The organism is Bacillus sp. z26 (assembly GCF_058313635.1).
Window position 1 is genome coordinate 1 of sequence record NZ_JBZFQM010000001.1, and the last position, 57,671, is coordinate 57,671.

Consider the following 57,671-nt stretch of genomic DNA (forward strand, 5'->3'; position numbering starts at 1 on the left):
TGAACTGCCCCGTAAAAGTTAGACACTAATCTAATTTTTATGGGGGTTTTTTTATGGCAAAATCAACTGTTGAACAAAGAATCCAAGCGGTTCAACGTTATGTAAATGGATATGAAAGCATGAATGAAATTGCGAAAGATATTGGTGTTACAACACGGGTTATGAGTGTCTGGGTTCGCCTTTATCAAGCGAACGGTAAAGAGGCATTCTTAAAACCCTATACAAACTATTCTGCTGAGTATAAAATAAGTGTACTAAATTATATGAACGAAACAGGTACATCTTCAACTGACACAGCTGCGATATTTAACATTTCATCTCCGGGCATGATTCGAAATTGGAAGAAGAAGTTTGAAATTGGCGGTTATGATGCCCTTGTTTCTAAGAAAAAGGGGCAAACATCCATGAAAAAGAACACGAAAAAAACAATGAAGCCTGTACCGGCAGAAGGATCTGTAGAAGAACTTGAAGCACGTATAAAGCAACTGGAAATGGAGAATGCGTATTTAAAAAAGTTAAACACTTTAGTTCAAATGCAAGAAAAATTACCAACCAAATCAAAGCGCAAGTAATTTATGAACTAAAGGAAATCTATGAAGTGGTGGAGTTAATCAAAGTCGCCGATATTCCACGCAGCACTTATTATTACTGGGAAAAGCATTTGAGTCGTGATGATAAATACGCCAACGTAAAAGCTGCTATTCATTCCATTTATCACGAACATAAAGGGCGTTATGGGTATCGTCGAATAACTAAAGAATTAAAGAAATATGGTTTTAATCATGATCCAAAAACAATTAATAGATTGATGAATACCATGGGCATTAAATGCGAAGTTCGAATGAAAAAATACCGTTCTTATAAGGGAAACGTCGGAAAAATTGCACCAAACATTTTACAACGGAATTTTAAAGCAGAAAACATGAATGAGAAATGGGTAACAGACGTGACAGAATTTCATCTATTTGGTGAGAAACGTTATTTATCGCCAGTACTAGATCTGTGTAACGGTGAAATTATTGCCTATTCGGTGATGAGCCGACCGGTGTATAAGTTGGTAGACGATATGTTAAAACAAGCAATAACTCGTCTTCAACCTGGTGATGAAGTCATTCTTCATTCGGACCAAGGGTGGCACTATCAAATGAAACAATATCAACGAACATTAAAACAACATAAGATTACACAGAGTATGTCCCGTAAGGGCAACTGTTTAGATAATGCAGTCATAGAAAATTTCTTTGGCTTATTAAAATCCGAGCTACTTTATCTACAAGAATTCGAAAGTATGGAGCATTTTGAGAAAGAGCTGGCAGAATATGTTTACTATTATAATAACAAACGAATGAAATCAAAATTAAAAGACCTAAGCCCGGTGGAATACCGAACTCAGGTCCTTGAAGTAGCCTAAATACATATGTCTAACTTTCTTGGGTCAGATCAACTGGTAGGAGGCTTTTTGCTTCTTATTAACTTGCTGTTACTTTAATCTGGTTTTCAATTACTTCTGCTTTAAATGTCTTTTTATCGGGGTGATCAAAGACACAGTCTGCAATTCCATCCTCAAGTTGTTCCTGAATGACCCTTCTTAAAGGACGTGCTCCAAAGGCAGGATTATATCCAAGATCAGCCAGCTTCTCTTTTACTTCATCTGTTACTGTCAGGTTTAATCCTTCATGGTCAAGCATTTCATATAACTCAGCAAGCATAATATCCACAATTTCAATTAAGTTCTCTTTTGTTAAAGATTTAAATTCAATGATGCTATCGAAACGGTTTAAGAACTCGGGTTTAAAATAGCTGCCTAGAGATTGAAGGATTGAAACTTCCTCCTCTACTCCTCCTGCACCGAACCCAACTTTCTTAACTTTCTCACTGACTCCTGCGTTACTTGTCATGATAATAACAGTGTCTTTAAAATTGACTGTGCGTCCCTGACTGTCTGTCAAACGTCCGTCTTCAAGGATTTGCAAGAACATATGCATTACATCTGGATGCGCTTTTTCAATTTCATCCAATAGGATAATGGAATATGGTTTACGGCGGACCTTCTCAGTTAATTGGCCAGCTTCTTCATGTCCAACATATCCAGGAGGTGAACCGATTAATTTTGAAACACTGTGTTTTTCCATATATTCACTCATATCTAAACGAATCATCGAATCTTTTGTGCCAAACAATTCTTCTGCCAATGCTTTTGATAGCTCAGTCTTCCCAACTCCAGTCGGACCGACAAATAAGAATGAACCAATTGGACGATTCTTGGCTTTTAATCCTGCACGGCTCCGACGAACGGCTTTAGCTACTTTTTTAACGGCTTCTTCCTGGCCGATTACTTTGTTGGTAAGTTCCTCTTGAAGCTTATTCATTCGAACGGTCTCATCTTCTTGCAGTTTACCAACTGGGATACCTGTTTTTTGTTCAATGATGTGCTGAATATCCTGAACGGTAACTTTTGGTTTCTCACCAGTACCTGTTTTAAGCATATTTTCCAGTTTTTCTTCTTCATCACGAAGTTTCGCTGCCTGTTCATATGCTTCTGCTTTTAAGGCCTGTTCTTTTTCTTTATAAATTTGTGCCAATCTTTCTTTTATTGCTTCTTCACCGTGATTTTCAATAGTCAGGTTCAATTTTGAACCAGCTTCATCCATTAGATCAATCGCTTTATCCGGCAAGAAACGATCCTGAATATATCGGTGTGACAGTTCGACCGCTGCTTCCAACACTTCATCACTATATTCAACGGAATGGTAGGATTCGTATCTCTCCTTCAATCCTTTTAATATGAGCAAGGCTTCATCAGTGGTTGGCTCATTAACCATTACAGGTTGGAAACGCCTTTCCAGCGCTCCATCTTTTTCGATTTGACGATATTCGTTTAATGTTGTTGCACCGACCAATTGTAATTCTCCACGGGCAAGCGCCGGTTTTAGTATATTCCCTGCGTCCATAGAGCCTTCGGCAGAACCGGCACCAACAAGCTGATGAATCTCATCAATAAATAAGATGACATTTTTTCTTGCTTGCAATTCAGCAATAAGTTGCTTCATCCGTTCTTCAAATTGACCGCGGATACCTGTATTAGATACCAGAGAAGCCACATCAAGAAGATACACTTCTTTATCTTTCAGTTTAAGCGGTACATTTCCCTCTCCGATTTTAAGTGCAAGTCCTTCCGCAATCGCAGTTTTACCTACACCAGGCTCACCGATCAGGACTGGGTTATTTTTAGTACGCCTATTCAAAATTTCAATGACACGTTTCACTTCTTCCTCACGTCCGATAACTGGATCAATTAATCCAGCTCTTGCATTATGAGTTAAGTTGCGGCCATATTGATCAAGTAATCCTCCGCCATGAGACTGCTGCGTCTGTGTTTTAACATGTTTTTGATTAGTCGGATCCATTGAACCTGGCATTCCTGACATAAATGAATCTCCATTGTTTTGTTTAAAAAATGAATCAAGTGAAAAAGGACTAAATGAATTGAAATTCATTCCGCTCATTTGAGCCCCTAATTTATTGCGTTCCTCTTTATAGCATGAAGAGCACAAATGATGATTTTCCTGATGTCCATTCACCCGTATTTGCATCTGTACAGTTGCTTGGTTTTGTTGGCATTTTTCGCAAACCATAAATGTCTCCTCCTTTTAATTACTCGAATTAAGTTTTCAAAATTAAATTTAAAATTGGTCAATCTGACTTTGACTATCTTTGACCTTAATACCATTATACTCTGACCTTTTTTGACTTTCAACTATTTTATACCCATTTGTCTATTTTTTATTCCATATAATAAGGAAGCGGCACTCAACCGCTTCCTTGATTGTAATCTATTTAATTTGTAACAGCTTCTTTTACCTCATCGTATCGCAAGGTTGCCTGCGCTGCTACCAGCCGTGCCAATGGAACGCGGTAAGGAGAACAACTTACATAATCCAAACCCGTTTTATAACAGAAATCTATAGAAATTTTCTCACCGCCATGCTCCCCGCATATGCCTGTTTTCAAGTCTGGTTTTGTTTGTCTGCCCAATTTCACGCCCATTTCAACCAGCTTTCCCACACCTTCCTGATCAAGGACGGCAAAAGGATTTTCTGGCAGGACTTTATCTTCTATATAAGTTTGTAAAAACTTCCCTTCCGCATCATCCCGGCTGTATCCAAATGTTGTTTGAGTTAAGTCGTTAGTACCAAATGAGAAGAAATCTGCCTCTTCGGCAATTTGATCGGCAGTGAGTGCTGCTCTTGGAATTTCAATCATGGTGCCAACTGTGTATTTGAATGTTTTATTCGTTTCTTCCTCCACCTGAACCGCTCTGTCAATCACTAACTTGCGCATTTGTTTTAATTCATTTACATGGCCAACCAGCGGAATCATGATTTCAGGTTGAACCGGTATACTGCGGTCCATTAAGTTGGCAATCGCATAAAAAATGGCTTTTACTTGCATTCCGTATATTTCCGGATGAATCATCCCTAATCGGCAGCCTCTGTGTCCGAGCATCGGGTTGAACTCATCCAATTGACGAACCTTTTTTAATAATTGTTCTTTTTTAACTAATTCCTCAGAATCTGGATCTGTGATCTGAAGCTTTGTCACCTGTATAAGTAATTCTTCTTTATCCGGCAAAAATTCATGCAAAGGAGGATCTAATAAACGGATTGTTACCGGATTTCCTTGCATAGCCTCAAAAATCCCTTCAAAATCCCCTTGCTGCATTGGCAATAAGTGCTTTAACGCTTCATTTCTTTCACTTATCGTATCAGCAAGAATCATTTGTTGAACAAACGGAACCCGTTTAGCATCCATGAACATATGCTCCGTTCGGCATAATCCAATACCGCCAGCTCCAAATTCAAGAGCTTTTTTAGCATCCTCCGGATTATCGGCATTTGCACGTACTCCAAGTTTTCGTGCTTCGTCCGCCCATGATAATAACGTACGAAATTCATCCGATAATTCCGGATCAATCATTGGAATCTCTCCAAGCATGATTTCCCCTGTAGAACCATCGATTGTAATCGTATCATGATGTTTTACGACTGTATCGCCCACACTGAATTGTTTTTCTCTCAGATCAATCTTTACAGGTTCACAGCCGCATATACATGGTTTTCCCATCCCCCTGGCAACCACTGCAGCATGACTGGTCATTCCACCGCGGCTTGTGACTATGCCCTGGGAAGCAATAATTCCATGAATATCATCAGGTGTCGTTTCAGGTCGGACTAAAATAACTTTTTGTCCTTCATTCGCTAAACTTTCAGCTTCATTGGCATCGAATACAACAATGCCTGTAGCAGCTCCCGGTGATGCTGGAAGGCCTTTAGCTAATTGATTCCGTACATATGTGTCATCGATTCGGGAATGAAGCAATTGATCTAATTGCTCCGGATCCACTCTCATTAAAGCCGTGTTCTTATCAATAATTTGTTCCTGCACCATCTCGACCGCAATTCTGATAGCTGCCTGTGCTGTACGTTTACCTGATCGTGTTTGAAGAATATATAATTGGCCACGTTCAACCGTGAACTCTATATCCTGCATATCCAAATAGTGTTTTTCGAGTTGCTTGCATGTATTCACGAATTGTTCGTAAACTTCGGGCATGTCACTCGCTAAAGTATGTATAGGCTGTGGTGTCCTGATTCCTGCAACAACATCTTCTCCCTGGGCATTAATTAAATATTCCCCATATAGTACATGCTCTCCGGTTGATGGATTCCTGGTAAATGCTACTCCGGTACCGGAATCTTCCCCCATATTCCCAAAAACCATACTTTGAATATTCACTGCTGTTCCTAAATGTCCAGGTATCTTATTTAGACGTCGGTATACTTTTGCCCGCTGATTATTCCAGGAATCAAAGACTGCCTTTACAGCTAAAAACATTTGTTGGCGTGGGTCTTCAGGGAAACGTTGTTTCGTATGCTTTTTAACAATATTTTTATATCCTTCAATAACAGTCATCCAGTCCTCGGCAGTTAATTCGGGATCATTTTGATACCCTTTTTGTTCACGTACATCCTCAAGCAATTGCTCAAAATAAAATCCATCCACTCCAAGAACAACATCACTGAACATTTGGATGAAACGGCGATAAGAGTCATAAGCAAAACGTGCATTTCCTGTTAACTCTGCCATACCGACAACCGTTTGATCATTCATCCCAAGATTTAATACCGTATCCATCATACCAGGCATTGAAAAAACGGATCCTGATCTGACAGAAACTAAGAGTGGATTGCTTGGGTCGCCAAGTTTTTTACCCGTATTCTGTTCTAGGCTATACAGCGCTTCGAGAATTTGCTGTTCCATTTCTTCAGTAATTTGTTTTTCATTTTCATAATACGCGTTACAGGCTTCTGTACTGATGGTGAATCCGAATGGTACAGGAAGACCAATTTTCGTCATTTCAGCTAAATTTGCCCCCTTTCCACCCAGTAATTCTTTCATATCACTATTTCCTTCGTTAAAGAGATAAACGTAATTAGTCATCATGCATAGCTCCTCTCACCTTTTAAAATATCCAGAATAATACTCGCTGTTTCTTCAATAGCTTTATTGGAAACATTAATGATAGGGCAGCCGACTCTTTTCATAATTTTTTCTGCATAATCCAACTCCTCTAATATCCGCTCATAACTGGCATAGCTAGATTGAGAGGTTAATCCTAATGATTTTAGCCGTTCTTTACGGATAGCATTTAATTGATCAGGAGTAATAATCAAACCAATACATTTACTTCTTTTAATTTTAAATAACTCATCAGGCGGTGAAACTTCTGGAACTAACGGCACATTGGCCACCTTATATCCTTTATGCGCTAAATACATGGATAATGGAGTTTTTGAGGTTCTTGAAACCCCAATTAACACAATATCAGCATTTAAAAGACCCCTTGGATCTTTGCCATCGTCGTACTTGACTGCAAATTCAACTGCATCCACTTTACGAAAATAATCCTCATCCAATTGTCTTGTTAGGCCCGATCGATGGGTAGCAGATTTACGGAATTTTTCTTCAAAAGCATTTATTAATGGAGATAACAGATCAATGGCTACCACATTCACCTCTTTTGCCCGCGAATCCAAATGCTCTTTTAATGCAGGAATAACAAGTGTGTACGCAATAATTGAAGAATGCTGTTTTGCTAAATTTATAATTTCATCGATATCTTCTTCACTCTTCACATATGAATTTCTTCTGATTTCTACTTGTCCAACATTAAACTGCGTAGCAACCGCTTTTACTACAAATTCTGCTGTTTCACCAACAGAGTCAGATATGACATATACTATTTCCATGGTATCCATCGGCCCACTCCTTCTATAACCAAATTAACAAAAAATCAAATTATTATGATTAGGATAACTTAATAGTATCACCAATTATATGGAAAATAAAACAATTATTACATACTATTTAGACATTCAGTATATAACATTTTATTTCCCTCAAGTATTTAGGGCATAATGCCTCTTTATATTTAAATATATCTTAATTTTAAGTAAATTTTAAAAAATAATCTATACAATTTACTCCACAATAGTACAATAAAGTTAAACGAGAAATGGAGGTATCTATGAACGCCTTAACAAAACGGATGATTGTGAGATCCTTTGATTGCTTATCTGCATTGGATTTACCGAAAATATAAACCCTTTCACTTTTACTCAAGTCAGGCTCTTATGCACCCCATGTTCAAACTACATACCCATCATTGACCTATCCTTGTACATCCATCATCACAGGTAATTACCCCAAAAAACACGGAACTATAAACTATACATTTATGCAGCCAGGCAGGTAATCTCCTGATTGATATTGGTACAGATCATCTATCAAAAGAAACACCTCTGATTGTTTTGGGTGATCACAGCCCATTAGACGAGAATAAATCAATACAAATAAACACTCAGTTTAATCAAGAAAATCTTAAACATATTAAGAAAAAAGGAAATTGGCTAAATTGGAAGGCTTAGTGTAAATCCTGTGACGGATCGGCATATATTTACCTAAAAGATAAAAAAGACAAATTAACTTATGAAAGGGTACGGATGCTATTAACCAAAATAAAGGAGAACGATGACAACGGGATTGAACAAATATTGACTGGTTCCTAAGCAGATTAAATGGGGGCTGATCCTAACTGTACTTTCATGCTGAAAGCAAGAAAAGGATTTTATTTTATGGAATCATTTGAAGGCGTTTACATTAAACATATAAGCGCGGAAGATGTGAATAGTGAACAAGACATACATTGACAGCACATAGATATTCTCCTCAAAAACCGGATTACAGACTGTTTTTTGGCATCCGGTAAAGAACTTCAAAGTGGACAGATTATATCTGATATGTAGCTTGTAGACATTGGTCCTACATTAGTCAAAATAATAGGATTTAACTTGGAGATACAGACGGATAAAGTCATAGAAGCATTTATTCAGTCTTATGAACAAAGGAGGAAGACAATGAGTTTAACAAAACAAGAAAAAAGTTGGGCTTTATACGATTGGGCTAATTCAGCCTATTCAATCGTGATTGTTACAGCCATCTTTCCCATTTATTTTAAAGCAGCAGCCGATGCCGCCGAAATATCGAGTGCCACTTCAACTGCTTATTGGGGATATGCCAATTCAATTGGGACTCTATTGGTCTCTATCCTCGCTCCCTTACTGGGGACGATTGCTGATTTTAAGGGGTATAAAAAACGTTTCTTTATCTTCTTTTTCTCTCTTGGTACTCTTTTTACGTTAATGCTGGCAATCGTTCCTTTCAATCAATGGATCATTTTATTGGTTTGCTATATCATCACATCGATCGGCTTTGCTGGCGCCAATATTTTTTACGATGCTTTTTTGGTCGATGTAACAGATGACACAAAGATGAGCAAGCTCTCTGCGCACGGATACGCATTAGGATATATCGGAAGTACCATTCCCTTTATCATTGGGATTGCCCTTACCCTACTTGCGCAACAGGAAATCATTCCTTTATCGGTGACTGTAGCGATGCAGGCTTCTTTTATTATCACAGCCCTTTGGTGGGGGTTATTTACCATTCCGATGCTTAAGAACGTACAACAAACCTATTTTATCGAGCGTGTACCAAATCCAATCCGGATGAGCTTCAAACGTCTGAGTGCAACCTTTCAAAATATTCGGACCTATCGCAATTTGTTTATCTTCTTGATTGCTTACTTTTTTTATATTGACGGTGTGCATACCATAATCACGATGTCCACTGCTTATGGATCTGATTTAGGCTTTAGCTCAACTACCCTATTAATTGTCTTGTTTGTCACGCAAGTCATAGCTGCCCCCTTCTCTATTGCTTACGCCAGATTGGCAGCTAAATACAACGAAAAAACTATGATATTGGTCGGGATAGCCATCTACACATTTATTTGTATCTATGCTTATTTTATTACATCAGCGCTTGATTTTTGGATATTGGCTATCCTGGTTGGTACATCACAGGGCGGGATTCAGGCTTTAAGCCGCTCCTATTATGCTAAATTAGTACCGAAAGAGTCTTCAAATGAATTTTTTGGTTTTTATAATATTTTCGGGAAATTTGCAGCGATTACAGGGCCATTTTTAATGGGGATTACAACGCAAATTACTGGAAATACAAATATTGGTGTACTAAGTTTAGTAATCCTATTTATCATTGGCGGTCTGTTTATGCTTCGAGTACCGAATACAGCACATCATGCCCCTACTGTTTCTGCTAAATTATAGAGACTGAAGAGCATAAAATCTTTTTTATATAAAAGATATAAGAGAGGATAGAATAAGAAGCTTAATTAGAAGATGTTAGAGAGATTCTTCAAATTCTTTCGTAAACCCTACATTTAATTGACCTCACCTATTTGAGGTCTTTTATTATGTACTTTTTACCAATTATACAGATGCAGTGTATGAAATGAGGCATTTACACTGTTTAGGCAATTCTTCTCGTCTACAGTAATAGTGACTTTATTTTTTATTTCCTCCAAAAAGTAGAACAATTTACCTTGTCCCAAATATTAAATTCAATCATTTTATCAAGCAGTGTATAATCTACTGGTACGTTCCAAGGGATTCTTATCAGCTCCTTTGTATAGTCATAGCCAGCCTTTACAATATCATCCTCTACATGGGTTATCGTTACACTTTCAGGGGCGACAGCTAAATGTTTCTTAGAAACACTAAAGCCAATAATAAAGGTTCCGTGATCTGTAAACATCGGTTGATTCCATTTAATTTCAGTGTTTAAATTGGGATATTTATTTTTTATCCAAGTAAACACATCCTCTGTTTTGTCTCGTTGGGATGAGTTATCTATCCCTCCTAAAAAATCAGAAAAAACTCCCATGTTATTCCCTCCCAAAAAATTTATAGATTTCGAAAAGTTCTTAAACACATCATCGTTAAACTACATATAAATTTGTCATACACGCTCTACAACTAAACCTTATCCTTATCTGATTGTGTAAAGTGCCCCATACTTTATATATGGGACACTTCAACAGAGAAGTACGATAAATCTGCCATGTTTATACCTTTAATATATTCTTTAGAATTACCGTTCTTACCTTCCTAAACTCCTATTAGGGTAAATAATCTTTAACCTCTGTATGGAGCTAGCCAGGCACTTTGTTCCTCTAACTTCCTGTTGGTTAATTACTAGTTCTACGTCGATAAGGATAGCCAAATGTTTAGTGCCAACCTACTCAAAAATCCATTTCTAAAGAAATTGGACAGTGATCACTTCCCATAATCGATGTATGGATTTCTGCCTCAGTAATCAGTTCTGCGACTGATTGTGAAACAATAAAGTAATCAATCCGCCAACCAATATTTCTTTCACGTACTTTACTCATATACGACCACCAGCTATACATCTCTGTTTTATCAGGATAGAGAAATCGGAATGAATCTACGAATCCGCTATTCAATAAAGCTGTCATTTTACCGCGTTCCTCGTCTGTGAAGCCAGAATTTCCTTTATTTGATTTAGGGTTTCGCAAGTCAATCTCAGAGTGAGCGACGTTTAAATCCCCAGTTAAAATAACAGGTTTCTCTTGATTCAGCTCATGTAAATAAGCATACAGTAAATCTTCCCAAACCAAACGGTACCCAAGCCTCGCCAGGTCACGCTGTGAATTTGGTGTATATACATTTACAATAAAAAATTGGTCAAATTCCAATGTGATAGCTCTGCCTTCTACATCGTACTCATCATTTCCTATTCCGTATTTAACCGATAAAGGTTTTTGACGAGAAAAAATTGCAGTGCCTGAGTATCCTTTTTTAACGGCATAATTCCAGTATTGATAATAACCATCGAGTTCAAGATTAATCTGGCCCTCCTGCAGTTTGGTTTCCTGCAAGCAAAAAATATCAGCGTTTAATTCTTTAAAAGTGTCCAAAAACCCTTTTCCAACGCAAGCTCTTATCCCATTAACATTCCAAGAAACAAATTTCATGCCTTAACTGATCCCCCTGCTAAATTTCTATCTTTTGTATTCATTTTTCATTATAACAAATCGAGTAGATGAATGACCCTTTGGGCACCTTAATGGGAAAGGAGAAGTGATTAACGATGGCAAAACGTAGAAAGATTTTAGTACCTGAGGCAAGAGAACAATTAGATCAACTAAAAGCAAAAGTGGCACATACTAACCATCCGGACAGAGCTAAATATGAAGTAGCTAAAGATCTTGGCATTCCCCTGAATGAAGGCTATAATGGTCGAATGGCTGCGGTAGATGCCGGTAAAATCGGCGGCAAACTCGGTGGAAGTATGGTGAAGGAATTAACTAAATTAGCAAAGAAAAATTTATTAAGGCATTAAAAAAAAGCCTCTCAGGCTTCAAAATAGCTATGTGGAGAATAATAATTGCTGAATAATGAGTGCGACAGTTTTTCCAATAATTTTATTAACTTACTCGATGGTACAAGATTATTGCTCGTTAACGCAATTACAGCCAATCTTTTATCTCCCTAATTGCTGTCTCACTCTCACATGATTTTAATTTAGTACACCAATTTTCAGACGCTATCGAAAGATCATCAATTTCTACTGGTTTAGACCTTATTTTGTAATCATACAGATGATTTCAACAATGCTGTCATAAGATAAACTTCCCTTAATCCCTTATAAATTGACAGCTTGTTGTAAAAAATAAGCGTCTTTATAGCTACACTTCGATTAAAAGGTAAGTAAATACGTATAGGTAATCTTGCTTTTTTAGTTGGCAACGCTCCTACTATTACCAGTTTTTCTTTGTCAGCTTTAATTTATTAATAAACCATAATCCCTTCACAGGTAATTCCTCATGCATTATTATAAATCCTTTTATCATTTCTGGAATGTAACTCGCTGCTTTCATAAAATTCTACGAACTCAGCAGCCATATTCTTAACTGTCAAGGTTTTCTTCAAACTATTCTGTGCATGTACCATCAATTGTGATACATTCATGATTTCTCCGTCTGTATCTTTCTGTATTAAAGAAACTTGCGACTGATGAGCCATTAGAATGGCATCTGTTGATTCTTTCAATTTTTGGTGAGCCAAGTTATAATCTCCGTGCTTCGCTGCAGCAATGGCTTCCATCGCACAACTCCGACCGTCTCCACCATGGAGAATTAACCTGAATATTTCTATTTCATTCATCATTTTCCCTCCATCCTTTAGATTTGATCTTTTATAAGCCGGCAGTCCTCGTGTCTGATTCTCCACTATGCTCATCTATAGTTTCATACACTTAATACGTATCGGATTAGAATTTCCATTTAGTGTTCCATAGTCTAATACTCATCCGTGATGATAATAAAACAATACCCCTTTTAAAGGCTTTACTAACCAGATATTTAACACGTTCTAAATTCCATAGTCATCAGCATTCGTTATTAATATTTAAATATAATTATAAATCCTTCGTTTGAGTTACTATTATCTAGTGGTTCCAAATTTAACGAATAGGATAATCATCAATTAAATACTGTGCTTTAGATCCGGCGTCTATTTAACTCTCTGTAAACACTGTGCAGTTTCAGAAGGATACACATGGCTAATATGGCATCTTATTTATTTGGCAATAATGAAAAAAGGAAGGTCTCAGCCCTCCATTAATCATCTACTTTAACCTCTATTAATAGTAATCTAGCTTTATCAGGTAACTGAATTGGAGTTGGATCGCTCTAAACATGTATCTTTATCGATCTTAGATAATAACAGCTGAGCTCCTCGATCCTCCTTTGCCTTTTCAAGGACCCTCCACCATGTCAGCCACATGTCAAGCATCCTTATAATTCAGGGAATTGCAAAGGTTACTTCATAGTATTTATATCCTGATAACTACCTTACAAATCAGCATACAAAGGAGAAAGTAAATTAACTACCTCCAATCAACTTATCAATTGTTTTTACTCTTAATGCTGCAGGATATTTCGTACTTCGGATGTTTTCTCACCTATGTATGTATTTTTTCTCCCTTGGCAGAACCAGCTCATCTATACCTTTTCGTTTCTAAAAATCTTCTTCTAGTTGAGGACTATTTTTAAGAAGCTAAAATTATTAAGAAATATTAGCAGGTACAAAATCATAAATTAAAGCCTTGAAGAACATGTTTTCAACGCTTTTATGATTCCCTTATTTAGATTGCTGCTTTCGCCTTTTCCGTTCCTGATATTTCTCTTCAGCACGCTGATACAACTCTTTTTCCAATTCTGTTTCAGGTCGTATTTTAGGTACTGATGATGGCTTCCCTTCTTTATCAATTGCAATCATGGTAAGAAATGCCTCAGATGTTAGTCTTCTTTCTCCCGTCATAAGGTTTTCTCCTTCAACCTTCACATAAACTACCATAGAGGTATGGTGTGACCAGGTTACAAAAGCTTCCAAACAGATGGCTTGCCCTGATTTAATGGGTGCATGAAAATCAAATGAATCACTTGATGCGGTAACCACGGGCTTTCTGCAATGACGCATTGCTGCAATTCCGGCGATTTTATCAACATACGCCATTACCTTACCGCCAAAAACCGAATTGTATTGGTTTGTATCAGCCGGTAAAACTAAATCTGTCAAATATGTTTTTGAGACATTTGGTGCTTTTCCTTCATTGTCCATGCTCACGACCCACCACCCTAATATATTCCATATATCCCAATATACTATAGATGAATAAAGACTGCCAAATGGCAGTCTTGTCAGGAAGTTTATTCTTTTGTTTCTGTCCCTTTCAACTCGACTTCACGACCCGCAAACAGCAATAAAATGTTTCAACAATTTATCCATGCTGGCATCATGTTTACGTAATTCTTCAGGGTGGAATTGTGTCCCCATAATAGGTTCATTTATCCCCTCAAAAGCTTCTATTAATCCATCTTCAGCCTTCGCGACTGGCTTTAATCCTTTACCCAACACTTTTATGCCTTGATGATGGAAACTATTTACGTCCACTTTATCTTTTTTAACAATACTGAAAAGTTGGCTGTCCTTTTCTAAATAGACCGTATGAACTGGCTCAGGCCTCTCTACATTGGATAAATGCTCCAAATTATCTTTATTATTATCCTCTTTATCTTCTTCTACATGCTGGTAGAGACTTCCCCCTGCAGCCACATTAATTAAATGCGCACCTCTGCAAATCCCAAATAAAGGTTTTCCCTGTTTACGTGCTTCATTAATGATTTGGAAATGTGATACATCTAAACCCTTATTTGTGATTCCCAAATCCTGACTCGGCGGCTCATTATAAAATTGTGGATTTACATCTATACCGCCAGTTAATAAAATACCATCCACCATGGAAACCCATACTTTAGCAAGTTCTTCATTTCCTATTGGAAAAATCAGTGGAATTCCACCTGTTTTTTTAATTGCTTCTGAATAACTTAAATATACTGTTGTCGTTTGGTTTCCTTCTATTTTTAATATATTGCTTGTTAACCCAATAATCGGTTTATCATTTTTCATATCTGTATTCCTCCCTCTGCTACATCTCTTTTCCCTTAATACAAATCTTTTACCCTAGTAAAAATTGACATCACTTACCGATAGAAAAATAGCAGCCCAATTATGAGCTGCTATCAATTTAGTAGTATTAGTGAATATTTTTCTTTTCAAAGCTCCCGCCCATAACATCAGAAACGTTCTGGATCGCTATAAAGGCATTTTCATCGATATCATGAACCAAATCTTTTAATTTAGCCAATTCGAGACGTGTCATTACGCAATAAACCATTTGCGTATCTTCCTTTAGGTAACCACCTTTTGCATAAATAAACGTGGTTGATCTTCCAAGACGATCCTGAATAGCCTCTGAAATTTCTTCATAATCGTTAGAAATAATCGTTACAGATCTAGATTCATTTAAACCTTCTACGACGATATCCATAACCTTAGCGGCCATATAATACGCGAAAATAGAATACATTGCAGAATCCCATTCAAACACAAAACCTGCAGCAATAAAGATGAAAACATTTATGAACATAATGATTTGTCCAACTGGTAATCTAAATTTCCTAGATAATAAAATCGCTATGATCTCTGTACCGTCAAGGGCGCCGCCAACACGAATGACAATCCCAACTCCAAGTCCAAGAATCAATCCTCCAAATAACACAGCCAGGATTTTCTCATCTGTAAATGGCTCAACATGATGCAGCATTGCTGTACTAACAGAAAGCACAGCAATACCATAAATAGAGGAAATAGCAAACGTTTTACCAATTTGTTTGTAACCAATATAAAGGAATGGCAAGTTAATAATAAAGATGAATAATCCCAACTGTAGTTTGGTTATATGGGAAAGCATGATGGATATCCCAGTTATTCCACCATCAATAACACTGTTTGGTACCAAGAAGAGTTCCAATGAGACAGCCATCAGGACTGCACCAAGTGTAATGAATAAAAATCTCGTTAGTATTTTAAATATAGATGCTTTTTTATGTGTTTTTGGCAAAACTGTCCCTTCTTTCTTTATAAATAATTATGATTTAGATTGATAAACCGAAAATTTTTGAAGGATGGAATTTAATACCTTCAATTCATCTTCATCCAATAAAGCAGCATATTTCCCCAAAATTACTCTGGTGTTTTCTCTTGCCTTCTGAAGTACTCGAACCCCATCTTCGGTAAGTGTTACAGCTACTGATCTCCTATCCTTCTCATCCTGTACTCTGGAAACAAACCCATGTTGAACCAGCCTTTCAAGCATAACTGTGATTGCACTTGGTTTCACTTTTAGGACATTTGCTAAATGTTTTACATTTGTCACTTTTTCTTGTTCAATTTTATTTAACAGATGAAATTGAGATCCGGTAATCCCCAAATCCTGGTGCTGTGTAATTTCCGACATAATGGTTCTTACGGTAGAAATCAATTTATCTTCAATATCTTGCAAATGAGGTTCTTTACGGTTCATTTTTTATTGCCCTCTCTCATATAGAGAATATTATTTACTTTTCTTTTTGCTTAATTATTATATCATAAAATAATAAACCATGTTAATAATTAAACACTTTAACTAAATTTCATCTAGACAATTAAATACAACGATTAATAATAAGACTGCCCTTCGTTAAGCAATTATTATTTGCATGTAGAGAACTAAAAAAACATAAAAAAGAACGTGGTTACCCACGTCTCTTAATCAATTTATTTTATACATGCGTTTTGCTTGATTCTTTTACTTCCTTAATCCAATTAAAAGGATCGTCTATTTTTCCATTTTGTATTCCAGTGATGGTATCATATAATTTTTGTGTCGTGTTACCAATTTCACCTTGATTAACAGCCAGAATTTCATCATTCCATAGAAACTCACCAATTGGAGAGACAACCGCTGCCGTTCCCGTACCAAAGGCCTCTTCCAAGGTCCCATTTTTATTTGCCTCAATGATCTCCTGTATTGAAACCCGACGTTCTGTTACAGGGATATCCCAGTGCCGTAACAGCTGGATAATAGAATGACGAGTCACTCCATCCAAAACACTGCCGTTCAACGATGGTGTGACAATTTCACCATTTATTTTAAAGAAGACATTCATGCTGCCCACTTCTTCAATATACTTTTTCTCAATTGCATCCAGCCACAGTACCTGTGAACAGCCAAGTGCTTCTGCTATTTCTTGCGCTTTAAGACTGGATGAATAATTCCCTCCTGTCTTCGCCATACCCGTACCGCCTTTTACAGAACGAACATATTTTTTTTCTACACCAATTCGAACGGGGTTTATTCCTTCTTTATAATACGCTCCTACCGGGGATAAAATAATCATAAATTGATAATGCTTGGATGGTGAAACACCTAAATACGGCTCAGTAGCAATAATAAACGGACGTATGTATAAAGAGGTTCCCTCCCGATCCGGAATCCAATCTCGATCCATATCAATAAGGAGTTCCAAAGTTTTGATCGCAAACGACTCATCTATATGAGGAATGCATAAACGATCATTGGATTTATTCATACGTTCAAAGTTCTTCTCTGGCCTAAATAGAAAAACACGATTATCGTGAGTATGGTAAGCCTTTAATCCTTCAAAAACCGTTTGACCATAGTGGAAAGTCATACAGGATGGCTCTAATGTAATGGGTTGATAGGGGATAATCCTTGGATCATGCCACCCACCCATATCTTCATCATAATCCATGATAAACATGTGATCGGTAAAAATTCTACCAAAACCAAGTGTTTCAGCGTTAGGCTTTTCTTTTTTATAATTGGTTTGTGTTATAGATATTTGATGAGTATCCATGTGATGTCCCCTTTAAATTGTCAGAATAATTAATAAAATTAATTGTACTCCTCAAAGGGGTAATCCGCAAGTATCAAACCTACTATTAATTTAAAAATCCCATTTTAATGGAAATATATAACAAACCCTATAGATTGCTTAATCTTTAGTCCTCATAATAATGTACGGTTGAATATGCCCTGTACTGTCCTTACCTAACTTTTCAATCTGCCAGTCTTTGTAATTGGCCTCGTAAACATTAATCATTTGAAATGCTTCTGATTGATTGGAGCTTGATAAAACATATTCTTCATGAGGGTTTGATTTTCTTTTAATATGGAAAAGGTAGAGCGGCTGTTTAATTAAATATTTTAGTCCCAGTAACTCTTCCAGTTTCCTTTCAAAGGAATCTAATTTTTTTAATGAATGCTTACTATTTTCACAACTTGCATCTTGATCTCCCAAATCATGTACAACTGTCTTGTGTTCACCATATTTATAAACCACTCTGGTGATACAAGTTGGGCTATCCGGTACAATGTGTGCAGTGGTTTGATAGATAAAATTCTTGTAATCAAACGTAAGCAAGAGATCCTCTATTTTTTTAATTCGTTGCTTGGTAACTGTAAAGTTTTTAACTCCTATACATGAAACATGCTTCTCACCTTGCCAACTTACATGTCCTTCACTTGTGAGTGTTGCCTGATAGATTGGGGATACACCAAGGCATGATGTCCGCGAGATGGAAATTTCTTTAAACAACTTTTAAAATCCTCCTATTAGTCCAAACTGGTCTTTTTATGCTCTGATTTTCTATATATATCACCGTGCTCTATTTTCAAACATATCCCATATGATTATCCTATGGTACTTATGCATGAGGAAAGACCAATGAAACTTATAATAAGTTATTTTTTCTCATTAATTAAAGACTAATATAGTCTATTTCATGCATATTTCCCCTTTAATAGATGAGATAATTTTCTTATTTTTGAATTTAAATTTAGTTCGTAATAAGTATAAAAAAACGTTCGTTTATTTTAGCTTCTAAAAAAATGAGAAAGTATGTTAATTTAGTGCCAAGTTCTGAAGTTAGAATAATGGTTAGCTTGTTTAATCGAGGAATATTGCTATATGAGAACTTTTGCCCAGGAAAAAGAATGGAGTTTCTACAACCTGCTTAGCCTGCACATATGGTAGGATCGTTTTAAAAACAGGCATCCAAACAATACATATTGATATTCACTCTAATTATGAAAAGCAACATGTTCTAATCTGACACTTCTAATCTCACTAAAATTTTACATTCTTATCTATTTTATCATATATTACAAATAATTGTGTAAACATTTTCCGAGAATAGAAATCCCCGATTTTGCCTATCCTATTATTGATGTCCTAACTGGGCATCAGAACGTATCCTACTGATGGGGTGATAAGCAATGAGTTATCGGAATCAGTTAGATCCACACTCTTCTCTTTTTCACCATAACTGGACAAGGCGGAAGCGCTCAAAATCACAGGTTAATGGACATACTGAAATGTCCCAAACCAATATCATTTTGAGAAGCAATGCGAAAGCTCACCGCTGGTAAGGATGCCTTCAAGAAAAAAGACGCCGAAATCGGCGTCTTTTTTGCACTCTACAATTCATCAAATCCATTGGAATCTGTTGTTTTTGTATATTGTCGTGATTTTTGTTCAAAGAAATCAGTCTTGCCTAAATCTACTTCCTGATATGCAACAATCCACCCTGGGTTTTTATCGGGAACATCTGAAAATGGCGGCCTGCCATTTATTTTGGCAGCTGTTGCAGAAAATGTTGGACAAAAGCTTCAGATTCCAGGCGAATCCCAATGTACGGGGGCTGAACCCGCCTATTTGCTTCAAGCGGAATTCCTAGCCAAAGAACTTTTTGATCCATAATAACGAAACTAAAACTTGGTCCATCCTGAAGATGGATATCAGGATCTAAATAGGAATGGGAATCAGGAGAATACATCATTAACCTTGTCCTTGAATTCCTTATTTTTACTTTTTGAACAAACTCTTGTGATAAAATACTGGAATTTGGCAAGGAGAGAATAATGGAGGAATGGGCTTGTTTTATATCTTCATAAAACCCTTCCAAATTCCGTGCGTAAATCCATTGTAATTTTGGATGATGATTGGTAATCCACTTGCCTATTTGGTCCATTTTGACCATTTGGTTCCGTTTCATCTGATACTGAACGAGCTGATGAAGGGTTTTAGAATGGGATACTTTTGATTCTATAAACTCTACATCGCTGACATGAATCAACTTTCCTTTTGTCCTAGTTATCGCAACATTAAGAAGTCGTTCACTTTCCCTTCCCGTCAATAACATACCAGCCCGATTTTGAGGATAACTGTCCACACTGTCAAATACCATTAATTCCCGTTCACTTCCCTGGAAACGATGGACAGTGGCGGCCAAAATATCATGAAGACCATTATCTTCTCCGTACAAGTCTTTAATTAACGTTTCCATTAACTGCGCCTGTGCGCGGTATGGGGTAGCATAACCGATTGATTTGGTACCGGTGCTATAAGCTTCATGGATAATCTGAAAAGATAATAACAGGTTCATCAAATTCATTCTGGATCCGGAGGAAGTACCCGTAAAGCAATGTTCTCCGGTAAAACTTGTATTTAACAACACAGATGCACGATCTGGGAAAGGTGACTTTGAGACGATTTCTTTTTTATTTATATGGACACTTGGATGATCTCCTACTAATGAATTGTAAACATATTGATTCGTGAAAGCAGAGATGTCAGGATGCATTCTCCGCTGTTCTTTTAATAGAAATAGATGCGTATGAAGTTTTCCCCCACGCGCAATATCAGCAACTCCGGCACGGTGAAAAATATCCTCTTTCAACCAGCGGTCTACAAGTTCTCCCCGTGAAACGGCGATAGGAGGCAATTGCTTAAAGTCTCCACAAATAATACACCGCTTGGCAAGAGAGCCGGCAAATGCAATTTGCGGGATAAAGGCCATACTGGCCTCATCAATCAAAACAAGATCATACTCTTGTTCATATATACTTGCATCCATTGCAGCTTTAGCGAGAGTCGTGCCAATTATATAGGCATTTTTCAAGAGATGGATTTCCTTTTGCCTTATTTTCTCTAAGATTCTCCCTAGCTTTTTTTCCAGGTCAAGCAGTTGCTCTGAGTCACGTACGCTGAATGACATAGACAAATCCTTTTTAAGCAGTCTTTTTTCTTCAGCAATCGAGTCTCTTTCCTTTACTAATTGCCCATCATGGCTTTCCAATAATTTACCAGGTAATATATCCCCATGCATCAGAAGCCCTTCACCAGTTTGAGAGCCATACCGTAATATATCCCCTTCTTGAAAACGATCCGCTCGTTTAACAAATCCCGTAATCTCAGCAAGCAGAACATCAACTGCCTGATTGCTATGAGAGAGAACTAAAATACGTTTCTTTTTAAAATACTTATTGGCTGCCGTTCGAGCCAGCGTGTATGTTTTTCCTGTGCCGGGCGGTCCCCAAACAAAGGTGACCGGGTTATATTTGGAACGGGCGTATAGTTCACGAACCGAGCTTTTACTTGTTTTGTCTACCCGCTTATCAGGCATGGAAGGCTCCATAATACGTTTAACCCGACTTCTTTTCCGCTTGCTTTTTCTTATATCATCGAGTCTTTCGATCAACTGATCTAAGAGTTCCCATGGATCATGATAAATCGTAGCTTCCTCGATTAATTCCCCTATTGATTGATCAAGAGATAAGAGTAAACTATTGCCTTCAGAGGATAGAATTCTGGCATCATAACGACTGCCGCCCCATTCCAGTTTAGCATTTGTTCCAACAGGGATTCTCAATACACTGGATGATTCAAAATAATACGTAAAAGAATCACCTGATGTAATCTTATTACCATTCATCAAGTGATAGCGTGTGCTTCCATATTTTTTTAGATACTGAATTTCCTCTTCAAGTGCTTCCTGCCATTCTTCTATATATTCTCGTGTTGAATTCATTTTTTGTGCCCCTCAAATTATAAACCTAATTTATCTCCAATTTGATTACTATACCACACAAACATCAACTCGAATAGGGGATAGCACGTTCATCTAATGCGGAATCTACGCCTAAGTATTCGTTTAGATATGATCGAAACGTGCCTTTATATAGTGGCCATGATTCATAGTAATGTATAAAGAATATTTATTAATTTTTTATAAACATTTGTTTTAGCGATGCAAAGAAACCATTCTTTTTTACGGTTTGTTCAGCCTTATTTTCAGCTGGTTGCTCCATTAACATAATGTTTTCCTTATTTATGGCATGATCATAAGCCAAGACCAACCCGTTAGGCGAATTATATTCTTTGTTAGTAACGATTTTAAATTGAATTCCAAGTTCATCTGCTGCTTTAACAAATTTGGATAGATGGGAATAATTGATGTGCCCATTTAAATATAGTTTAGCTTCCTTATTCGTTTTTAATAGTTCCATAAATCCATTGGGAATTTGTTTTTGAAAAACCTGAGCCTGTGTCAATACGACTACAACACGTTCACGTATAGTCCCCAAAAATTCTTTTCGTTCAGCAGGCTTTATCTCTTTAGCCCCATGAATTCCTTCTTGTAAAATATCATCTACTGTTTTCTTATTCATGTCATTTCCTCCTTGAGTAATAATCAACATATGTAAGGTATTTGGAATTGATCATTTGTATTTGTTTAGTTTAATTAAGGTCTTCTAGTGTTTCCTCAATACAGAAAAACCTGTAAATCTCTCTTACATTTTTAGTTTTAACCCTATACTTTATGTATATTAATGGGTATAGCTTCTCAGTAGCTCAATCGAATACATATCCACCACTCATAGTGAGATATATAAATATAAAAAGACACCTGTTAAAAACAGGTGTCTTTTACGAAAAATTGAGGCGAGTCACCACACTCCACATAGTGTGTACCCGAAGGTCTGTGATCGACTTACACAATTCAGCTCATCGCATATATTAATATAACATTACGCCAAGAATTTTGCAAGTATTATTTACGATAAAGCTTCTGTTAATGCTGGAACCACTTGTTTCTTACGGGATACGACCCCTTTAAGAACAGCTGTATTGTTTACTAATGTTACACGGAAAGCATTTTCAACAGCTGCAGCTTTTTCACCAAGTGCAAGTGCAACAGAATCATTTGTTAAAATATCAGTAACAACCAATAAGAATAAATCCAGACCCTTTACACTAATAGTTGCTTGCATCATTTCTTCCAGTTCAGCTTGCTTCGCCATCACTTCATTCGTATCTACTGCATTAACTTGCGCAATTTCCACTTTGGAAGTACCCATGGAGAATTCTTTAGCATCCAATGAAATTAATTCTGCAATTGTTTTCTTGCTTAAATCTGCACCTGCTTTTAACATTTCTAATCCATAAACATCTGCATCTACGCCAGCAATTTCAGCTAATTCCTTTGCTGCAGCCACATCCTGTTCTGTGCATGTTGGAGATTTGAACAATAAGGAATCAGAAATGATTGCAGATAACATTAATCCTGCCACTTCTTTTCTGATTTTAACACCGTTTTCTTTGTAGAGTTTATTTAAAATGGTTGCTGTACAACCAACCGGCTCTGCACGGTAGTACAATGGATCAGCTGTTTCGAAGTTGGCAATACGGTGATGATCAATAACTTCTAAAACTCGTACTTGCTCGATATCATTTGCACTTTGTTGTCTTTCATTGTGATCCACAAGGATAACTTCCTGTGCTTCCTCTGAAACTTTCTCAACCAAACGGGGAGCTGCCATTTTAAATGTATCAAGTGCATATTGCGTTTCACCATTAATAGCACCAAGACGTACCGGCTCAGCCTCAACACCTAACTCTTTTTTTAATTCCGCATAAGCGATTGCTGAACAAATTGTGTCCGTATCTGGATTTTTATGTCCAAAAATCAATACTTTACTCATTTACAAAAACTCCCTTAATATAATTATGTACTCCATTTACATACACGCAAACGGAAACTTCTTCGACCATTATACCTGAATGCACGACAATTTTTAAGTTTTTGGAGCAATTTCATTTGAAAACAGGAAATTAATTTTACCGTCCTTCCATTCAATCGCTGCATCAAATGATTTTTCTCCCTTTTTAAATCCTTTAATGATATTGGTTTTCCCAACACTCAATAATTTCTTCATATTGGTTTGGGAGACCTTTTTCCCAAGAATTTTTTTCGAGAACGTGAATTTACACTGGTTTTGGCGATAATTCGCACATCCATAAAACTCACCCTTATCGACAATATCCCCTTTACAAAGTGGACAAGCGCCTACTTTTTTCCCGGTTGTAAACTTGGAAGAAGTACGTTCAATTGATTCAACTTTTAATCCTGTAAAATCCCAGGTTTCAAAACCTTTCACAGCATCTTCAATAATTTTTCCGGTTAGTTTCTTTGTCTGTTCCATGAATTGAGCGGCTGATGCTTTCCCTTGCCCGATTTCCGCCAAACGTTGCTCCCATTTAGCTGTCATTTCAGGTGAGGCCAATATTTCATCACCTATCGCCCTAATCAAAACTTTCGCTTTATCGGTAGCATACACTTGATTCTTGTTTACATTAATATATTTTCTGTCCTTCAGCATAGTAATGATTCCCGCTCTTGTTGCTTCTGTACCTAAACCTTCAGATTTCATTAATACTTTTTCGAGCTCTTCATTATCAAGATGTTTTCCGGCCGTTTTCATTAATGTAATTAATTGTCCCTCAGTATACCGTTTTGGCGGCTGTGTTTTTCCTTCTTTTACTTTAACGTTCTTTACTTTTCCCTCATCATCTTTTTGAACGTTCGGAAGAATAGTATCTTCATCCTTTTCCTGTTGAAAAATAATTTGACGCCAGCCTTCACGTATTTGCTGCTTCCCTTTTGAAACAAACTCTGCTCTTCCATCTACCAACGTGATTAAAGTTGTATAGTCAAATATAGCTGACTCATAGTGAGCTGCAATTAATCGGCGTACAATTAAATCATAAATATTTCTCTCTTCTCCCGAAAGCTTCGCTGGGTTTTTAACCTGTTCAGTAGGAATAATTGCATAGTGATCAGATACTTTCTTTTCATTAACGAAGCGGGAGTTATTTATTATGGATGGATTGGGAACTGGTATAAAAGGTTTATATTCCTCAAACTGGGCCAGTTTTGCCAAGATTTCCGGAAATGTTTCTGCTTCCCCTTTGGTCACATAGTTTGAATCACTCCGCGGATAAGAGACAATTCCCTTTTGATATAGTTTTTGCGTGATATCCAGTGTTTGTTTAGGAGAATACTTGTACATTTTATTGGCTGTTGCCTGCAAAGCCGATAAATTAAATAATAACGGTGGCTGGAATTCTTTACGTTCTGTCTTCATTTCTACGATCTTCGCGTCTTTATTCTTGCAAAAAGACGCGATATTTTGCGCCAGCTCCTGTTTATCCAGCCGGGACTCCTGATCCTTTTCCCATTTGCCTTCATAGATACTCCCATTTATATCAAATGTAGCGATAACTTCCCAAAAGGGCTTGGATTCGAATTTTTCTATCTCCAATTCACGTTTTACGATCAAAGCTAATGTAGGAGTTTGCACCCTTCCTGCAGAGAATACATCATTCATTCCTTTTTGTTTGAGCAGCAAGGAATAGGCTCTTGATGCATTCATGCCAACAAGCCAATCCGCACATGATCGAGTATAGGCTTCATGATAAAGAGGTACTGTCTCCTGGCTGTCACGAAGGCTGTTAAATCCCTCTATAATTGATTTTTTTGTTAGAGACGAGATCCAAAGTCGCTTCATCGGTTTACGGATGCCACTGACTGCAATGATATTACGGACAATTAATTCTCCTTCCCTCCCGGCATCGCCGGCATGGATAATTGAATCTACATCCGCTCGCTTCAACAATTGCTTGATAATATTAAACTGCTTTGTTTTTGATTTTGTCACTTCATATGTAAATCTATCAGGAATGATAGGTAATGTCGCAATGGCCCATTTTTTCCATTCAGGTTTATATTTTTCCGGCGAGGATAGCTCGGTTAAATGTCCAATCGCCCACGTACATAATGCCCCTTGCGGAAAAACATCATTAGGAGCAATCTCTAAATATCCATCACGTTTTTTGAAAGAGAATGGTGAGGCCAGCGTAACTCCTTGATCCGGTTTCTCCGCGATAATCAATGGAAATCCCATGTTCAGGTCAAACTCCTTCTATGTATATTTAAACCCTATTAAAGCTTAACTGTTTAAAAAGTCCACTTCTAATAGTACCATGTTTACCGTTTTTGTTGTTACATCTATCTTACTACAAAGATTCTGAAATGATTAATCTGGAAAAGGATGGATAACGATAATTGATTAGAGTATATTTAATGGTATAACCCTTCGTAATGCCCTTTACTGCTAACCATAAGATCAAAAAAAGGCTATCTGATAGATGAAATTTTGAAGTGAGAACTAATCGATTCGATTAAATAAAAGGAAGTATATGTATGGAGAATATTCATCTTGCTCAACATTAGAAGGCATACGAAGCTCATGGGATTTAAAATCAAGTTCCAACTGGCGTGCGCGTACTCCTGAAAGGACAATGAGGTGTTTTATATTTTAAAAAATTAAAGAAGGAGGATTTACATGAATAAACGAGTGAATAATTTTTTTGCGTTCGCTTTATCTACTGTGCTTCTATTCATGTTAGTTGGTTGTACTGAAAAAAAGGAAACGAAAAAACAAGATGAAAATATTCAGACCATCGAAGCTGTATTACAGAATAGTCTTACAGGCCCAAGTGATGAATTGAAACAAATATTAAATAGAGAAACTGTACAAAAGCTTAGAGCCCTAAACCAACATGAAGAAAAGCTATTTAAAAATTATTTTGCAAATGAAACTTCCTATACAGAATTTGTTAATAGCTACGGTTCAACTTTAATGATTCAACCGTATCGCGATCATTACCATTTTAAGATTAAGGACATTGAATACGAAAAGGTAGACGCAGAAGATAGCGTTTATAACTTTACAATAGAATTACAGCTCCAAAAAGATAGTAGTGAAAAATCAATAGTTGAAATCGTAACTGGGCAAGCAAATCTAAATGATGAACATAAAATTGAAGATATGGTAATCCACATTCAAGATTTATATAAATCTTTGATTCATTAGAGGTAAAATTGCATTTTTAGCCCATCAAGCGAACCTGTTACTTAATTGATGAGTTTTTAATTGTGTACATGAACAGCATCTGAGTCATCGACTGATTTTCAATCAATAGCGAATCAAAAAAGAGGTTGTCCGATTAGTCTCTTAAATGACGACTCACGGGACAACCTCTTTCTTCTATTGAGATTACCAGGAATAATTATTCTATTTAATGAACTCCAGCTTAAGTAGCTGGCAGCTCATCTCCATTATACTCATCCTTAATTTCCCCAACGATTTCTTCCAATATATCTTCCATGGTGACGAGACCGACTATGTTACCTTTTTCATCAACTACAATAGCCATATGGACCCGACTCTGTTGCATTTTTAATAATACGGCTTTAATGTGAGTGGTTGATTTTAGACGCGGCATATCATGAATAAAATCTTGAATTTTTTTGTCTCTCCCAGCTGCCACACTTGTCAGCATTTCCTTTGTATTAATAAACCCAACGAGAATGTCTTTATCTCCATTTTCCGTAACAGGATAACGGGTATAATCATGATGATCAAGTGTTTCAAGAATTTCTTCCAGAGACATTTTTTTATCTAAAGTGACAATTTGATCTCTTGGAATCATAATATCTTTTAGCATCCGTGCATCAAAAGCAAAAATGTTTTCAAGATAAGCCAGCTCTGTTTGATTAATTTCTCCATTTTCGTAACTTTGGGTTACAATTAATTTCAACTCTTCTTCTGAATGGACTGTTTCATGACCAGACGGCTGTACACCAAAGATTCGAAGGATTAATTGAGCTGAGCCATTTAATGCATTGATAAAAGGTTTTGTCACTCTTCCGAACCAATATAGCGGTGGAGATAAAAGCAAAGCCAATTTTTCTGCATATTGAATCGCCAATGTTTTTGGTGCAAGCTCTCCTATAACGACATGTAAAAACGTGATGATGAGAAGTGCGATTCCATAGGAAAGGATGGTAGAAACTGATTCTGATATCCCCCATTCCTCAAATATTGGATGAAGCATTTTTTCAACAGTTGGTTCACCCAAGGCACCCAACACTAATCCTGTAACTGTAATACCCAGTTGACATGCTGACAGATAATAGTCCAAATTCTCCGCTACTCTCTTAGCAAGAGTTGCCTTTTTGTTTCCTTCTGATACCAATTGCTCAATTCTTGACATTCTTACCTTTAAAATGGCAAATTCAGCACCAACAAAGAATGCTGTCAGTCCAATAAATATAGCTACTAAAAATAAATTTAAAGCGATTGATCCGTCCAATTATTTCCCCCTAAAGAGGGATTCACCTCCAAGAATAGTAACAAGATTAGTTCTCAGTAAACCCCTTTAGATTATTTTTTACCTTTTTGAGTAAACAGTACTTGTTTAATTTGATGATTATCCATCTCTTTTACAGACCATATATGATCCCCATGAACGACCTCATCACCGTCTTGTACTGTATCGACATTACGGTATTGAATCCATCCTCCAATGGTATCGACATCTTCACTGTCCTCAAAATCGAGGCCAAACTGATCTTCCAGCTCACTCAATAGAACACGGCCATTTATGAGATACTGATTTTCTCCGACCTTGCGAATATCGGCTACTTCATCCTCATCAAACTCATCACGGATTTCTCCTACAATTTCTTCTAATACATCTTCCATAGTAAGAATTCCTGATGTACCACCATATTCATCAATGACTAAAGCCATATGTACCCGTTCCTGTTGCATTTTTAACAGTGCATCCTGTATATGTGTTGCTTCAAGAACATAAGGTAAGTCTCTTACAAATTCTTCAAGTTTACGTTCTCTTTTAGCAGCGATATGAGTCAGCATTTTTTTCACATTTACTACACCGACAATCCTGTCTTTATCCCCATCTTCAACAACCGGATAGCGTGTGTAGTTATGCTCATCAATAATACTCACGATTTCATCATAATTCATATTCAAATCGAGCGTAACCAACTCAGTTCTTGGAACCATAATATCTTTAGCTACACGTTCATCAAACGAAAACACGTTTTCCATGTACTCTAATTCCGTTTGATCAATTTCACCACCCTGAAAGCTTTGGGCCATAATAATCTTTAATTCATCTTCAGAATATACCTCATCATGGCCTGCAGGTTTGACTCCAAATGCACGAAGGATGACCCTGGATGAACCATTTAATGCTTTTATGAAAGGATACAACACTCTGCCAAACCAATATAAAGGCGGAGCTAGCATTAAAGTTAGTTTTTCAGCAAACTGGATTGCCAGCGTTTTGGGTGCCATTTCACCCACCACTACATGCAAGAAAGTAACCAGTATAAAAGCAATCGCATAGGATGAAGCCGATGCAACTGTATCAGGCACATCCAAAAGGTCAAACAAAGGATTCAAAAGACCTTCCACTGCTGGTTTACCCAATGCACCAAGTCCTAATGTGGTTACGGTAATACCCAGCTGACAGGCAGAAAGATAGTAATCAAGGTCACTTGCTACTTTCTTCGCAAGCACTGCTTTTTTGTTTCCTTCTGAGATTAATTGATCAATTCGAGACATCCGAACTTTTACTACCGCAAACTCAGATGCTACAAAGAACCCTGAGAGTCCTATCAGTATTACAAGTAAAACAAGATTGATTATCGTGATTATGTCCAATTATTTCCCTCTAAAAGAGGGATTCACCTCCAAAATATTTGTAAAAATTTTTACTAGTTTCATAGTGCTTACCTTTTCATTATTCATTTCTAAATACTCTTCTGCATGTATAATGCCAAGCCGAGAATGTGAAAAACTCTCAAATTGGGTATAAAAATAAATTTAATGTAGAAATTAATCGAATCCTTATTTATTATGATAGGATTCAATTAAAGAAGAGTGAATGCGGAAGATCCTTCTCTAATGAAAAACATCTTTAACTGGAGTCTGTTTCATTGGTTTATTATTCAAGCCATTCACTTTCTATATAGAAAGCCTCCTTGGATAATATATTTAGAGAATACTATAACATAAAACTATTGTGGTAATAAACTGATACCTCTTATGAATATAATAAATTCTTTATAAAATTCATAATTTAATCACATACCTACTATATACAAGTGTATAATTCATGTTAAACTTGCATGAATTGTTATAAATTAATTTGTTATTTTTCATGAAATGGAATGATCATAGAAAGTTATTACTTATCTAATTATCTTCTATTTTTGCAAAAGTATAAAAAGGTTCGACACTCACAATCATATTCTATATTCTTTCTGGCTTAATATTGTGGTATTATATAGCGAATGAAGTATATTCTGTAATAACATCCACTGATTCCGTGTATTTTTTCAACTTTCCATTGTGTTCGATCCGCCCCACTCTTAAAAAGGTAGTTTTCAATATAAAGGCTTTAAATATTTATGCAACGAATAATAGTAGAGTACAGACAGTCATGCATTTACTAAATATATGTGAGGTTGAATATGGATAAAACCGAAAAAGAATTACTTCTTAAACAAATAAGTGATTTAACTAATAAAGTAAACGAGATGGAAAGCATGACCCATAAAATTTCCGTCCCGATGATTCCGTCCATAATACCTGATACGTTACTCGTTCCTTTAACCTTTGACATATCAGCAGCTCACTTCGATTTGGTCATTCAAAATATCTTAAATTATGTAAATAATACAGAGATTGATTCTATCGTGCTGGATTTTAGCGGATTCATTCTTACAAACTGTGATAATTTAGAAATACTGGGAGAGAATATTGGTAGCTTAATATCTTCCTTAGAACTAATGGGGATTAGAGTTCTCGTTGTTGGCTTAACACCTGTATTCGTAAAGACCCTACTCTCATGCCAATTGCCTTTTCCGAATTCACTTAATACTTTCTCGACCTTTAAATCAGCTCTTGAATATTTAATGAAGAAAAAAGGCTTAGTTTTAGTGAAGAAATCATTACTATAGAGAGTGAAATTTCACTGGGATACTCAAAAAAGAATACTATAATCTGTCTTCTATTTCACCCTTTTGTAGAGAACATGCTATTAACAGTTGACCTTTCTGAATAATATTATTATAATTATAAAGTATCTTACATAAGTCCCAGTAGCTCAGCAGGATAGAGCAACAGTTTCCTAAACTGTAGGTCGGAGGTTCGAATCCTCTCTGGGACGTACTAAAAGCCTTGATTAATCAAGGCTTTTTCTTTGTGTAAAATTGCTGGCTAACGTTTGCCGCAAACCCTGATACACTTACGTAGACTGCACAAAAATCGCAGAGCTCTCCCTCACTTTATCACCTTAGTTCGGCTATTCTATCGTTTTTACTAGAATAACGCTTAACTATCCTAACGATATAAAACAATAGCGACAATGCTTACACCCATTGTCGCTAAAAGAATAAAATTTAGAATCGCTATAAAGACCTCTACAAAACTTGATGTCTCCAGCTCCGGCTCTATTGTTTCTATTTCAGCGATACTCCTTGTCGATCTGTCCTTCATTCATAAATCCAAATACAGCTCCTAATAAATTTGCGTCTTGCCGGAATTTGCAGGACGCAATGGTAGGTTTAATTTTTGCTAAATTAACGGTTGATAGAATTCTATCTAGTTTTTTATTAATATTGCTTATTAGATCTTCACGTGCGCTGATGCCGCCACCGATTAAGATCAGTTCCGGGTCATAGATATATTGCAAATTATAAATTCCAATGGCCAATAAATGATAAAATTCATCAATGGCCATCCTGCATATGTCATCGCCTGCTTCGGCCATTGAAAAGATTTCTTCTCCTGATAGGTCGTCTGGATCCATTTGCTTTGCTTTCGCCACTTTCCGCACAAGCGCTTTCGTAGAGGCGATTCTACTCCAAATATCATTGCTATCCGTAACGTTTGTGTTTAAAAGCATGTAACCAAATTCACCGCCATGTAGGTTTGCACCTCTATGCAAAAATCCATTTTTAAAAATTGATCCACCAATTCCAGTTCCAATCACTATGACCATGACATCGTTTTTTCCTTTGGCAGCTCCATTCCATATTTCTGCGTAGCCTGCACAATTTGCATCATTTTCAATATAAACGGGAAGTTTCGTTCGTTCTGATACCTGCTCCTTTATATTGGGTCCATGTATATAGGGAATGGCACTTGAGCCGTATATGACCCCTTTTTCAGAAACAGCACCTGGACCACTAATAGCAACGCCTTTAGCATCTGGACAAGATTGACGATATGTATCAATAAGATTTAATAACCCATCAAGTGTCTTTGGAGTTTTTATTTTTTTAGATTCGAGGATGTTTGCGTTCTCATTTATAATGGCACATTTGACAAATGTTCCACCAATATCATAGGCGATGTATTTTTGCATATTAATCCTCCCATTTGTTTTATAACTATGACCAAACCTTTTGTAACTAGTTGATTACATGGGCTTGGAGGTTGAAGTATCTGGAAAGTCAAACCAACTTATTTATACAATTCATCGTTCACTGCTTCAAATTCTTTAGTTTCAATTAATTGCTTGTACCAGTAAGCAGATTTCTTAAGCGCTCGATTTCGATTATCCTCTAAATTGATTTCAACCAAGCCATAACGGTTTTTAAATGCATTCATTGGTGAAACGTTGTCAGTGAATGCCCATAACATATAGCCTTTACAATTGGCTCCTTCATCGATTGCTTTTAAGAGCCATTTCAAGTGCTCACTTATAAACTCAATACGGTAATCATCTTGAATGATTTGTTCTTCATTCTTAAACCGGCCTTCGTTCTCTACACCCATTCCATTTTCAGCAATAAACCATTCAATGTTTCCGTACTCTTCTTTCAATCGGATGGCCATATCAAACATAATTTGCGGGTAGATTTCCCATCCTCTATATGGGTTCATTTTCTTACCTACTAGCTCGTGTTTTTCATAATAATATTCAGGATGGAATGGTGTTTCTTCATTCCATACAGTTGTACGTGCTTTGACGCGGTGCGGAAAATATAGATTAATGCCCACATATTCAATTGTATTTTCTTTAATAAGTTGAAGTTCTTCAGTTGTATATTTAAAAGTAATATCGTGTTTTTCCATTAACTCAAATAATTCCTGTGGATACTCACCCTTAATCGCTGGATCTAAGAATACTCGATTGAAGAAAAGGTCATACATTTTAGCTGCTTTTTGGTCATGTTCAGAAGATGAACGGGCATAGGTAACTTCTGGGTTTAGAATTGTCCCAATTTTAGCGCCTGTCTTATCTTTTAATCCCATTTCCTTAAATAATTTCACCACTTTAGCAGTAGCGAGCCCTTTGTTGAAGTTCCATTGCATCCATTTTTTGGTGTTCTGTTCATATGGCCACCGAATGGCATCTAAGTAAATGCGTGTCTGCACAACAACCGGCTCATTAAATACAAACCAGTGTTTCACACGATTCCCATACCGTTCAAATACTTTTTCCGCATATTTTACAAACAATTCCACCACATTTTTTGATCCCCAACCACCGTATTTTTCAAATAAATAAGCAGGCAATTCATAGTGTTCTAGACAGATCATTGGCTCAACTTTATTTTTTATTAATTCATCTATAACGTTTCCGACATAGCTGGCGTATTCTTCATCAACAATTGCATTCTCATAGTCCACTAAAAAACGTGACCAATTGATAGATGTTCTAAAATGGGTTAGACCAATTTCCTTCATATAACTGATATCGGTTTTATAGCGGTTGTAAAAATCTGTTGCAACAGCAGGTCCATACCCGTTATGCCAAACATTTTTATTCTTTTTATACCATAAGTCTAAGTATGAATCTTGAGACTCTTTTTTATCTGTCCAACCTTCCGTTTGCCATGCTGAAGATGATGCTCCCAGAATAAAATCCTCTGGTATATTCATTGTTATTTTATCCATTTTTCATCTCTCCCCCGTTTTTCTAGTCTTATATGTTTGTAAGTTTCTATATTTCCGATAATCCGTTGCCGTCATTCCTGTAAGTTTTTTAAAGACTCCAACAAAATACTTATATTCATGAAATCCTACTTGTTCCGATATTTCATTTACTTTAAAGGGTGTCTCCGCAAGCAATATCTTTGCTTCATTAATTCTTAATTGGTTAACGTATTCATTAAAATTAACGCTTGTTTTCTGCTTGAATAGGGAACTAAAGTAATTTGGCGTTATATTAATGACCTCCGCTACTTCATGAACTTTAATGTTCGTTCTGTAATATTCATGTATATATTCCTTCGCATGATCGATTAACAAATCTTGTTTGTCTACATTTTTTAACTCAGATTGTTCTCTACAGATGGTGGAAAGGTCCTGATAGAAAAGTTCTTCCAATAATTCATACGAGTTGTAGACACGAACATTTACACTCTTGTTGTAATTGAAATCCCATTCCAACTTTCTCCGATCTAAAGATTCATAGTGATTTAAAATTTTAATTAGCAGCCCCCTGCAAGCATCAACAACTTCTTCTAAGAAAAATTCATTAGACAAAAAGCATTCGAATAATTCAGATATTACAAAATGCAGGTCCGCATCCTTCATTTGGATGACTGTATCTATTAATGACTTTTCAAGACTAACTGGATAGGATTGGTTTGTGGTCCGACTTAATTGATCTGAAATGACAAGGCTGGAGCTTTGTTTAAAAGATAAAAACCTTCCTTTATCTAATAGATTCGTAAGTACGGTCTTGAGTTTACCAATAGGAATCCACTCGTCGTTCCAAACAAAATGAAGTGTAGATCGATCATTCCATTTCAGATTTTGCAGCCTATTTGGCGGCACTTTCCGTCCATCTTCACTACTAACACAAGTGACTAAAATATTTTCTTCAGTAAAAAATGAATAGGAGGTAAGACCATATTCTTGTAGTCCCCATTCAATCCTTTTCTCCCATAGCCTTAAAAACTCTTCATATTCCGCAGACGATAGATTGTTTATTTTTCGCCTATAATTTTGATGCATACTAATAAACGTATAAATCAGGGTGCCATTGTATGGATCTGATTTAGCATGGTAAGACTTTTGTAAATCAAAAATTTGTTGGAGAATCGCATTTCGCAATCCTGTTTCTTTCTGGTCTTTTTTTTGCTGTTGATCTCGCTTAATTTTAATTGTTATGTTTTTAACATTTTCCAAAAGCTCATCAATATTGACAGGTTTAAGTAAATAATTCTCCACTCCTAATTTGATGGCTTGCTGGGCATATTCAAACTCATTAAATCCACTAAGAATAATTGTCCGAATATGAGGATAGTTAGCATACAAAAAACTGGCCAGCTGCAATCCATCGGACTTTGGCATCCTTACATCTGTAATCACAATATCAATGTTCCCATATTGTTTGACCTTCTGTATGGCATCCTCTCCATCGTATGCTGTATCTACCACCTCTACATCAATCGATGCCCATGGGATTGTAAATCGTAACCCACGCGAAATAATAGGCTCATCATCTACTATTAACATTTTAAAAGTCACGATTGTCCACCTAAATTCTCCATGTTTTTTGGGTCCCATAGCAGCGGAAGGATAAGCCTCACCAATGCCCCAGATTCAGGTTCTAACACCTGTAATCCAAACGGTTCTCCTAACACAATTGCTAAACGTTCTTTTAGGTTTTTCATTGCATAACCAGAGTCTTGCTTACCTTTTTCAAAGCCCCAACCGTTATCCTTAACATCAATCCATAACTGACCTTCCACTTGATAACAGCGAATAGTAATGATTCCTTGTCTTGGGAATTCTTTGAAACCGTGCTGGATGCTATTTTCAACCAGTGGCTGTATAAATTGTTTCATGATATAAGAGCGTTTGATCTGTTCGTCGATAAAAATGGAGAAAGCCAGCCGTTCTCCTAAACGGCTTTTCTGTAATTCTAAATAAGATTCAATATAGACCAATTCCTCTTCTATTGTAACCCATGTTTTACCATTATTTAGATTCATACGAAATACTTTTGCAAGTTGTTCAATTTGTTGACCTGTTTCCATTGCATTCTCAAGGCGTGCGGTCCATCGAATCATGTCTAACGTATTGTAAAGAAAGTGTGGATCAATTTGATTTTGAAGCGCCTTTAATTCAGATTCCTTTTGTCTAATAGTCAGCTTGTATTCTGTATCAATATGTCTTTGGATCGTTTTGACCATTTTATTAAATTGCCTACCCAATTGACCGATTTCATCATTTGTAGAAACATCCACATTCGCAGAGAAATTTCCTGTCTCAAGCTGTTTTGTTTGGTCAGTTAATTCAATCACTCTTTTTATATTAGAGCGATAGAATCCATAAAAAGCGATGATTCCACATAATAGAAGAAGAAAAATCATATTACGGATCGAATTTCGAACGGTAATTAATTCTTTGACCAAATCCTCCTCATTTACCATCACAATAGATGTCCAATTGGTCCCACTCACCTTTTTTTTAACAGCTTTGTAGTCATGGTTCTTAATTTTGAAGTCGTAAGCTAAGTTATCACCATGATTTGCCCAATCAACAAAAGCAGGATCATTGTATTTTTTTCCTAGTAACTCTTGATTGGAATGAAGAATAATTTCACCTGACTTTGACATGACCAGGTAAGTTCCTTGTTTGACTTCTAAATTTCTCTTGATTTTTTCCTGATCGAGACGGATTCTTACGCTGCCAATCGGGTGATTAATTTTATTTAAGTCGTTAATAACTCTTGAGAGGCTGATTACATATTTTTTTCCGTCCCATCCACTTGTAACCCCATAGGTATCACTCCAAACCGGAGAACCATTTCCTTCTATAGCAGCCTGATCCAATTTATCCTCGTCTCCAAAAACGGGTTCACCAAATGCCAGCTCTTCACCATTGCTTCCTCTTAACAAGATGGATGATATATACTCATTTGACATCAACTGAAAAGTAAAATAGCCTTTTATTCCGTCCATACTACTTTTATCCGCACGGGAGATTTCATCTGTAGTTTTAAAAAATGTTTGGAAGTCCTCACTATAAATCATATAGGAAGACATACTTTCCACATCTCGAATGATGGACAAAAGGCTTTGTTCATCTTTATCTAGCATTTCTATGATATCTTCTTCCAGCTGACCTTTAAGCACTTCCGTTGTTTGGTAATAAATGATTACTCCGAAGCAAACAGTTGGAAATGTAATAAAAACAAGAAATATGATAATAAACTTCCTTTTTAAACCCCAATTTCGAATCATTTTCATCTACCCTTTTACCGCACCAGCTGTCATACCTTTAACAATATTCTTTTCAAAGATCATGTAGAAAATGACTATTGGTATCAAAGACATCGTTAATCCAGCCATTTGTGCACCATAGTTGGTTGTAAATTGACCTGCAAAATTTGCTAAACCAAGCGGCAATGTTTGAAGCTCTGGGTCATTAATTAACACTAACGCAAATGAAAATTCATTCCAGTTGTAAATGAAATTAAGAATCACAGTTGTAGCAATTGCCGGACGTGACATTGGCAGGATGATGGACCAAAATATCCTAAAAATCCCGCATCCATCCATGATCGCAGATTCTTCAATATCCTTGGGAAAGCCTTTCATAAAGCTAGTTAGAATAAAAATCGTAATGGGTAAATGAAAAGCGATATAGGGAAAGAGTAAGGTGATCGGTGTATTCAATAATCCTAAATTTTTCATTAATATAAACATGGGTACTAGTGTGGCGTGGATTGGAATTAATAATCCAAAAATGAAAAATCCATATAACCACTTACTCATTTTGAAATCAAATCGAGATAAGAAATAAGCTGCTAAGGCCCCGATAAAAACGGTTATTACAGTTGCCGTTACTGTTATAAAAATACTATTTTTAAATAGGACGCCCAGATTGGCAATGTCCCAAGCGGCAGTATAGTTATCCAGTAAAAAATTCTCAGGAAACCCAAATTGGTTTGTTGCAAACTCCTTTTCGGATTTAAAGGAGTTGATTGCCATCCAAATAATTGGATATATATTAATGATTGCAAATATAATTAATGCGAGATAGATGCTTAATCTTTTGAAGCTTCTTTTCTTAGGTATTTTGTTTGTCTTCACCACTGTCCCCACCTCCTAAATCATTTTCTTTCCAAGTACTTTGTTTACAATCGCGATTAAGATAAGACTAAAGAAGAATATAAATACTGACACAGCACTACCATATCCATACTGTAATTTAGTAAATGTTTCATTAAACATATAGAGCGCCATGACATCTGTTGAATGGGCCGGACCACCATGTGTCATGACATAGATTAAATCAAAGGTTTTCAAACTACCTGCAATACAAAGGGTGATGGCAACTAGAATGGTTTCCCAAATCATCGGAATCGTAATCTTCCAGGTTGTTGCCCACTCCGAGGCACCATCCATTTTAGCGGCTTCTAAGACTTCAGTAGGTACATTTTGTAATGCTGCAAGAAAAATAATTAAGTATAGACCAACAAACTGCCAAACGACAACGACTAAGACAGAAATCATTGTCCACTTTGTATCTCCTAACCAATTTTGCGCGAGTGACTCTAGCCCAATGGACCGCAAGAATTCATTGATTAATCCATCACGGGAATTGTAAATCAAACTCCACGTTAAGGAGATCACGACAGTTGATAAAACAACTGGTAAAAACCCAATTGTTCTAAATAATTTAGCTCCCTTAAGTTTACGGTTCAATAAAAGGGCAAAAAACAAAGCTAGTGGTACCTGACCTAATACAGATACTAATACTACGTATATATTATTTTTGACAGAGTTCCAAAATAGGGAATCCGCAAATAACTTTTTAAAATTATCTAATCCTACAAAGGTCATTTCATTGAATCCGTTCCAATCCATGACAGAATAATAGAAGGATTGGAGAATCGGATAAATAGCAAAGACAACATACAGAATGAAAGCAGGTAGTATACCAAGTATAAACGCCCCTTTATTCTTCTTAGTCAATTTCATTTTCTTCCCCCCTAAACATTCACAGGTTACTTAGATGCAAGTAACCTGTGAGAGAATTTATAAACGATTATTTACTTTTGTTTTCTTTCTGCATCTCACCCGCTAATTGTTCAGGTGTTTTGTCACCTAAAGTAATAGATTGCAAGCCATTGTTAATGATATCTGTCAGTTCTGGAGTTAATGTGGCATCATATACAGGTACTAATCCACCTTTAGCAAAGCTATTAGCATCTTGGAATATTTGTGGAATGCTGTCATCCATTTCAACATTAGCTGGAACGATAATATTCGCTTTTATTAAGCCTTGGTATAGTTCATCACCATAGTAGTATTTTAAGAATGTGAAAGCAGCCTCTTGCTCTTCTTCACTTAACTTACTATTAACAGCAATCCCACCACCAGCAGCACCAGCAATCTTTTCAGGATCTCCTTTACCACCTTCAAATGTAGGGAATGGAGCTACACCAATGTTATCAATATTATCTACACTGTCCAAGATTGGACCAATTGCCCATGAACCAGCAAAGTGAAGCGCTGCAGTTCCTTTAATGAATTCATTTCGTGCTTGAGCTTCATCAAGAGTATTCATATCCTCATTAAAGGCGTTTAATTTTGTTAATTCGTCGATAACAGATAATGCACTGACAAATTGCGGATCTTCAAAACTGCCATCTCCGTTTAATGTATTCTTTAAGAAATCACTACCAGTAAAGCGGTCAGCCATTGTAGAGATGTACACGGATTGTAATGGCCAGATTGACTTGTTTCCTAAAGCTATTGGAGTCGTTCCTTTATCTTTAAGTGCTTTTACAAGTTCTTTAAATTCTGCATATGTTTTGGGAAACTCATCATAACCTACAGCTTGAAGTATGTCTTTATTATAGTAAATTAAACCTGTAACACTTATGTTTGAAGGGATTGCATAATAATTATCTTCGAATGCATAGTCTTGTAGAATTGAATCAGGAATGACTCCATCCCAGTTCTCGATGATTGGGTTTAATGGAAGTATAGCTCCGCCTTCAGCAAGAGGCTCTGTTCTCGTTCCAGGCCATACACGCATCATGTCAGGTAATTGATTTCCAGCTGCTTGCGTTCTTAATTTAGTTTCATATTGGTCATGTGGTATGGCCTCTACTTTAACCTGAATATCATCGTGTTCTTTATTGAATTTAGAAATAATTTCTTTGTAAAGCGTGTTTTCCGGCCGATCCTCGGTCCAGTCAGTCCAAAGTGTAAGCTCAATTGCCCCATCCTTCGTGGATTGACCTGCTTTCTCATCATCATCGCTACACGCAGCCAAACCTAGTACCGTCAGTACCCCCATTAGAAATAAACCTAGTTTCTTCATCATCGTTTCCCCTTCCTTCAAATATAAAGCGCTTACAAATATTATTATAACGCTTATAACTTTAATGAAGTATCCCAAAAAACTATAAAAACATCTAAAAATCTCAGGAAAGGGGTTTGGTATTTTGTGGTGGAGTATATGGACAGTTTTCTCGTCAATAGGGTTAGATGTGATGTTAATTGAAAGAAATGAAACCCTTGGAACTAAATTTGTTAATCCTATAGGGAATTTATCATGAGGTGGCATTAGAAAGAGTCATATTCTCCTCCACCGCTCCCCAAAAGATTAGATTCTACCCTCTAACTTTTGGGGTGCAGTACATACCTATGACTCTTTTTAAATAAGAAACATTGCCACAATTGTCGTAACTATTAACCCAACAACCACCGGTATTAAATTTCGTCGCGCCAACTCAAAAGGACTGACATTACAAATAGCAGCAACAGGTATAAGCGCCCATGGTACTAACGTTCCTCCCCCAACCCAAATAGCAGCAATTTGTCCCAGTGCTGTTAGGGTAGCAGCCCCTGTATGGAGAGAATGCTCAAACAACTGAGCCACCGATCCGACCAATGAGATCCCTGAAAATCCTGAACCATCAAGTCCGGTAATGGCTCCAACAGCTGTCACAGTCACAGCTGCTATCTCCTTTGTAATCGGAATCGCACCGGCTAGAGCAGTTCCAATATCATTAATGATTCCCTCAGACCCATTCGGAAGCCGGTCACCAAATACAGCCTTGAATCCGGCATCGCCTAAATAAAAAAAGGCAGCAATCGGAATGACAGGTCCAAATACCTTAAATCCAAACTGGAATCCCTTTATCAAATACGCAGTGGTTTCCTCCAACCCTTTTGATTTATGAGCAAAGAGAGTAAGCAGGATTAATATCATAATGGCTGTTCCACCAATGAGCGATGTAGCCTCCCCACCCTGAAGATTAAAGATAGACATCGCCACCACATCTAGAATAAACAAAAGCGGGATAAGCACAGCAAACGATTTTTGTTGTGTCGATGATAGTAATTTTTCCTTTTTACTTTCATCATGCTGCACATCAAGACCCTCAGCAATAAGCATACCTTTCTTCATATCTCTTCTTAACAAGAAAAAGGCAGTTACAGTAGTAACAATCCCCATTGTGATAACTAGAGGAATACTTGCCTCCATTACCTCGCTGACCGGAATACCCGCTGCATCTGCCGTTAATTTTGGTGCAGCCTGGATCACATAATCTCCAGATAAAGCTATTCCATGACCAAATAAATTCATCGCCATTGCCACACCTAAGCCTGGTAACCCAACCCGTAAAGCAGCCGGCAGAAGAACAGCCCCAAGTAGTGCCACCCCTGGTGAAGGCCAAAAAAACCATGAGCAGATCATCATCACAATCCCAATTGTCCAAAACGATAAAGAAGGTGTCTTCATTAATTTTGTAAAAGGGTAAATCATCACATCATTAATACCTGTATCAGTCAGAACCCTGCCAAGAGACACAATAATGCAGATAATTAAGATGGTCGGCAAGAGCTCTCCAAACGCATAAATAAAACTATTAAACACGCCACTCACTGAAGTAGTTATACTCTCTGTGGATAGAATCGCAATCACAAATATCCCGATTATACAAAAAAGAGACGTATCCCTGCGCATTGCCATCAAAATGATAATTCCACCAATAAACAACAAGTAGATCCAATGGATCTGGGCCAATTCTATCTCCATCCAAATGCCCCCTCTGTCAAAATAGGCATTTAACCAAATGCTTACTACTACCATATGAAAAAAGCCCATTTTGGTTCATTTCCTTGTTAGGAGTCTACCGTTAAAACAAACTAAATCCCTTCTATACAGCTTGCTGATAGAGAACGATGGAAATCAAATTGCTCTAATCTACAACAAAAAAAGACTGTCCTTAGCAGTCTTCATTCGTTCAAAGCGGGCAGGTAAGAGCTTCACCTGGTTCACGGTTACACCACTCATCATATGTGCCGCTCTATGGTGCCCGTTTATTTGTGCTCGTTCATTCAAATTTTAAAATAAAAGAGCGTTATATAAAATGTTTTTTATTACTCTACACCCTATATAAAAAAGAAAAAAGTTCAACCAGAAAGTTCTGGCTGAACTATATAATAAAAATTTCTTTTTTTGTTAATTCATATAGCGATATTCTCTCAAACTATTTAAAATAGAAATTTCCTGTATGATTTTCTCACCAATATTGGTTTCTCTAACCTTTTTCCTGGTTAATTCTTTATCGACCAATCTTTTTATGGACAAAACATCTGTCCCGTTAAGTAAGACATCTTCTTTTGAATTAAAATGCTTATGGGCAACCAGCTGCATACCGTAGGAATTATAAAGCAATGTATATCCTGCTATACCTGTCGTTGATTGGTATGCTTTGGAGAAACCTCCATCAATTACAATCATCTTACCATTAGCCTTAATGGGATTTTCTCCATCAATTTCTTTAACAGGTGTATGACCATTTATGATATGACCCGTGTCAGGATCTAAATCGAATTCAGTAAGTATTTTGCGGCAAATTTCTTCATTTTCGCGCAAATGGTAATATATATTCTTTTTCTCTTTATGAGTAGCCTTGTCCTTAATAAAATACCTCTCAAAAGTTGTCATTTCTCTTTTACCAAAGAGTGATGAATATTCTCCTGTCCATAAATACCAGACCATATCCGTCGCAAGATCATCAGTATGCTCAGGATGCGCAAAAGAATGCCGTAAATAATGTTCAAAAACATCAAGTAATTCACGCCCTGAATAGGTGTTATTTTCGATAGTCATTTTCTCCATATTTCCTTCTTCATCCAAAGGAATACATCCATGTATCAATAAATTCCCATTATATTTTAAATAAAGACTCCCTTTCTTCATGAGAAAATTCATATGTCTGGCCAGCTTTTCTGAATTCTGAATTGAAAATAACAATCTTTCCATAACCTGCTTTTCTTCCTCTAATAACTGAGCAGGCTGCTCGGGATTTACCGTAGCAAAGCAAGTATTTTCAAGCAAGTAAGCCTTCCCATAAATGGTTATTTCATTCTTGTCATAATCAATTTTTTCAAGCAAAAGTCTTTCGGACATATTAAAATACGGACGTCTTTTTATAATAGGCATTTCGAGTTTGAACTGAATTATCGCAATTGCTTGATGAATTTTCGTTATTTGTAATTTTTCATGATCAGATAGATTTTTATCCGAATGTACCTTAGGTCTAAAAGCTGGATTGTCATCATAGTATTTCTCAGCTAGAGTTAGAAGAGGTCTCAGATTGATTCCATAAACATCTTCAATAATATCCAGATTGTCGTATCTTGCGCAGATACGAATGATATTAGCGAGACAGACCAGTGAACCGGAGAAAGCACCCAGCCATAGTACATCATGGTTCCCCCACTGAATATCTACAGAATGATAATTGATCAGAGTATCCATGATTTTATCAGGTTCAGGTCCACGATCATAAATATCCCCAACTACATGGAGATGATCGACAACCAATCTCTGAGTTGTATATGCAAGACCAGTTAAGAGTTTATCAGCCTGACCTAAGGAGATGATTTGCTCAACAATTTCTTTATAATATTTCTCCTTATTCATTTGATTCGTTTTGTATAGCAGTTCTTCAATAATAAACACAAACTGGCTCGGCAAAGCTTTTCGCAATTTCGAACGTGAATATTTGGATGAAGCATAAGAAATAAGCCTGATCATTCGCTCGATGGTAACAATATACCACTGATTCAATTCTTGTTTATTATTAAATTGATTTTTAATTAATTTCAATTTTTCTTCTGGGTAATAAACTAATGTCGCAAATTCATTTATTTCATTTTCTAATAAAACATCTTGAAACAGATCCTTGATTTTTTGTTTTACATTCCCTGAACCGTTTCTCAACACATGTTGAAAAGCTTGATACTCTCCATGTAAATCACTGACAAAATGTTCTGTTCCCTTTGGCAGATTAAGGATAGCTTCCAGATTAATAATTTCTGTTACTACTTTTTCTTCACAATCATACTTTTGGACAAGTAAGTCCAGATATTTTGTATTCAAATTTATGTATCTCCTTTACGACATTTTTATTACTCTAATCGAATGGATCTAATTAATAAAGCGTAAAAACGCGAATGACTACTTATTATAAATCATCCAAATTACTGAATGTATTAATTTAATTATAATTTATTTATACTAATAGGAGAATATAGATATTTTATTTTTCACCTATTTAACTGTAAGTTATTTACAATGATAGTTGCATTCAATCCAATTACTTTCATTGAAGTGCTCCCTAATAAGTAGAAAGATGAAAAATATAATCTATTTGCAATTTGGGATGTCTTTTATGAAAATTTCAAGAGAAGAAAATTTAGTTTTTAAATTTCCATAAAAAATAGCTACTTCACTCTTAGTGATGTAGCTGAGGTAATATAAAGATGATTTTCGAACGATCAAAAATTTGCAAAGTGGTTACCTTTATTTGGAGTAGATGATTGTTTTATTCAGATTTATCCGTATACATGGAACGACTGTATTCTTTTGTAAAAACACTAATTCATTTTTTCACTTAATTCAGCCTGATTTACAAAGAGATTTTCCTTTTATTTCTCCAATCGCGTTGACATCCCACATTGTTGCCGCAATGCAGAGTAGGCTTGATTTACTTTAAAATAATTAGAATGTTCCGACAATTAAGTACCCACTTTTTTCAGATAAACTATAACCTTCCACTTGGCTATCGTATTCCACAGATACATGTGCTCCCGTTTCCAAAACTAAATCTATATTATGTTGTATACCTTTATAACCTTGTCGATTTTCCGGGTACATTGCTTTTACGAGACTTGCATGTTCTACTTTGATACTCAACATACCGGAAGAAAACCCTCCTATATGTTTTCCATCTTTAATAATGATGAATACATCTGATTGATTCAATGCATAGATTTTTGCACCATAACTCACTGCAGCATCAATAAAATAGGGCATATTTGAACTTGGATCTACCTTGGTTTTATCCATAAATAATCTATATGTTTGCCCATTCAATATAAAGACGTCTTCTTCACTGCTCTCCGTATCTTCTATTGTATTTGGCTGATTATTATTTTCTATTGTGTTGAGTGAATCATCTTCACTTACTTTTGGTTTGTTACTTTCTTGTACATCGACTTCTGTAATTGTTGGTTGCTTATTATTGTTAGAAGATGAGGTATCCGGCGATGAGTTCAAAGGTGTGGATTGATTTGTTTGTTTGTCTGAGGTGTATTTCTTGGTTTTTAATACCATATCTTTTTCTATGGGATCTGTGATCCTATATCCATTATTATTTTCTGCTTCTGATACCCTTTTAGAACCGTCATAATGAAAAGCGCCAACTGCCGAAAAAAATAAAACCATAAAAATAAGTACGGACCATTTTTTTGCCATAATCCATTCACTCCCCTTCTTACTTACATTATAAATATCCAAATATTAGAAATCAATACTAATGTTACATTTATTACAAAAACATTTCAAATATTTCACTCTATGTCATAAAAACTTTATGATGCCCTTTTCCTGGCATATTAGTTGTCTCATCATTGAATAAATAGAATTTAACTTTTTTAATCAGCAATTATACATCCTCTTTGGATATGTTCTAAGATTCCATTTTAACCAACGATTCCTTCTAATGCAGTATTATAGAAAGTTAGACTTTCCACCCTTAAACACATATATGCTTTAATACTTGTTTTATGAATTCTCACTTAAGTTTCCCTAATCCATAAATTTTTTATAGTAGTTAAGATTGTTATTTATCTTTTATAAGCATCACTCAATATTAACGCTGATACATATCCAAGTTGTGGAGTTTTGTATCAGCGTTTCTGTTGCATTGATTTTTCAAATGTACAATAGCTCATAAATCTCATTTAATTGCTTGGCTCGTTCTTCGTCCTGCTCTTGGTTCGAATAGGCAATGGCATCTTCTAAAATTCGATTGAGGTATTGACTTTCACTTTCTGATAAATCTCGGACAAACTGTTCTCCGCTTGCGTAATTTTTATCTGAAATGCGATCATAGATATTCTCTCCAACACTACTGTCTTCGGCATGCGCCGATAAAATCTCCTGTAAATAGGCTAATGACTGGTTCATAAAATACACTCCTATATTAAACCATATTTATTCTCTTATTCTTTACAGTTGAGAATAAATCATACCAGCCATTCTCCAAGCACCATATACAAGTTTTAGGAGCATCAACATTTATAAAAAAAGCCTAAACCTCTATCTTCATGGTTTAGACTTTTCCATACCTACTTATTCGAAACTCTATCCTGAATCATTTCTCTTAATTTTGCCTTCAAAAACTTACCAACAGAGGTTTTTGGAATTTCGTCCATAAAGATGATTTCATCGGGCAGCCACCATTTAACAAATTGAGGTTCAAGGAAGGAGCGAATTTCTGCTTCTGTTACTTTCCCTCTATATTCAGGTTTTAGAACAACACAGCCAACAGGTCTCTCCTGCCACTCGGGATGCGGAATGGCTACAACACTTGCTTCAAATACCGCTTCATGAGCCATTAGCGCGTTTTCGAGATCGACCGATGAAATCCATTCGCCACCGCTTTTGATTAAATCCTTCGTACGATCGACAAGTTTAATCGTGCCTTCTTCGTCTACAGTGGCTACATCTCCCGTCAACAGCCATCCGTCTTTAAATGCATCGGCAGTCCGTTCATCACGATAATATTCATCGGCGATCCAGTTGCCACGCAACATTAATTCACCCATATCTCTTCCGTTCCATTCAACCTCGCCATCTGCTCCAACAATCTTCATTTCTAACCCGGGCACGAGCAGTCCTTGTTTCGCTCTAATATCAATCAGCTCTTCTTCGGGTAAGTCTAACTGATAACTTTTCAAACGAGATACAGTTGCCAATGGAGTTGTCTCTGTCATGCCGTATGCATGCAAAAACGGTATTTTGTATTTGATTTCAAATTGCCTGATCAGCCCTTTTGGTGCAGCCGAACCACCGCATAGAATAAATTCCAGTGAACTTGTATCATACGTACCCTTCTCAAGCTCCTGTAAGAGACCTAACCAAATGGTCGGAACACCTGCTGTTTTAGTTACACCTTCTGATTGGATAAACTCAGCCAGTAACTTTGGATTAAACTGAGGCCCAGGAAGAATTTGCGTCGTACCAAACCAAGTAGCTGCAAACGGTAACCCCCAAGCATTCACATGAAACATTGGTACTACCGGCATGACCACATCACGTTCAGAAATAGCTGCTGTATCAGCGAGGCCAAGGGCATAACTATGCAGCACAATTCCACGGTGAGAGTACTCTACCCCTTTTGGATTTCCGGTAGTTGCGGAAGTATAGCACATCCCTGCTATTTCATTTTCATCTAAGTCTTTTGTAAAGGCAGTTTCGGGATTCCCTTCTGCTATGAGTTCTTCATAGGAATACACAGGAGTAAGATTTGTCGTCGGAATTTCTGTTTTATCCGTCATGATGATGTAGGCTTTAACAGTAGTCAATGATGGGGCAATTCTTTCTATGAGAGGTAAAATGTCTTCATCAATCAGGAGCACTTTATCTTCTGCGTGATTAATAATGTAGGTGATATGTTCAGCAGACAATCGAAAATTAATGGTGTGGACAATAGCGCCAATGCCGGGAACTGCAAAGTATGCTTCGAGATGGCGATGGTGATTCCATGCCAGCGTGCCGACTTTGTCACCTTTTGATACATCCAGATTCCGGAGTACATTCGCCAGTTTTCTCGTTCTTTCACCGATTTCCTTGTATGTTAATCGATGTATCCTATCATGCGTCCTTGATACCACTTCTTTCTTCGGAAAGACTTTTTCGGCTCTTTCCAGCAACGAATGGACAGTTAATGGTACATGCATCATTATGATTACCCCTTCCTACTATCAAATTAATAAAGTACTCTCGAGGTACTGGTGACCCTAAACCTCGAGAAATATTCTCTAAATTCTTTAAAGTCCCAGCTTTTTAGCAATGATGGTCTTCATAATCTCATTTGTTCCAGCATAAATACTGCTTACCGGAGTATCCCGGAATCGTCTGGCAATCTTGTATTCTTCCATGTACCCATATCCTCCGTATAGCTGCATACAGTCGACTGAGATACGCTTTGCCATATCAGTTAATTTCCACTTGGCCATCGAGACTTCTGTTACCACATTCTTACCAGCTATGTGATCACCAATTAACTGATCAAGAAAGACTCGTCCCATTTTAATGTCTGAAGAAATCTCGGCCAGTTTAAACTGTGTATTCTGGAAATCGCTGATTGATTTACCAAATGCTTTTCTTGATTTCACATATTCGAGCGTCATCTGAAACATATCCTCAGCGGCAATCTGCGCTGATATAGCTACGATTAATCGTTCTTGCTGGAGCTTGTCCATCATATACAGGAAGCCTTGTCCCTCTTCACCTAATAAATTTTCCTTTGGAACGATACAATCCTCGAATAGGAGTTCCGCTGTATCCTGGCAATGCATGCCAACCTTTTCTAACTTACGCCCTCTTGAGAAGCCTTCCATATTCCTTTCGACAACAAGCAAGCTAATTCCTTTATGCTTCGGTACAGCCTGCAGATCCGTTTTACAGGCTACTATGATAAGGTCTGCATGAATACCGTTCGTGATGAAAGTCTTCTGTCCATTTAAAACATAATGGTCTCCTTTTAATTTTGCAGAGGTTGATATAGAAGCCAAATCCGAACCCGCACCTGGTTCAGTCATGGCAATGGCAGTAATCATCTCTCCACTTACACATTTAGGAAGCCATTTGTCCTTCTGTTCTTTTGAACCGAAAGTGTTTATATACGGGACAACGATATCATTATGAAGACCAATCCCAATTGTACCCGATCCAACCCGTTCGAGTTCTTCATTAATGACAACCGATATCCCCCAATCTGTTTCCAAGCCCCCATACTGCTCAGCTATATCCGGACACAAATAACCTTCTTGACCAAGTTTGATCCAAAATTCCCGTGGAATCAGTTTCTCTTTCTCCCACTGATCATAGTATGGATAGGCCTCCTTTTCTAAGAACTTACGAAAGGATTTTCTAAATATGTCATGCTCTTCATTTAAATAAGGATGCATCTGATATTTCCTCCTCATGTATGTAAGCGCTTAAATAATAACCTATGCTTTTTATATTAGAGACCATGATTAAGAAAGTCACGAATATTTTAATAATTTTCCAAAAAAATATAATAGTACATACCAATTCTTGAATAGACTATCACTAAGCTAATAGCCAGAAGTAAAAAATAAAGATTATATGACTTTAAAATAAAAAAAGAGGCCTGAGCCTCTTTTTAAAATTTAATTAACGTAGGCAATAATGCCTTCATCATCGTCCAATTCAAGTTCAATACCGGCAGCATAAGGATCCATTTGAAGCTCATGCTCAATATAAAAGCGCAATGCTTCAATCATATTTGCCGTAATAAGGATTTGAGATCTGCCGTTTACAAGTGCTTCTGCGGAGAATCCATATTCATCGTCATACATTAATTCCACTTCAACTTGTTCAGGATTGACTTGCTTTTTAGCAGCAATATAAACACAAAGTGCATTAATAATCTCTTGTTCTGATATTTTTATCCTCTCCACGTTCCGTCAACCTCTTTTCTTGGACGGTTGTTACGTGTGAAGATCTTTTTAATTAACCCGATAATAAGCACAATTACAAGCACATTTAATAATAATCCAAGCACGGATCCCATAGCGCCCATATTAGCCAGCAAGCCGCCGAATAATAATCCGGCAATACCGCCAAGCATCATGCTCTTCATGAAGCCGCCTTTATTAAATGAATTTGTTTTAGTTGCTTTAGCATTACTGTTAGTTGATGATTTTTGTTTATTTACAGTTGATTTATTTTGGTTGAAATTAGATTGGTTGTTATTCGAATTAAAAGATTTTTTTCCTGAACGATATGATTTCGCACTAACTTCATGTGAAGTTCCTACAAAAGTATGTTCCGCAACCGGTGCAAATACAAAGGTAATCAACATAAAAGCAGTTAACATTTTCTTTATCAAAATAATTCCTCCTGTAATTCTGGTATGTTTTTTTGTGTCAGGCTAAGTTTCCCATATTTGTATATACGAATCAAGTTTGAAGAAGTTTCATAGATTTTTATTTTTCTTCAACTTTTTTAGGTTAATTTATTATTATTTAATGAGTACCCTTTATCAAGAATAAAAATGTAAAAATTCATACTATATTACTACTCTTGAGAAACAAAAAAGTATAATATAAACACTATGAATATATTCAATCAGAAGGGATTAACTTTTTATGTATCATTCTATGTTTACCATAGCTGTGACCATAACGATCATGACCATTTTTTTAGTCATCATCCTTGCTAAACGTAACCCTCTAATTGCGTTTAAAATAATATGGGACAGTCGAAAAGACAAGAAATTGTGGATTCATTTTGCCTTACTGGGAATTATACTTCTCCTCAATAAACTGGAGTTGAAAATTGAGAGCAAATTTATTCATATCGGGGATTATTCGCATTTTTTCCATCAGTATGAAGGCACTTTGCTGGCAGATTTCCAAAATCTCTTGAATAATAGTTGGCTAACTGAATTAACCACTTTTTTCTACATCATCATATTTGTTACCTTAATCTCTACATCATTTGTCCTTTATCTAATCCAAAATGATAAACATCTATTTTATACGTTTATTTATGCCATTAGCTTAAATTATTTAATTGCCATACCCTTTTATCTTTTTTTACCTGTTAATGAGGTTTGGTATGTTCATAATCAGGTTAGCTTTTTAATCCCGGAAGTTTATCCGGACTTTGAGACACAATATCGAAATGTATCAGGATTAAATAATTGTTTCCCGAGCTTGCATAATTCTATATCATTAACTTTATTATTTTTAAGCTATAAATCGAATAATAAGCCTTTTAAATGGCTCATGACCGGCAGCGTTGGGATTATCATGTTCTCCACCATTTATCTTGGAATCCATTGGCTGACTGATATGGCTGCAGGTGTTGCCCTTGCCTTTACTGCCTTTACGATGGCTAATCTGGTATCTCTGATCGTTGCGAAGCCAGCTATAGTGAAGAGCAGATTCGCTCCCAACCTGGTATTTATGAAAAAAGACACTGTATCCTCAAATTCCGAAAAGCAAGCCAATTAATGAGCATCTTCAACTTAAAACATAAATTTAAAATGACGCCAAAACCCGTACGGATACTTATAATACCCCGCGGGTTCTGGCGTCTATTGTTTTACTATAATTAAATCCCTTTTATTTTCCCACCATCGACGAGTAACACTTGTCCGGTTACATACGTATTGATAATGGATAATAGAAAGACTGCATAGTTGGCAAATTCTTCAGGCTCCCCATATCTGCCAAGCGGGATTTGGTTTTGTGTATTTGTTCTTACTTCATGAGAGGAAATTCCCTGGCGCTCGGCCGTTTTTTCATCCAAATAAGTTATTCTGTCTGTAGATATGACACCTGGTGCAATCGTATTAATTAATATTTGGTCCCTTGCGAATTCGGAGGCTAGAGTCTTCGTTAATCCGGTAATGCCTAGGCGGAACGTGTTAGATAACAGCAATCCCTGAATCGGCTCCTTTACCGATGAAGAAGCCATATTTAAGATTCTTCCGCCCTTCTCTTTCATATGAGGATATACTTCGCGAATAATTCTTATATAGCTTAACAAATTCAACTCAAATGCATTTTGCCAGTCTTCATCAGATAACTCCATAAAGGTCCCGGCGGGTGGCCCTCCTGCATTATTGAGTAGTATATCAATTGTTCCAAACTCTTGGACAGTCTTGCTAACCAAATGTTTGATTTGATCTGGTTTCGTGATGTCTGCTTCACAGTAAGAAACCTTACCTTCTTTGTTAAACCGAATTAGTTCCTCTGCCACTCTTTTGAGCTTACTTGCGCTTCTGCCTGTAATCATCACATTTGCGCCTTCTTCCACTAACTTTTGCGCAATTGCTATTCCCAACCCCTGACTGGATGCAACCACCAGTGCATTTTTTCCTGCTAAATTAAGATCCACCTTTCTAACCTCCATTCTATTTCCATATCTTATTTTCACATTTAGAGAATTTGTTTGTCAAAAAACAATTTGAATGGGTATAGAAGGGTATAATATCTTCTTTCATCCAGAAACTAAGGATGAAGTTTTGCAGGAGGCAATGAAATAGTTATGAATAATTTATGGGAATGTATTGTAATAGGTGGAGGAATTGCCGGTACTCAGGCTGCCATACAGATGGGGAGAAGCCAGATTAACTGTTTAGTATTGGATTCAAAAGTAGCAGGACGCTCTAATTTATGCAAAGATTACCGGAATATCATCGGATGGCCTGAAGGTATCAGTGGGGAGGCTTTACGTGAAAAAGGGAAACAACAAGCTTCTGAAACAGGAGTTACTTTTATGAAAACTCATGTGAAGCAGATAACAAAAAAGGATGATGACTTTTTGGTGACAACCGAAAGTGGAACTCATCGAACCAAGACCCTTTTATTGGCTACCGGAATTACGGACCGTATACCTGACATTCCCAATCTAAGAGAGTGCCTGGGCAGTACCATTTATATATGTACAGATTGTGATGGTTATGAAGCACTTGATAAAAAAATTATTGTGATGGGTGCAGGCGATAGCGGTGCAAGTCTTGCTGTATCCTTATTAAATTGGACAGATGACATAACCTATATCAATCATGAAAAAACAGCTGTTACATCCGATATCCTCTCCAAACTAAAGGACCATCAGATTACGTATCTCGAAGAAGAGATTGAATCTGTGTCAAAGAAATCAGAAGATCTCTTTACAGGAGTCTACCTAAAAAACGGTGAATTTTTAAAAGCAGATCGAGCGTTTATTGGGTTTGGAGGGAATATAGTTCATACAGAATTAGCTAAACAAATTGGTGTCCATATCGAAAATAACAGACATATTAAAGTTGATGCCCGCACAAAAGAAACAAACATTAAAAATGTATGGGCAGCTGGAGATATTGTTTCACACTCTGAACAGGCCACCATTGCTATGGGTGATGCGACCCAGGCGGCAATTTGGATCAATAAACGATTAATGGAATATAAAAGAAAAGGAATAATGTAAACGAATGATCTATAGTAAATGAATAATAAACAAAGAGGCTGGGACATAACTTATAAACGATCCTGAAAAGACGAACGATATCTAATTTATCGGCTTTGTTACTTATTCAAGAGTTAAGTTGGAAGAAAAGTTCGTTCCATTGCGCTGCAGCCACTCGCTTTCCGCGGGGAGGAAGCTGAGCCTCCTCGGCTACGCCTGCGGGGTCTCAGCCTTTCCTCTACTTCCCGCAGGAGTCGGTGGCTTCCGCTCCATTCCACTAAGTTTAATAATGGTATACAGTAGTAACCAATCTATTGAAAATAAATAAAAATCCGAATTATTAGGCGAAATATTTATAAAAATATCACCTAATAGTTCGGATTTATCATTGACTGAAATACTTATGTCCCATCCTCTTTTTTCTGTTTATTTAAAAATATATCTGGTGTGCGCTTGGTATACATCCTCTTTTTTCAACGTTACCGGAGGGAAGTCCGGTTGGTTAATGGCATCGGGGAAACCTTGCGTTTCCAGGCATACAGCCATATGATGATGCGGACGGACTCCTCTGATTGCATAATCACCTTCATATTGATTACATGTATAAACAATGACAGCAGGTTGATCCGTTTCTACCAATAATGTACGACCGCTTTCAGGATCATATAAATGTATCTCTCTATTAAAATTGGAGTCCAATGCGAAAGGATGGTCAAAGCCATTTCCTACCAATTCGTTTTGTTTATAGCCGCTATCAACACCTTGCGAAATCGGCTTGCTATCCAGGAAATCAAATGGTGTTCCTTCAACTGGAATCAATTGACCAGTCGGAATAGAATCATCCCGAAGTTCTATAAATCGACTGCTCTTCATTTGTAATTCATGATTATCAATTGTTTTGTTCAAGTCTCCACTCAAATTAAAATATGTATGGTTTGTTAGATTAATGATAGTATCTTCATCAGTGGTTGCTTTATAGTAAATATCTAATTGATTATTTTCATTCACTGCGTACGTTGTTGTAATGTCTACCTGACCAGGAAAGCCTTCTTCTCCCGCTTTACTTGTATAGCTGAATTCAACCCGAACAGCATCGTTTTCCTCTATTACTTTATAATCCCATAGGACATGGCTGAATCCCTTAACGCCTCCATGTAAATGGTTATCACCCTCATTTTGAATTAACTGATAGGACTTTCCGTTAAGGATAAACTGTCCATTCGCGATTCTACCAGCTATTCTGCCAACGATTGCTCCAAAGTACGGGGAATAATCCATATAATCTTCTATACGATCAAAACCCAATACGATATTCTCCAAATTCCCCTCGCCATCTGGTGCTATAATATCAGTGATCACACAACCATAATTAATAAAGCGAACTGTAAATCCTGATTTATTTGTAATGGAAAACTGTATAACTTCTTGATCCTCAATCTTTCCAAATACCTTTTGTTCGATTTTCATGTACTATTTCTCCTTATCCTATTAGTAGTACTGTTCTCAATAACTATTTTTAGAAATACTAAGTTCCATCAAATATTCGAGATGATTGTTAATCATTCCATTAGTTGGTTATTTATATGGTAGCGCATGATATTTCCATAACCTTTTTTTATTTGATTCATTTGTTATGCAAAGACCGTTTTAATGATTTCTTGAGATATTTATTATTCAACTATATATCTACCTTTTAATCATAAAAAATAAACAGGAATTAGAGAAAATATAAGTCTCTAATGCCTGCCCATTTATTATTTTTACTGCAGTAGGCATGTCTTCAAACTAATCTAATTGCCCTAAGATATTGATTGATATTCAATTTCTGTGTCTCAAGGACATTAATACGGTCCGCGAATATAATCACGTACTTCCTTTACATAAAAGGTATGAAGTTTTTCTAACTCCTCTTCTGTAAAGGAATTTGTATGAATCGCTTTCAGATTTTGATTAACCTGTGCCACATTTTTAAATCCAGGTATTGCACAAGTGATTTCGTCATGATCAAGTATCCATCGTAAGGCCGAATTTGCTAAGGATTCTCTGCCTTCCGCAATCCAGGAAAGCTTATCAGCCAATTCTACTCCTTTTGAGAACTCAAGACCAGCGAATGTTTCCCCTACATTAAACTTCTCTCCGTTTGCATTGAAGCGGCGGTGATCATTCTCATCAAATTTTGTTTGTGAATTGAACTTCCCTGTTAATAATCCACTTGCTAGTGGCACACGGGCCAATATACCAACCCCTTGTTTTTTAGCAGCAGGGAAAAGCTCTTCAAGTGGCTTTTGACGAAATAAATTGAAAATAACCTGCAACGCCCTGACACCAGGTATAGTCAGGCAGTACAGTCCTTCTTCAACAGTCTCTACACTCACGCCATAATGGCGTATTTTGCCCTCCTGCTGAAGTTTATCCAATACAGTAAATACATCCGTATTCTGTAATATATGCAAGGGAGGACAATGAATCTGATATAAATCTATTCTTTCACGGCCAAGTCGCTTTAAACTGGCCTCGCAATATGCTCGTATGGTCTCTTCTGAATACGTATTTGGATCGTGGATATCACCGGCTCGACAAAATTTAGATGCAATATAGATGGTATCCTCTTTTCCTTTCGTTGCTTGCCTCAGCAACTCTTCACTTCTGCCACTCCCATATACATCCGCAGTATCAAAGAAATTAACTCCATTCTCCATAGCACGATTTAAACCAAGAAGAGCATCCTGGGTATCAGACTCTCCCCAATCACCGCCAATACCCCATGTACCAAAACTAATTTCACTGACAGATAAATCTGTATTTCCAAGTTTACGATATTTCATTTTTAGGTTACTCCTTTAAGTAAAATTGATTATGAAGATTTATTTTTGTTATAAACATCAAAACCTACAGCCAACAACAGCACTAAGCCTTTAATTGTTTGTTGATAATCTACACCTAAACCGATTAAAGACATCCCATTGTTTAAGACACCCATTACCAATCCGCCCACTACTGCTCCAATAACTGTACCTATACCGCCATATGCGGAAGCTCCGCCAATAAAGACCGCAGCAATCGCATCCAACTCAAAAGAGTTCCCCGCTTTTGGAGTCGCCGCATTTAACCGAGCTGCAAATAATAACCCTGATAAAGCAGATAATACACCCATATTCACAAATACCCAGAAGGTTAGCCATTTGGTTTTAATACCCGATAATTTCGCTGCTTTTTCATTGCCTCCCAGTGCATATAAATGTCGGCCAGGAACTGTTTTATTCGTAAAGAATGAGTAAGCGACAATTAATACGACTAAAATAACCAAAATATTAGGGATACCTTCATATGAAGCTAGGAAATAAGCAAATATATTCATAACTGCTACTATAAATACCAGCTTTAAAGTAAATAGCCACATAGGAAGTACTTCAAAATTGTAAGACTGTTGTTTTTTACGTTTACTTAATTCACCCCATATTAGCAGGAGAGAGATTAAAACTCCGACAATCATAGTCAATAAATCTAATTCTCCCGTTTTATTCAATCCCGGTATGAACCCTGTGCTGATTTTTCGGAAAGAATCAGGAAATGGTGCAATAGATTGCCCGTTAAGAACAAGCATTGTAAGTCCCCGGAAAATCAGCATCCCCGCGAGTGTAACAATAAAGGCAGGAACCCTAAGGAATGCTACCCAGAACCCATGCCAAGCTCCTATTAATGCTCCAATGATAAGACAAAGCACTACAGATAACCAAATCGGCAAATTCATTTCAATCATAAATATGGCTGACATAGCGCCAACAAACGCTACAATCGATCCAACAGAAAGGTCGATATGCCCCAAAATAATGACCAAAAGCATACCAATAGCCAAAACAAGAATATAGCTATTTTGCATAATTAGATTTGTAATATTAAGAGGTTTTAGTAAGATTCCATCTGTTAATACTTGAAACAATACCATAATAAAAATCAGAGCCAGTATCATTCCATACTGTCTTATATTATTTTTTACTAAGCTAGTAAGTGTTTTCACAGCTGTTCCACTCCTGTCCTGGTCATGTATTTCATAATTTTTTCTTGTGAAGCATCATGGCGGTTAAACTCTGCAGTAAATGTACCCTCACGCATGACATAAATTCTGTCACATATTCCTAATATCTCAGGCAGTTCTGATGATATAACCAAGACTCCTATTCCTTTGTCTGCCAATT

The 57,671-nt window shown here is 36.7% G+C and carries 47 protein-coding genes, 1 tRNA gene and 1 pseudogene (1 of these 49 running past the window's edge); 10 read left to right on the forward strand and 39 right to left on the reverse strand.

Features of this window, described 5'->3' with window-relative positions; translation table 11 throughout:
- Positions 1 to 53 precede the first annotated feature (53 nt).
- Positions 54 to 1,411, forward strand: a protein-coding gene (locus AC4G3K_RS00005; protein WP_491132024.1) for an IS3 family transposase whose coding sequence is annotated in 2 segments (ribosomal slippage) — positions 54 to 522 and positions 522 to 1,411 — 1,359 coding nt in all. Because the reading frame shifts where the segments join, the coding sequence is not laid out codon by codon here.
- A gap of 58 nt (positions 1,412 to 1,469) precedes the next feature.
- Here AC4G3K_RS00005 and AC4G3K_RS00010 read toward each other — a convergent pair.
- From AC4G3K_RS00010 to AC4G3K_RS00020, 3 genes are all read right to left on the reverse strand, one after another.
- The gene (locus AC4G3K_RS00010) at positions 1,470 to 3,635 is read right to left on the reverse strand and encodes an ATP-dependent Clp protease ATP-binding subunit (protein WP_491075201.1); all 2,166 of its coding nucleotides are present in this window, start codon (positions 3,633 to 3,635) and stop codon (positions 1,470 to 1,472) included.
- Positions 3,636 to 3,837: 202 nt separating this feature from the next.
- Positions 3,838 to 6,501 carry a pyruvate, phosphate dikinase gene (gene ppdK / locus AC4G3K_RS00015; protein ID WP_491132025.1) on the reverse strand — a complete coding sequence of 888 codons (2,664 nt, stop codon included), beginning with the start codon at positions 6,499 to 6,501 and terminating at the stop codon, positions 3,838 to 3,840.
- Positions 6,501 to 7,319: a pyruvate, water dikinase regulatory protein gene (locus AC4G3K_RS00020; protein WP_491132026.1), complete on the reverse strand. Its 819-nt coding sequence runs from the start codon at positions 7,317 to 7,319 to the stop codon at positions 6,501 to 6,503. Before AC4G3K_RS00020 ends, ppdK begins: the two co-directional genes overlap by 1 nt.
- Before the next feature lie 407 nt (positions 7,320 to 7,726).
- On the opposite strand from AC4G3K_RS00020, the gene AC4G3K_RS00025 reads away from it, so the two are divergent.
- Both AC4G3K_RS00025 and AC4G3K_RS00030 read left to right on the forward strand, forming a co-directional pair.
- On the forward strand, positions 7,727 to 7,816 hold the full coding sequence (locus AC4G3K_RS00025) for a hypothetical protein (RefSeq protein ID WP_491132027.1): 90 nt from the start codon (positions 7,727 to 7,729) through the stop codon (positions 7,814 to 7,816).
- Positions 7,817 to 8,477: 661 nt separating this feature from the next.
- Complete coding sequence (locus tag AC4G3K_RS00030) at positions 8,478 to 9,749, forward strand: MFS transporter (RefSeq protein ID WP_491132028.1); 1,272 nt, start codon at positions 8,478 to 8,480, stop codon at positions 9,747 to 9,749.
- 244 nt (positions 9,750 to 9,993) lie between these two features.
- Here the strand turns inward: AC4G3K_RS00030 and AC4G3K_RS00035 are convergent, their stop codons facing one another.
- Entirely contained in the window at positions 9,994 to 10,365 is a 372-nt protein-coding gene (locus tag AC4G3K_RS00035) for an iron chaperone (RefSeq protein WP_491132029.1), read from the reverse strand.
- 358 nt (positions 10,366 to 10,723) lie between these two features.
- On the reverse strand, positions 10,724 to 11,479 hold the full coding sequence (locus tag AC4G3K_RS00040) for an exodeoxyribonuclease III (protein ID WP_491132030.1): 756 nt from the start codon (positions 11,477 to 11,479) through the stop codon (positions 10,724 to 10,726).
- 116 nt (positions 11,480 to 11,595) lie between these two features.
- On the opposite strand from AC4G3K_RS00040, the gene AC4G3K_RS00045 reads away from it, so the two are divergent.
- The gene (locus AC4G3K_RS00045; RefSeq protein WP_491132031.1) at positions 11,596 to 11,847 is read left to right on the forward strand and encodes an alpha/beta-type small acid-soluble spore protein; all 252 of its coding nucleotides are present in this window, start codon (positions 11,596 to 11,598) and stop codon (positions 11,845 to 11,847) included.
- A gap of 482 nt (positions 11,848 to 12,329) precedes the next feature.
- Here AC4G3K_RS00045 and AC4G3K_RS00050 read toward each other — a convergent pair whose 3' ends face one another.
- The 7 genes from AC4G3K_RS00050 to AC4G3K_RS00080 form a co-directional block, all read right to left on the reverse strand.
- Positions 12,330 to 12,674: a PTS sugar transporter subunit IIA gene (locus AC4G3K_RS00050; RefSeq protein ID WP_491132032.1), complete on the reverse strand. Its 345-nt coding sequence runs from the start codon at positions 12,672 to 12,674 to the stop codon at positions 12,330 to 12,332.
- 975 nt (positions 12,675 to 13,649) lie between these two features.
- Positions 13,650 to 14,129 (reverse strand): acyl-CoA thioesterase, encoded by a 480-nt coding sequence (locus AC4G3K_RS00055; protein ID WP_491076217.1) that lies wholly within the window; start codon positions 14,127 to 14,129, stop codon positions 13,650 to 13,652.
- A 123-nt stretch (positions 14,130 to 14,252) separates the two neighbouring features.
- Complete coding sequence (locus AC4G3K_RS00060; protein WP_491132033.1) at positions 14,253 to 14,978, reverse strand: gamma-glutamyl-gamma-aminobutyrate hydrolase family protein; 726 nt, start codon at positions 14,976 to 14,978, stop codon at positions 14,253 to 14,255.
- Between the two features lie 127 nt (positions 14,979 to 15,105).
- On the reverse strand, positions 15,106 to 15,972 hold the full coding sequence (locus tag AC4G3K_RS00065) for a YitT family protein (RefSeq protein WP_491075210.1): 867 nt from the start codon (positions 15,970 to 15,972) through the stop codon (positions 15,106 to 15,108).
- A 27-nt stretch (positions 15,973 to 15,999) separates the two neighbouring features.
- Positions 16,000 to 16,434 (reverse strand): MarR family winged helix-turn-helix transcriptional regulator, encoded by a 435-nt coding sequence (locus AC4G3K_RS00070; protein WP_491075211.1) that lies wholly within the window; start codon positions 16,432 to 16,434, stop codon positions 16,000 to 16,002.
- Between the two features lie 238 nt (positions 16,435 to 16,672).
- A complete protein-coding gene (locus AC4G3K_RS00075; protein ID WP_491132034.1) occupies positions 16,673 to 17,770 on the reverse strand; it encodes a branched-chain amino acid aminotransferase in 1,098 nt (365 codons plus the stop codon).
- 138 nt (positions 17,771 to 17,908) lie between these two features.
- Positions 17,909 to 18,511, reverse strand: a complete 603-nt coding sequence (locus tag AC4G3K_RS00080) for a DUF6438 domain-containing protein (protein WP_491132035.1) — start codon at positions 18,509 to 18,511, stop codon at positions 17,909 to 17,911.
- Between the two features lie 680 nt (positions 18,512 to 19,191).
- Between AC4G3K_RS00080 and AC4G3K_RS00085 the strand changes: the two genes are divergently transcribed.
- On the forward strand, positions 19,192 to 19,344 hold the full coding sequence (locus AC4G3K_RS00085) for a YpzG family protein (protein ID WP_491075214.1): 153 nt from the start codon (positions 19,192 to 19,194) through the stop codon (positions 19,342 to 19,344).
- A 48-nt stretch (positions 19,345 to 19,392) separates the two neighbouring features.
- On the opposite strand, the pseudogene AC4G3K_RS00090 reads toward AC4G3K_RS00085, so the two are convergent.
- The 5 genes and pseudogenes from AC4G3K_RS00090 to AC4G3K_RS00110 form a co-directional block, all read right to left on the reverse strand.
- Positions 19,393 to 19,500: pseudogene (locus AC4G3K_RS00090) on the reverse strand (ribonucleotide-diphosphate reductase subunit beta); the annotation flags it as partial.
- A gap of 44 nt (positions 19,501 to 19,544) precedes the next feature.
- Complete coding sequence (locus tag AC4G3K_RS00095) at positions 19,545 to 21,785, reverse strand: AAA domain-containing protein (RefSeq protein ID WP_491075215.1); 2,241 nt, start codon at positions 21,783 to 21,785, stop codon at positions 19,545 to 19,547.
- A gap of 190 nt (positions 21,786 to 21,975) precedes the next feature.
- Positions 21,976 to 22,425 (reverse strand): YueI family protein, encoded by a 450-nt coding sequence (locus AC4G3K_RS00100; protein WP_491132036.1) that lies wholly within the window; start codon positions 22,423 to 22,425, stop codon positions 21,976 to 21,978.
- A gap of 387 nt (positions 22,426 to 22,812) precedes the next feature.
- Positions 22,813 to 23,739, reverse strand: coding sequence for a manganese-dependent inorganic pyrophosphatase (locus AC4G3K_RS00105; RefSeq protein ID WP_491132037.1), 927 nt, complete (start codon positions 23,737 to 23,739; stop codon positions 22,813 to 22,815).
- 93 nt (positions 23,740 to 23,832) lie between these two features.
- Positions 23,833 to 26,001, reverse strand: a complete 2,169-nt coding sequence (locus tag AC4G3K_RS00110) for a DNA topoisomerase III (RefSeq protein WP_491132038.1) — start codon at positions 25,999 to 26,001, stop codon at positions 23,833 to 23,835.
- Between the two features lie 441 nt (positions 26,002 to 26,442).
- Between AC4G3K_RS00110 and AC4G3K_RS00115 the strand changes: the two genes are divergently transcribed.
- Positions 26,443 to 26,973 carry a hypothetical protein gene (locus tag AC4G3K_RS00115; RefSeq protein WP_491132039.1) on the forward strand — a complete coding sequence of 177 codons (531 nt, stop codon included), beginning with the start codon at positions 26,443 to 26,445 and terminating at the stop codon, positions 26,971 to 26,973.
- Between the two features lie 220 nt (positions 26,974 to 27,193).
- Here the strand turns inward: AC4G3K_RS00115 and AC4G3K_RS00120 are convergent, their stop codons facing one another.
- Together AC4G3K_RS00120 and AC4G3K_RS00125 are read right to left on the reverse strand one after the other, a co-directional pair.
- On the reverse strand, positions 27,194 to 28,255 hold the full coding sequence (locus AC4G3K_RS00120; protein ID WP_491132040.1) for a hemolysin family protein: 1,062 nt from the start codon (positions 28,253 to 28,255) through the stop codon (positions 27,194 to 27,196).
- A gap of 71 nt (positions 28,256 to 28,326) precedes the next feature.
- Positions 28,327 to 29,634 carry a hemolysin family protein gene (locus AC4G3K_RS00125; RefSeq protein ID WP_491075221.1) on the reverse strand — a complete coding sequence of 436 codons (1,308 nt, stop codon included), beginning with the start codon at positions 29,632 to 29,634 and terminating at the stop codon, positions 28,327 to 28,329.
- Between the two features lie 812 nt (positions 29,635 to 30,446).
- Here AC4G3K_RS00125 and AC4G3K_RS00130 point away from each other — a divergent pair.
- Complete coding sequence (locus tag AC4G3K_RS00130; RefSeq protein ID WP_491132041.1) at positions 30,447 to 30,935, forward strand: STAS domain-containing protein; 489 nt, start codon at positions 30,447 to 30,449, stop codon at positions 30,933 to 30,935.
- A 135-nt stretch (positions 30,936 to 31,070) separates the two neighbouring features.
- A tRNA-Arg gene (locus AC4G3K_RS00135) sits at positions 31,071 to 31,144 on the forward strand.
- Positions 31,145 to 31,441: 297 nt separating this feature from the next.
- On the opposite strand, the gene AC4G3K_RS00140 is transcribed toward AC4G3K_RS00135, so the two are convergent.
- The 15 genes from AC4G3K_RS00140 to AC4G3K_RS00210 all read right to left on the reverse strand — a co-directional run bounded on the left by AC4G3K_RS00140 (position 31,442) and on the right by AC4G3K_RS00210 (position 50,404).
- Positions 31,442 to 32,344, reverse strand: coding sequence for an ROK family protein (locus AC4G3K_RS00140; protein WP_491132042.1), 903 nt, complete (start codon positions 32,342 to 32,344; stop codon positions 31,442 to 31,444).
- 98 nt (positions 32,345 to 32,442) lie between these two features.
- Positions 32,443 to 33,882: a glycoside hydrolase family 1 protein gene (locus AC4G3K_RS00145; protein WP_491132043.1), complete on the reverse strand. Its 1,440-nt coding sequence runs from the start codon at positions 33,880 to 33,882 to the stop codon at positions 32,443 to 32,445.
- Positions 33,883 to 33,885: 3 nt separating this feature from the next.
- Entirely contained in the window at positions 33,886 to 35,463 is a 1,578-nt protein-coding gene (locus AC4G3K_RS00150) for a response regulator transcription factor (RefSeq protein ID WP_491132044.1), read from the reverse strand.
- Positions 35,460 to 37,184 (reverse strand): cache domain-containing sensor histidine kinase, encoded by a 1,725-nt coding sequence (locus AC4G3K_RS00155; protein ID WP_491132045.1) that lies wholly within the window; start codon positions 37,182 to 37,184, stop codon positions 35,460 to 35,462. The genes AC4G3K_RS00150 and AC4G3K_RS00155 overlap by 4 nt, the downstream gene beginning before the upstream one ends.
- Positions 37,185 to 37,190: 6 nt before the next feature.
- Positions 37,191 to 38,039, reverse strand: coding sequence for a carbohydrate ABC transporter permease (locus AC4G3K_RS00160; protein WP_491132046.1), 849 nt, complete (start codon positions 38,037 to 38,039; stop codon positions 37,191 to 37,193).
- A 12-nt stretch (positions 38,040 to 38,051) separates the two neighbouring features.
- On the reverse strand, positions 38,052 to 38,927 hold the full coding sequence (locus tag AC4G3K_RS00165) for a carbohydrate ABC transporter permease (RefSeq protein ID WP_491132047.1): 876 nt from the start codon (positions 38,925 to 38,927) through the stop codon (positions 38,052 to 38,054).
- A 67-nt stretch (positions 38,928 to 38,994) separates the two neighbouring features.
- Positions 38,995 to 40,281, reverse strand: coding sequence for an extracellular solute-binding protein (locus AC4G3K_RS00170; RefSeq protein ID WP_491132048.1), 1,287 nt, complete (start codon positions 40,279 to 40,281; stop codon positions 38,995 to 38,997).
- Positions 40,282 to 40,614: 333 nt separating this feature from the next.
- Positions 40,615 to 42,003: a transporter permease gene (locus tag AC4G3K_RS00175; protein WP_491075258.1), complete on the reverse strand. Its 1,389-nt coding sequence runs from the start codon at positions 42,001 to 42,003 to the stop codon at positions 40,615 to 40,617.
- A gap of 426 nt (positions 42,004 to 42,429) precedes the next feature.
- A complete protein-coding gene (gene fbp, locus AC4G3K_RS00180) occupies positions 42,430 to 44,358 on the reverse strand; it encodes a fructose-1,6-bisphosphatase (protein ID WP_491132049.1) in 1,929 nt (642 codons plus the stop codon).
- 621 nt (positions 44,359 to 44,979) lie between these two features.
- On the reverse strand, positions 44,980 to 45,735 hold the full coding sequence (locus AC4G3K_RS00185; RefSeq protein ID WP_491132050.1) for a hypothetical protein: 756 nt from the start codon (positions 45,733 to 45,735) through the stop codon (positions 44,980 to 44,982).
- 459 nt (positions 45,736 to 46,194) lie between these two features.
- Positions 46,195 to 46,449 (reverse strand): sigma-G-dependent sporulation-specific acid-soluble spore protein CsgA, encoded by a 255-nt coding sequence (locus AC4G3K_RS00190; protein WP_491075261.1) that lies wholly within the window; start codon positions 46,447 to 46,449, stop codon positions 46,195 to 46,197.
- A 161-nt stretch (positions 46,450 to 46,610) separates the two neighbouring features.
- Complete coding sequence (locus tag AC4G3K_RS00195; protein ID WP_491132051.1) at positions 46,611 to 48,227, reverse strand: long-chain fatty acid--CoA ligase; 1,617 nt, start codon at positions 48,225 to 48,227, stop codon at positions 46,611 to 46,613.
- A gap of 87 nt (positions 48,228 to 48,314) precedes the next feature.
- Complete coding sequence (locus AC4G3K_RS00200) at positions 48,315 to 49,457, reverse strand: acyl-CoA dehydrogenase family protein (RefSeq protein WP_491132052.1); 1,143 nt, start codon at positions 49,455 to 49,457, stop codon at positions 48,315 to 48,317.
- A 225-nt stretch (positions 49,458 to 49,682) separates the two neighbouring features.
- Positions 49,683 to 49,973 (reverse strand): YxcD family protein, encoded by a 291-nt coding sequence (locus tag AC4G3K_RS00205; protein ID WP_491132054.1) that lies wholly within the window; start codon positions 49,971 to 49,973, stop codon positions 49,683 to 49,685.
- Complete coding sequence (locus tag AC4G3K_RS00210) at positions 49,961 to 50,404, reverse strand: hypothetical protein (protein ID WP_491075265.1); 444 nt, start codon at positions 50,402 to 50,404, stop codon at positions 49,961 to 49,963. The genes AC4G3K_RS00205 and AC4G3K_RS00210 overlap by 13 nt, the downstream gene beginning before the upstream one ends.
- Positions 50,405 to 50,663: 259 nt before the next feature.
- Here AC4G3K_RS00210 and AC4G3K_RS00215 point away from each other — a divergent pair, with 259 nt between their 5' ends.
- Positions 50,664 to 51,533 (forward strand): phosphatase PAP2 family protein, encoded by an 870-nt coding sequence (locus AC4G3K_RS00215; protein ID WP_491075266.1) that lies wholly within the window; start codon positions 50,664 to 50,666, stop codon positions 51,531 to 51,533.
- 100 nt (positions 51,534 to 51,633) lie between these two features.
- Here AC4G3K_RS00215 and AC4G3K_RS00220 read toward each other — a convergent pair whose 3' ends face one another.
- Positions 51,634 to 52,422 (reverse strand): SDR family oxidoreductase, encoded by a 789-nt coding sequence (locus tag AC4G3K_RS00220; RefSeq protein ID WP_491132055.1) that lies wholly within the window; start codon positions 52,420 to 52,422, stop codon positions 51,634 to 51,636.
- Positions 52,423 to 52,572: 150 nt separating this feature from the next.
- Here AC4G3K_RS00220 and AC4G3K_RS00225 point away from each other — a divergent pair, with 150 nt between their 5' ends.
- Complete coding sequence (locus AC4G3K_RS00225; RefSeq protein ID WP_491132056.1) at positions 52,573 to 53,496, forward strand: NAD(P)/FAD-dependent oxidoreductase; 924 nt, start codon at positions 52,573 to 52,575, stop codon at positions 53,494 to 53,496.
- A gap of 405 nt (positions 53,497 to 53,901) precedes the next feature.
- Here AC4G3K_RS00225 and AC4G3K_RS00230 read toward each other — a convergent pair whose 3' ends face one another.
- The 4 genes from AC4G3K_RS00230 to mmsA all read right to left on the reverse strand — a co-directional run.
- A complete protein-coding gene (locus tag AC4G3K_RS00230; RefSeq protein WP_491132057.1) occupies positions 53,902 to 54,942 on the reverse strand; it encodes an aldose epimerase family protein in 1,041 nt (346 codons plus the stop codon).
- Positions 54,943 to 55,316: 374 nt separating this feature from the next.
- Positions 55,317 to 56,300, reverse strand: a complete 984-nt coding sequence (locus tag AC4G3K_RS00235; RefSeq protein ID WP_491132058.1) for an aldo/keto reductase — start codon at positions 56,298 to 56,300, stop codon at positions 55,317 to 55,319.
- 29 nt (positions 56,301 to 56,329) lie between these two features.
- Positions 56,330 to 57,493, reverse strand: a complete 1,164-nt coding sequence (mmsB, locus tag AC4G3K_RS00240) for a multiple monosaccharide ABC transporter permease (protein WP_491075271.1) — start codon at positions 57,491 to 57,493, stop codon at positions 56,330 to 56,332.
- Positions 57,490 to 57,671 carry the end of a multiple monosaccharide ABC transporter ATP-binding protein gene (gene mmsA, locus AC4G3K_RS00245; RefSeq protein WP_491075272.1) on the reverse strand. Its footprint extends 1,354 nt past the window's final position, so the window shows 182 of its 1,536 coding nt (coding positions 1,355-1,536); its start codon lies beyond the right edge, outside the window; its stop codon occupies positions 57,490 to 57,492. The genes mmsB and mmsA overlap by 4 nt, the downstream gene beginning before the upstream one ends.

Bases quoted from the DNA above. Each gene is read 5' to 3' on its own strand.
- AC4G3K_RS00010 (WP_491075201.1), bottom strand. From the start codon at position 3,635: ATGGTTTGCGAAAAATGCCAACAAAACCAAGCAACTGTACAGATGCAA.
- ppdK (WP_491132025.1), bottom strand. From the start codon at position 6,501: ATGACTAATTACGTTTATCTCTTTAACGAAGGAAATAGTGATATGAAA.
- AC4G3K_RS00020 (WP_491132026.1), bottom strand. From the start codon at position 7,319: ATGGATACCATGGAAATAGTATATGTCATATCTGACTCTGTTGGTGAA.
- AC4G3K_RS00030 (WP_491132028.1), top strand. From the start codon at position 8,478: ATGAGTTTAACAAAACAAGAAAAAAGTTGGGCTTTATACGATTGGGCT.
- AC4G3K_RS00035 (WP_491132029.1), bottom strand. From the start codon at position 10,365: ATGGGAGTTTTTTCTGATTTTTTAGGAGGGATAGATAACTCATCCCAA.
- AC4G3K_RS00040 (WP_491132030.1), bottom strand. From the start codon at position 11,479: ATGAAATTTGTTTCTTGGAATGTTAATGGGATAAGAGCTTGCGTTGGA.
- AC4G3K_RS00045 (WP_491132031.1), top strand. From the start codon at position 11,596: ATGGCAAAACGTAGAAAGATTTTAGTACCTGAGGCAAGAGAACAATTA.
- AC4G3K_RS00050 (WP_491132032.1), bottom strand. From the start codon at position 12,674: ATGATGAATGAAATAGAAATATTCAGGTTAATTCTCCATGGTGGAGAC.
- AC4G3K_RS00055 (WP_491076217.1), bottom strand. From the start codon at position 14,129: ATGGACAATGAAGGAAAAGCACCAAATGTCTCAAAAACATATTTGACA.
- AC4G3K_RS00060 (WP_491132033.1), bottom strand. From the start codon at position 14,978: ATGAAAAATGATAAACCGATTATTGGGTTAACAAGCAATATATTAAAA.
- AC4G3K_RS00070 (WP_491075211.1), bottom strand. From the start codon at position 16,434: ATGAACCGTAAAGAACCTCATTTGCAAGATATTGAAGATAAATTGATT.
- AC4G3K_RS00075 (WP_491132034.1), bottom strand. From the start codon at position 17,770: ATGGATACTCATCAAATATCTATAACACAAACCAATTATAAAAAAGAA.
- AC4G3K_RS00085 (WP_491075214.1), top strand. From the start codon at position 19,192: ATGAGTTATCGGAATCAGTTAGATCCACACTCTTCTCTTTTTCACCAT.
- AC4G3K_RS00095 (WP_491075215.1), bottom strand. From the start codon at position 21,785: ATGAATTCAACACGAGAATATATAGAAGAATGGCAGGAAGCACTTGAA.
- AC4G3K_RS00100 (WP_491132036.1), bottom strand. From the start codon at position 22,425: ATGAATAAGAAAACAGTAGATGATATTTTACAAGAAGGAATTCATGGG.
- AC4G3K_RS00105 (WP_491132037.1), bottom strand. From the start codon at position 23,739: ATGAGTAAAGTATTGATTTTTGGACATAAAAATCCAGATACGGACACA.
- AC4G3K_RS00110 (WP_491132038.1), bottom strand. From the start codon at position 26,001: ATGGGATTTCCATTGATTATCGCGGAGAAACCGGATCAAGGAGTTACG.
- AC4G3K_RS00115 (WP_491132039.1), top strand. From the start codon at position 26,443: ATGAATAAACGAGTGAATAATTTTTTTGCGTTCGCTTTATCTACTGTG.
- AC4G3K_RS00130 (WP_491132041.1), top strand. From the start codon at position 30,447: ATGGATAAAACCGAAAAAGAATTACTTCTTAAACAAATAAGTGATTTA.
- AC4G3K_RS00140 (WP_491132042.1), bottom strand. From the start codon at position 32,344: ATGCAAAAATACATCGCCTATGATATTGGTGGAACATTTGTCAAATGT.
- AC4G3K_RS00145 (WP_491132043.1), bottom strand. From the start codon at position 33,882: ATGGATAAAATAACAATGAATATACCAGAGGATTTTATTCTGGGAGCA.
- AC4G3K_RS00155 (WP_491132045.1), bottom strand. From the start codon at position 37,184: ATGATTCGAAATTGGGGTTTAAAAAGGAAGTTTATTATCATATTTCTT.
- AC4G3K_RS00165 (WP_491132047.1), bottom strand. From the start codon at position 38,927: ATGAAATTGACTAAGAAGAATAAAGGGGCGTTTATACTTGGTATACTA.
- AC4G3K_RS00170 (WP_491132048.1), bottom strand. From the start codon at position 40,281: ATGATGAAGAAACTAGGTTTATTTCTAATGGGGGTACTGACGGTACTA.
- AC4G3K_RS00175 (WP_491075258.1), bottom strand. From the start codon at position 42,003: ATGGAGATAGAATTGGCCCAGATCCATTGGATCTACTTGTTGTTTATT.
- AC4G3K_RS00185 (WP_491132050.1), bottom strand. From the start codon at position 45,735: ATGGCAAAAAAATGGTCCGTACTTATTTTTATGGTTTTATTTTTTTCG.
- AC4G3K_RS00190 (WP_491075261.1), bottom strand. From the start codon at position 46,449: ATGAACCAGTCATTAGCCTATTTACAGGAGATTTTATCGGCGCATGCC.
- AC4G3K_RS00195 (WP_491132051.1), bottom strand. From the start codon at position 48,227: ATGATGCATGTACCATTAACTGTCCATTCGTTGCTGGAAAGAGCCGAA.
- AC4G3K_RS00200 (WP_491132052.1), bottom strand. From the start codon at position 49,457: ATGCATCCTTATTTAAATGAAGAGCATGACATATTTAGAAAATCCTTT.
- AC4G3K_RS00215 (WP_491075266.1), top strand. From the start codon at position 50,664: ATGTATCATTCTATGTTTACCATAGCTGTGACCATAACGATCATGACC.
- AC4G3K_RS00225 (WP_491132056.1), top strand. From the start codon at position 52,573: ATGAATAATTTATGGGAATGTATTGTAATAGGTGGAGGAATTGCCGGT.
- AC4G3K_RS00230 (WP_491132057.1), bottom strand. From the start codon at position 54,942: ATGAAAATCGAACAAAAGGTATTTGGAAAGATTGAGGATCAAGAAGTT.
- AC4G3K_RS00235 (WP_491132058.1), bottom strand. From the start codon at position 56,300: ATGAAATATCGTAAACTTGGAAATACAGATTTATCTGTCAGTGAAATT.